General features: G+C 60.5%; 37 protein-coding genes. 12 read left to right on the top strand and 25 right to left on the bottom strand.

All coding sequences use genetic code 11. From position 1 onward, the window contains the following. The 3 genes from CKO36_RS10440 to ligA form a co-directional block, all read left to right on the top strand. On the top strand, positions 1-443 hold a 443-nt coding region (locus CKO36_RS10440), incomplete at its 5' end, for an ISAs1 family transposase (RefSeq protein ID WP_200283996.1). Positions 444-567: 124 nt separating this feature from the next. Beyond that, positions 568-1,386: a cell division protein ZipA gene (locus CKO36_RS10435; RefSeq protein WP_200283995.1), complete on the top strand. Its 819-nt coding sequence runs from the start codon at positions 568-570 to the stop codon at positions 1,384-1,386. After that, positions 1,383-3,476 (top strand): NAD-dependent DNA ligase LigA, encoded by a 2,094-nt coding sequence (gene ligA, locus CKO36_RS10430; protein WP_200283994.1) that lies wholly within the window; start codon positions 1,383-1,385, stop codon positions 3,474-3,476. Before CKO36_RS10435 ends, ligA begins: the two co-directional genes overlap by 4 nt. On the opposite strand, the gene CKO36_RS10425 is transcribed toward ligA, so the two are convergent. Both CKO36_RS10425 and CKO36_RS10420 read right to left on the bottom strand, forming a co-directional pair. Further along, positions 3,473-6,619, bottom strand: coding sequence for an efflux RND transporter permease subunit (locus CKO36_RS10425; RefSeq protein WP_200283993.1), 3,147 nt, complete (start codon positions 6,617-6,619; stop codon positions 3,473-3,475). The two genes, ligA and CKO36_RS10425, sit on opposite strands and share 4 nt — an antisense overlap. A gap of 9 nt (positions 6,620-6,628) precedes the next feature. Beyond that, entirely contained in the window at positions 6,629-7,525 is an 897-nt protein-coding gene (locus CKO36_RS10420) for an efflux RND transporter periplasmic adaptor subunit (protein WP_200283992.1), read from the bottom strand. A gap of 184 nt (positions 7,526-7,709) precedes the next feature. On the opposite strand from CKO36_RS10420, the gene budA reads away from it, so the two are divergent. Further along, positions 7,710-8,519, top strand: coding sequence for an acetolactate decarboxylase (budA, locus tag CKO36_RS10415; RefSeq protein ID WP_200283991.1), 810 nt, complete (start codon positions 7,710-7,712; stop codon positions 8,517-8,519). Positions 8,520-8,706: 187 nt separating this feature from the next. Further along, on the top strand, positions 8,707-8,988 hold the full coding sequence (locus CKO36_RS10410; RefSeq protein ID WP_200283990.1) for a segregation and condensation protein A: 282 nt from the start codon (positions 8,707-8,709) through the stop codon (positions 8,986-8,988). A 119-nt stretch (positions 8,989-9,107) separates the two neighbouring features. On the opposite strand, the gene pufA (CKO36_RS10405) is transcribed toward CKO36_RS10410, so the two are convergent. From pufA (CKO36_RS10405) to CKO36_RS10335, 15 genes are all read right to left on the bottom strand, one after another. Then, entirely contained in the window at positions 9,108-9,251 is a 144-nt protein-coding gene (pufA, locus tag CKO36_RS10405) for a light-harvesting antenna LH1, alpha subunit (RefSeq protein ID WP_200283989.1), read from the bottom strand. A gap of 63 nt (positions 9,252-9,314) precedes the next feature. Continuing rightward, complete coding sequence (pufB, locus tag CKO36_RS10400) at positions 9,315-9,455, bottom strand: light-harvesting antenna LH1, beta subunit (RefSeq protein WP_200283988.1); 141 nt, start codon at positions 9,453-9,455, stop codon at positions 9,315-9,317. A 199-nt stretch (positions 9,456-9,654) separates the two neighbouring features. Continuing rightward, positions 9,655-9,888: a light-harvesting antenna LH1, alpha subunit gene (pufA, locus tag CKO36_RS10395; protein WP_242469524.1), complete on the bottom strand. Its 234-nt coding sequence runs from the start codon at positions 9,886-9,888 to the stop codon at positions 9,655-9,657. 102 nt (positions 9,889-9,990) lie between these two features. Continuing rightward, on the bottom strand, positions 9,991-10,131 hold the full coding sequence (pufB, locus tag CKO36_RS10390) for a light-harvesting antenna LH1, beta subunit (RefSeq protein ID WP_200283987.1): 141 nt from the start codon (positions 10,129-10,131) through the stop codon (positions 9,991-9,993). 90 nt (positions 10,132-10,221) lie between these two features. Continuing rightward, positions 10,222-11,628 (bottom strand): photosynthetic reaction center cytochrome PufC, encoded by a 1,407-nt coding sequence (gene pufC / locus CKO36_RS10385; protein WP_200283986.1) that lies wholly within the window; start codon positions 11,626-11,628, stop codon positions 10,222-10,224. Then, positions 11,625-12,599 (bottom strand): photosynthetic reaction center subunit M, encoded by a 975-nt coding sequence (pufM, locus tag CKO36_RS10380; RefSeq protein ID WP_200283985.1) that lies wholly within the window; start codon positions 12,597-12,599, stop codon positions 11,625-11,627. The genes pufC and pufM overlap by 4 nt, the downstream gene beginning before the upstream one ends. A gap of 15 nt (positions 12,600-12,614) precedes the next feature. Continuing rightward, complete coding sequence (gene pufL / locus CKO36_RS10375) at positions 12,615-13,436, bottom strand: photosynthetic reaction center subunit L (RefSeq protein ID WP_200283984.1); 822 nt, start codon at positions 13,434-13,436, stop codon at positions 12,615-12,617. A 124-nt stretch (positions 13,437-13,560) separates the two neighbouring features. Then, a complete protein-coding gene (pufA, locus tag CKO36_RS10370) occupies positions 13,561-13,764 on the bottom strand; it encodes a light-harvesting antenna LH1, alpha subunit (protein WP_200283983.1) in 204 nt (67 codons plus the stop codon). A 94-nt stretch (positions 13,765-13,858) separates the two neighbouring features. Next, positions 13,859-13,999, bottom strand: a complete 141-nt coding sequence (gene pufB, locus CKO36_RS10365; protein ID WP_200283982.1) for a light-harvesting antenna LH1, beta subunit — start codon at positions 13,997-13,999, stop codon at positions 13,859-13,861. Between the two features lie 257 nt (positions 14,000-14,256). Continuing rightward, a complete protein-coding gene (gene bchZ / locus CKO36_RS10360) occupies positions 14,257-15,741 on the bottom strand; it encodes a chlorophyllide a reductase subunit Z (RefSeq protein WP_200283981.1) in 1,485 nt (494 codons plus the stop codon). Next, positions 15,741-17,255: a chlorophyllide a reductase subunit Y gene (gene bchY, locus CKO36_RS10355; RefSeq protein WP_242469523.1), complete on the bottom strand. Its 1,515-nt coding sequence runs from the start codon at positions 17,253-17,255 to the stop codon at positions 15,741-15,743. The genes bchZ and bchY overlap by 1 nt, the downstream gene beginning before the upstream one ends. A gap of 32 nt (positions 17,256-17,287) precedes the next feature. Continuing rightward, positions 17,288-18,268 carry a chlorophyllide a reductase iron protein subunit X gene (locus CKO36_RS10350; protein WP_207161443.1) on the bottom strand — a complete coding sequence of 327 codons (981 nt, stop codon included), beginning with the start codon at positions 18,266-18,268 and terminating at the stop codon, positions 17,288-17,290. Continuing rightward, entirely contained in the window at positions 18,261-19,211 is a 951-nt protein-coding gene (gene bchC, locus CKO36_RS10345) for a chlorophyll synthesis pathway protein BchC (protein WP_242469522.1), read from the bottom strand. Before bchC ends, CKO36_RS10350 begins: the two co-directional genes overlap by 8 nt. Positions 19,212-19,378: 167 nt before the next feature. Further along, positions 19,379-20,509 carry a methyltransferase gene (locus CKO36_RS10340; protein WP_200283980.1) on the bottom strand — a complete coding sequence of 377 codons (1,131 nt, stop codon included), beginning with the start codon at positions 20,507-20,509 and terminating at the stop codon, positions 19,379-19,381. A 61-nt stretch (positions 20,510-20,570) separates the two neighbouring features. Beyond that, on the bottom strand, positions 20,571-21,440 hold the full coding sequence (locus CKO36_RS10335) for a polyprenyl synthetase family protein (protein ID WP_200283979.1): 870 nt from the start codon (positions 21,438-21,440) through the stop codon (positions 20,571-20,573). Positions 21,441-21,663: 223 nt separating this feature from the next. On the opposite strand from CKO36_RS10335, the gene crtD reads away from it, so the two are divergent. Next, entirely contained in the window at positions 21,664-23,226 is a 1,563-nt protein-coding gene (gene crtD / locus CKO36_RS10330; RefSeq protein WP_242469521.1) for a 1-hydroxycarotenoid 3,4-desaturase CrtD, read from the top strand. 35 nt (positions 23,227-23,261) lie between these two features. Further along, positions 23,262-24,107 carry a carotenoid 1,2-hydratase gene (locus tag CKO36_RS10325; RefSeq protein WP_242469520.1) on the top strand — a complete coding sequence of 282 codons (846 nt, stop codon included), beginning with the start codon at positions 23,262-23,264 and terminating at the stop codon, positions 24,105-24,107. Positions 24,108-24,140: 33 nt separating this feature from the next. Here the strand turns inward: CKO36_RS10325 and CKO36_RS10320 are convergent, their stop codons facing one another. Beyond that, a complete protein-coding gene (locus CKO36_RS10320) occupies positions 24,141-25,007 on the bottom strand; it encodes a universal stress protein (protein WP_200283978.1) in 867 nt (288 codons plus the stop codon). Between the two features lie 19 nt (positions 25,008-25,026). After that, positions 25,027-26,508, bottom strand: coding sequence for a SulP family inorganic anion transporter (locus CKO36_RS10315; protein ID WP_200283977.1), 1,482 nt, complete (start codon positions 26,506-26,508; stop codon positions 25,027-25,029). A gap of 500 nt (positions 26,509-27,008) precedes the next feature. Between CKO36_RS10315 and CKO36_RS10310 the strand changes: the two genes are divergently transcribed. Next, a complete protein-coding gene (locus CKO36_RS10310) occupies positions 27,009-27,191 on the top strand; it encodes a hypothetical protein (protein ID WP_200283976.1) in 183 nt (60 codons plus the stop codon). Positions 27,192-27,556: 365 nt separating this feature from the next. Here the strand turns inward: CKO36_RS10310 and CKO36_RS10305 are convergent, their stop codons facing one another. After that, on the bottom strand, positions 27,557-28,444 hold the full coding sequence (locus CKO36_RS10305; RefSeq protein WP_200283975.1) for a helix-turn-helix domain-containing protein: 888 nt from the start codon (positions 28,442-28,444) through the stop codon (positions 27,557-27,559). Between the two features lie 61 nt (positions 28,445-28,505). Between CKO36_RS10305 and CKO36_RS10300 the strand changes: the two genes are divergently transcribed. Then, positions 28,506-29,456: a DNA-methyltransferase gene (locus CKO36_RS10300; protein ID WP_200283974.1), complete on the top strand. Its 951-nt coding sequence runs from the start codon at positions 28,506-28,508 to the stop codon at positions 29,454-29,456. A 108-nt stretch (positions 29,457-29,564) separates the two neighbouring features. Here the strand turns inward: CKO36_RS10300 and CKO36_RS10295 are convergent, their stop codons facing one another. After that, positions 29,565-30,155 carry a hypothetical protein gene (locus CKO36_RS10295; RefSeq protein ID WP_200283973.1) on the bottom strand — a complete coding sequence of 197 codons (591 nt, stop codon included), beginning with the start codon at positions 30,153-30,155 and terminating at the stop codon, positions 29,565-29,567. A gap of 57 nt (positions 30,156-30,212) precedes the next feature. Here CKO36_RS10295 and CKO36_RS10290 point away from each other — a divergent pair, with 57 nt between their 5' ends. After that, the gene (locus CKO36_RS10290) at positions 30,213-30,926 is read left to right on the top strand and encodes a class I SAM-dependent methyltransferase (protein ID WP_200283972.1); all 714 of its coding nucleotides are present in this window, start codon (positions 30,213-30,215) and stop codon (positions 30,924-30,926) included. Between the two features lie 54 nt (positions 30,927-30,980). Here the strand turns inward: CKO36_RS10290 and CKO36_RS10285 are convergent, their stop codons facing one another. Genes CKO36_RS10285 through putP form a run of 4 tightly spaced genes read right to left on the bottom strand, consistent with a single transcriptional unit; the run spans position 30,981 to position 36,654 of the window. Continuing rightward, complete coding sequence (locus tag CKO36_RS10285) at positions 30,981-31,232, bottom strand: zinc-finger domain-containing protein (RefSeq protein ID WP_200283971.1); 252 nt, start codon at positions 31,230-31,232, stop codon at positions 30,981-30,983. A gap of 48 nt (positions 31,233-31,280) precedes the next feature. Beyond that, on the bottom strand, positions 31,281-32,201 hold the full coding sequence (locus CKO36_RS10280) for a branched-chain amino acid transaminase (RefSeq protein ID WP_200283970.1): 921 nt from the start codon (positions 32,199-32,201) through the stop codon (positions 31,281-31,283). A gap of 53 nt (positions 32,202-32,254) precedes the next feature. Continuing rightward, positions 32,255-35,149 (bottom strand): bifunctional [glutamate--ammonia ligase]-adenylyl-L-tyrosine phosphorylase/[glutamate--ammonia-ligase] adenylyltransferase, encoded by a 2,895-nt coding sequence (glnE, locus tag CKO36_RS10275; protein ID WP_200283969.1) that lies wholly within the window; start codon positions 35,147-35,149, stop codon positions 32,255-32,257. Further along, positions 35,146-36,654, bottom strand: a complete 1,509-nt coding sequence (gene putP, locus CKO36_RS10270) for a sodium/proline symporter PutP (protein WP_200283968.1) — start codon at positions 36,652-36,654, stop codon at positions 35,146-35,148. Before putP ends, glnE begins: the two co-directional genes overlap by 4 nt. 138 nt (positions 36,655-36,792) lie before the next feature. Between putP and CKO36_RS10265 the strand changes: the two genes are divergently transcribed. Together CKO36_RS10265 and CKO36_RS10260 are read left to right on the top strand one after the other, a co-directional pair. Next, entirely contained in the window at positions 36,793-40,557 is a 3,765-nt protein-coding gene (locus CKO36_RS10265; RefSeq protein ID WP_200283967.1) for a sulfite exporter TauE/SafE family protein, read from the top strand. A gap of 283 nt (positions 40,558-40,840) precedes the next feature. Beyond that, a partial coding sequence (locus tag CKO36_RS10260) for a transposase (protein WP_242469519.1) occupies positions 40,841-41,952 on the top strand: 1,112 nt, incomplete at its 3' end.

The raw sequence follows: 41,952 nt of genomic DNA, 5'->3' as shown, positions 1-41,952 counted from the left end.
ATACCGAGGAAACCGACAAAGACCACGGACGCCTGGAAATCCGCCGTTACTGGATCACGGAGGATCTGAGGACGGTGCCCAATGCCGCGCGCTGGGCGGGCTTGCGCAGCCTTGGAATGGTCGAACGCACCTGCTGGCAGAACGGTGTTCAGAGCGTTGAACAACGCTACTACATCGCCTCCATTGGTGCCGATGCCCAGCGCTTCGCCGCTGCCGTGCGGGGGCACTGGGGCGTAGACAATCGTCTCCATTGGCGCTTGGATGTGATCTTCAACGAGGATGCCAGCCGGATTCGCAAAGGTCAGGCTCCGGCCATCATGACCGCGATCCGTCATTGCTGCGTCAACCTACTCGAGAAGGAAGGCTCCTCGCTCAGCATGGCGCACAAACGTCGCAAGGCCGCCTGGGACGACGACTATCGCGCTAAGATCCTGGCTGCTTGACGATTAATACGCGCTCGCCCTGTAAGCACCGCGATTTGACAAGCGCACAGCGCTGACCTGTGATATATAGGTGAATCGCAGAGTCTGCACCACGAACCCTACCAACACGAGACTCCGAATCCCGATGGACGCCGCAACACTGCGCATCATCCTGCTGGTCATCGGCAGCGCCTTTCTGGTCGCGCTGTTTTTCTGGGAGCGTCACCATAAAGCCAAGGCCCAGGCGTCGCGCAAAGCCAAGTCCCGCGCACATGTCAATATCGAATCCAAGCTTGAACCCAACCTCGGGCTTGACGAGCGGATTCCAGCCGAGGATATCAGCCCGGAGTGCATCTGGTACGACCAACCCGCCGCCCCCACCTCCAAGGACAAGACGCCCCAAGCTCCGGCCACCGAGGCCGACCCCTATCAGGAATACCCCAGCAGCGACATTGACGCCGCCGATCTGGTGGGCACCATGACCGATGCCGAGGACGGTCCCGTCGTACAGGTGTTTCTGGTTGCACACCAAGGCCGCCGCTTGTCCGGGCATGACATCCTCACAGCGGCCAGTCGGCATCTGCTCATTGCCGGCAAGAAAGACATCTTTCACCGTCTTGACGGCGATCCGCAGCAGCCACGTATTCTGTTCAGCATGGCTAATCTCGTCCAGCCCGGCAGCTTTCCGTTGCGTCCCGACCCGAACGAGGGCATGGCGGAGTTCGAGACTCGCGGCCTGGCACTCTTCACCCAAGTGCACGGCGAATCTCAGGATATCGAGGCGCTGGACACCATGCTGACTACCGCCAAATCCCTGGCCCGCGAACTCAAGGCCGAGGTCGAGGATGCCCAGCATCGCCCGATCACCGTCAAACGCATCGACAGCCTGCGCACCAGCGTACTGAGTTACGGCGCCAGGGCCCAGCACGCCAGCGAACCCGTCCCCGGCTCCAGCTACGCATGACCGCCCCGGCGCCCGATCCAGTCAGGCTCGATCCAGCCGTTCAGGCCCGCGCCGCCGAGCTGCGCGCCCAGCTTGAGTTCCACAATCATCGCTACTATGTGCTCGACGACCCGGAGGTACCCGACGCTGAGTACGACCGGCAGCTGCGCGAGCTCCAGCAATTGGAAGAACGCTACCCGACGCTGCGCACAGCGGACTCCCCAACGCAGCGGGTCGGAGCTCCGCCGCTGCAACACTTTGCCACAGCGGAACATCTGGTACCCATGCTGTCGCTGGGTAACGCCCGCACCGAGGCAGACCTGCGCGACTTCGATCAGCGCATCCGCCGCGAGCTTGATATCGAGTCCGTGCACTATGTTGCCGAACCCAAGCTCGACGGGCTGGCCATCAGCCTGGTGTATGAAAACGGCTTGCTGATACGTGCCGCCACCCGCGGCGATGGGCGCATCGGCGAAGAGGTCACCGCCCAGGTGCGCACCATTGGCGCCGTACCCTTGCGCCTGCGCGGCTCCGACTGGCCGCAACGCCTGGAGGTGCGCGGCGAAGTCTACTTGCCGCTGGCGGGCTTTGAGGCACTCAAGCAGCGCATGCTTGAGCAGGGGCAGACGCCGTTCAAAAACCCGCGTAATGCTGCCGCTGGCAGTCTGCGTCAGCTAGATCCGCGCATCACCGCCCGCCGTCCGCTGACCATGGTTTGCTATGGCTTTGGCGCCGTCGCTGGCGGCGCACTGGGAGCCACTCAGCATGAAGCCCTAGCCCGCCTGCGCGACTGGGGACTGCGAGTCTCAGCGGATTCAACCCTGGTCACCGGTGCCGAGGGCTGCCTGCAGTATCAAGAACGCATGGCCGCGCGTCGCGATCAGCTCGACTACGAAATCGACGGTGTGGTCTTCAAGGTCGATGATCTGGCCGCCCAGCGTCGCCTTGGCTTTCGCGCCCGCGATCCGATCTGGGCCATCGCTTTCAAGTATCCACCACGCGAAGAACAAACCCGGGTTCGGGCGGTGGAATTTCAGGTGGGACGCACCGGAGCCATCACGCCAGTCGCACGGCTCGAACCGGTCACTGTCGCCGGCGTCACCGTCGCCAACGCCACCCTGCATAACATTGATGAAGTGCAGCGCAAGGATGTTCGCGCTGGTGATACCGTCATTGTGCGTCGCGCCGGCGATGTCATCCCCGAAGTAGTCGGCGTGATTCAAGCCCTGCGCCCGCCCGATACCGAGCCGGTGCGCCTGCCAGCCCAGTGCCCGGTGTGTGCCTCAGATGTGATCCGCACCGAGGGCGAAGCCGTCGCCCGCTGCAGCGGCGGGCTATTTTGCGCCGCACAGCGCAAGGAAGCACTCAAGCATTTCGCCTCGCGCCGCGCACTCGACATCGACGGACTGGGTGACAAGCTGATTGAGCAGTTGATTGAGCAGGAACTGGTCAAAACCCCGGCGGATCTCTATGCACTCAGGGCTGAAACCATTGCCGCGCTGCCGCGCATGGGCGAGAAATCCTCGCACAACCTCCTCGCCGCCGTGGAGCGCAGCCGCACAACCACCCTGGCCCGCTTTATCTATGCCCTCGGCATTCGCGAAGTGGGCGAAACCATGGCGGCTGTGCTAGCTGCCCATTTTGGTGCCCTGGAATCCCTGATGCAGGCCGAGACTGAAATCCTCATCGCCATTGATGGCGTGGGACCGACAGTGGCTGAACATATTCGCGGTTTTTTTGCCCAGGATCACAACCGCGAAGTCATCGCCCAACTGACTGATCCCAATGGTGCCGGATTGCACTGGCCCGACCCGCCGCCGCCATCAGAAGCCGCTCAACAACATCCCCTGAGCGGCACCACCTTCGTGCTGACCGGCACCCTGGCGCGCCCACGCGATGCCATTAAAGCCGAACTGCTGGCGGTCGGCGCCAAGGTGACCAGCGCGGTATCCTCCAATACCGACTATGTGATTGTCGGTGACAACCCCGGCAGCAAAGCCGCCAAGGCCGCTCAACTCGGTATCCCCATACTTGATGAGACGCAACTGCGCGTGCTGCTGGCCGATCCTGGTACTCCACCCGCGATGCAAGCTCAGAGTACCCAGCGCTAAGACAGACGTTCCCGCCGCGCCACCCGCGTCTCCTGCCACTGGGTCAGCAAATCCCAAGCCACCGGCACCACGAAGATGGTCAGCAGGGTCGCGGTTGCCAATCCGGTCACGAAGGTCGAAGCCATGGTGCCCCAGATAACCGAATAGCTCGGGAAACCAACCGCCATCGGCAGCAGGCCCAGGCTGGTGGTCAGGGTGGTGAGCAAGATGGGGCGCAGCCGCAGTGCGACGCTCTCGCGAATCGCGGCCGCGCGGTCATATCCGGCGTTATAACGGCGGTTGATGAATTCGATCAGTACCAAGGCATCGTTGATCACCACCCCAGTGACGCCGACCACCGCAATGAAGCTATTGACGGTGAACAGCGACTGCGTCAGCAGCTTGCCGAACACTACGCCAATAATGGCGAACATCACTGCCGAGAGAATCAACGCCGGCTGCGCATAGGAGCGGAACTGCACAGCGAGGATTAAATAAATCAGCAAAACGGCGACAAAGAAGGCGCGCATCAGGCTCTGGAAAGAACGCTGGGTATCCTCGTAGCCGCCGCCGAAGATCAGGTGGGCACCGGGGTAGCGCTGCGTTAATGCTTGCTCGCGCTCGCGCGCCCAGGCCACCACGGTCGCCGCCGAGATGGGTGCGCCAGTGGCGAGATTGGCGGTAATCACCCGCGAGCGCAGCCCTTGATAGCGGCGCAGCTCACTCGGTTCGCTCAGGTGGCTGAGCCGCACCACATCGCCCAGGCGCACCGGGCCGGTCAGATCTTCCAGCACTGGTGTGGTCAGGGCGTCCTCCGGTCGTTCGAGCCCGCCAGGGTCGAGACCCAGCTTAATGTCAATTTCCTCATCGGGCAGACGAAACTTGCCCAGATAGCGGCCATCGAGTACCGAGGCGGCCAGCGCAATGGCCTGACCCTGGGTCAGCCCCAGCTCGCCGGCGCGTTCGGCATCGACGCTGAAGCGCAGCACCCGCGCGGGCGCGGCACGTCCGGCATCCAGGTCAGTCAGGTAGGGCGCCAGCGCTGGATCGTGGCTGAGTCCGGCGGCCAGCGCATTGGCCAGTCCCACCACGTCGCGGTCGTTATGACCCACCACCTGGATGTTGACATCCTTCCCCGAGGGCGGCCCATCCTTCTCGGCGCGCACCCGGATCTTGAAGTCCCCGCCACCATAGGTCTCAAGCATGCGCGTGCGGATGTCTTCCAAATGCGCAAGCGGATCGCTGAAGGCGCGTGCATCCTTGCGCGGCAGCGAGACCATCACGGTGCCCAGATAGCGACCATAGACCTCTTCGTAGTCTTCATTGATGGTAAAGCCGGCGAAAGCTGCCACCGAGCCGACATAGCCGGGGCCATCGGCGAGCAGATCGGTGCTGATGGCGCGCACTGTCTCGTCCACGCGCGCAAGCGGGGTGTCCGGTGGGCCTTCGACAAAAACATAGTAAAGATTGTAATCATCCGGAAAGAACTTGATGCGAATCAGCGGCATGACACCGGCAACCGAGACGCCGAGAATGGCGATACTCAGCACAAAGGCCAGGCCGACGGTGCCCAGTGTCAGCCAGCGCCAGCGCAGGGTCACCGACAGCAGGCGCTGCGTCGGCTTGACCAGGATGTTCAGTAGCCAGCGGTCGCGTGCGCTCTGGTGGCCGCCAGCGCCGGCTGGACGCGGGCCAAAGTCGCGATAGTGCAGCGGCAGGATGAAGATGCACTCGAACAGCGAGGCGACAATGGCGAAACTGATCGCCTTGGGGATCTGGGCGAAAAACTCCCCGGTCGAGCCGGTCATCATCAGCATCGGCAGAAAGGCCGCGACCGTGGTGGCGGTGGCGGCAATGACCGCCGGCATCACTTCCACGGTACCATCGACAATCGCCTGCTCAAGTGGCTCGCCATCCTGGATGTGGCGGTAGATGTTCTCAACCACCACAATGGCATCGTCGACCAGAATGCCCGACACCAGCACGAAGGAGAACAGGGTAATCTCATTCAGGGTGTTGCCAGTCAGCCAGGTCATGGTGATGGTGAGCAAGAAGGAAAACGGAATCCCCAGGCTCACCAGCCCGGCGTTGCGCGGCCCCATGAACAGCCACAGCAGCAACCCGACCAACAGCATGCCGACGATCATGTTCCAGCCCAGGGTCGAGATCGAGGAGGCGACATAGGTGGTCGAATCCTGGGTCAGCACCACCTCGACCCCAAGCGCGGCCAGGCGCGGCGCGGCCGTGACCAGAATCTCGCGCACGGCGCGGTGAATCTTCAGCGCATCGCCGTCGGTAGTTTTTAGGATGGTCAAGGCCACCGCGTCCTGCCCGCTGACGGAGCGGATCACAAAAGGATCGCGATAGCCAAGCTCGGCGCGGCTGATCAGATCCCCCAGACGCACAAAGGAGCCATCGGCATCGGCGCGCACGACCACAGCGGCGACCTGCTCGCTGTCGCGGAAGCGCTCATCGACCCGGACCACGAACTCCCCAGAGCCGTCACTGAAATCCCCAGCCGGGATCACCTGATTGGCATCCTGTAGCGCGCCCGCGACCTGATCGAAGGTGAGGCCGAAACGCGCGAGCTTGGTGGGATCGAGCCAGATGTGGAACTCGCGCGTCCAGTCGCCCGTCACCCGCGCCTCGCTCACCCCAGGGATCCGCGCCATCTCGGCGCGCAGTTGCTCGGCCATCAGTGCCAGAGCGCGATTGGAGCGCTCGCCGACCAGGTTCACCACCACCACCGGCAACCAGGCACCGGTGGTCCACTGGGTGAAGACCGGCGGCTCGACCATCTCCGGCAGCTCGTCGAGAATGCCGAGCACGCGAAACCGCAGCTGGTTGTAGAGCGCGTCGTAATCGGTATCGTCGCGGAACTTCAGGGTAATGATCGAACGCTCGCGCACCGAGCTCGACTGGATAAACTCCACCTCCTCCAGGCCCTCGAGCGCCTCCTCGATTTTGCGCGTCACCAGCGCCTCGACATCCTCTGGCGAGGCCCCGGGATAGAGGGTGGCAATCTGCACCTTGCCCATGTTCACATCCGGGTAGCGCTCGACGGTGATCTCCCCCATGGACATAACGCCAACCAGAATGGTCAGCGCAAACACCAGGTTGAAGAGCACCTGCTGGCGCAGGGTGAAATGGACCAGGGCTTTCATTGCGTCGAATTACTCACGCCGGCTCAGGGGCATGCCCGGCGCCAGCCCGGGTGCACGCACCCGCAGCCAGTCTTCGCCATCAATGCGCTCGCTGCCGAGGATGGTGACGCCGATGGCTTCTCCTTCGCGCGGTTGCACCCAGTTTTCCTCGAATCCGCGTTGCACGGCGGCGGCAGGCACCAGCCGGCTGTCCGGATCGGGCAAGGCCAAGCGCAGCTGGGCACGCAGACCGCCGCGTTGGGGTTTGATGGCTTCTTGCAGGCGCAAATCAACGGCAATCTTGCGTGTGTCCTCGTCAATGGCAGGATTGACTCGATAGATGGCCACCAGCACCTCGCGACCCAATTCCGGCAGCTTGGCGGTCAGTGGCGCGGGCATGGCTCGCAGGGCGCTGAGCTGCTCGGGCGTCAGTGCCAGAGACAGCAGCAGGGTGGAGAAATCCGCCACCTCACCAAGTCGCTCCCCGTCGGACACCCATTGGCCAGGCTCAATACGGCGTTCAATCACCTGCCAACCGACCGGCGCCGGCACTTGGGTGCGGGCGATTTTTTCCTTGAGCACCCGTTCCTGCACCTCGGCGCGATGCAACGCCTGGGTGTTATTGCGCAAAGTCTGGCGCGCCTGGTCGAGCTGGTTGGCGGCGACGTTCTTGTTGCGGGCCAACGCCTGATTGCGTGTAACCTCGCGCCCATCGAAAGCGATCTGATCACGCAGCCGCGCCTGCTCGACCTGATTGTCCTCCAGCTCCAGTTGCAGAAAGGTTGCATCAAGGCGCGCGAACTGGCCATCCGCTCCAATCGACTCGCCGATGTCATCCTGTACTTCTTCAACCCGACCACCGATCTCGGCCACCACAGGCAGACGAGCGCGTGGGCGGGTAAAGGCGGTGAATTCGATGATGCGCATTGATGGGCGGACGATCCATTCCTCAGAGTCAGCCGCCTGAGCAATCAGCGCCAGAGAACAGAGGAGAAAGATGCCAAAACCAGTGGCAGAAACCAGGCGTAACCAGCGAAACGCACGATGTTCCGGCACAAGTGCCCCGGATGATTTAGTCTTAGGTTCTGACATTCCGCAATCGAGCCTCGCCATGCGACATTCGCTGCTACCCACCGCACTGCTGTGCCTGAGCCTGAACCTTCCAACCGCCCGGGCAGAACAGGCGCCCGAGCGCGACACCCTGTTTCAGCTCTCCACCATCGACGCCCTGCTGGCTGGAGTCTATCAGCCGCTGGCAACCCTTGATGCGGTGCTGACCCAGGGCAATTTTGGCCTGGGCACCTTCGTCGGGCTGGATGGCGAATTGATCCTCCTTGATGGGATCGTCTATCAGGCCGGCGCCGATGGCCGGGTGCGCATCATGCCGGGGGAAACAGCCACCCCCTTTATCAGCCTGACCTGGTTCGAGGCCGACCAAAGCCTACCCGTGCCGCCCAATCAGGACTATGCAGCTTTCAAAGACTGGCTGCAAGCGCAGTTGCCCAGTCGCAATCTGACCTATGCCATCCAACTCAAGGGGCAGTTTGCCCATGTGCGCTATCGCAGTGTCCCGGCACAACAGCCGCCTTATCCACCTTTGAAAGAGGTAGCCAAACAGCAGACTTTTTTTGAACGCGACACCATCTCCGGCACCCTGATCGGTTTCTGGTGCCCAGACTATGTCACAGGGCTGAATGTCCCGGGCTTTCACTTGCATTTTCTTTCCGATGACCGCCAATCCGCCGGCCATCTGCTGAACTTCCAACTGACCGAGGGCGAGGTAGCGCTCGATCTGACCGACCGTTGGACGGTGGAAATGCCCGAGGATCCGGCCTTTCTCGCCGCCGATCTGGATACAGACCGCAGCCGCGCCCTGCATCAGGTTGAGCAGGCGCCCGATAGCCAGAAGGCACAAAAATGACGGCGCTGCGCTTACCTGATCAAGTACGGAGACAAAACCCTTTCGCTGAAATCCTATAGACTGGGGCGCTACCCAGTGCGTGTTATCAGTCTCTGGAGCGCAATCCGGATTGGGTCAACTTCATCTCGTCCCCACATTGATTCAACGCACAGTAATTGCCCTTCAACGCTTCCAGGAGACTGTCGAGATGCAGGACCTCAGTAAAGAACAGCAAATTCTCATCGCCATGCGCAAAACGCTTGCAGCGATCATTAAGGACGTAACCCCTCCGCCAGGCATGAAGCACCCACTCTCTGAGGCCACCATTGAGGATGTGCGCCAGTGCTTTGGGCTTATTTCGGCACGGGAGAAAGAACTCGCCGATCTCGACGGTCGCGGTGGCGAACGGCCCTACTACCCCGATCAACAACCCACAGCCCAAAGCATTTCGATTGCATCAATTGGCAAGAAAACCCCGAGCGTTCATTGAGGCTTGCACAACGCGAACCTTCGTCAGCATGTTTGGGATGCAAAAAAAAAGCAGCGGGATCCGCTGCTTTATCTTACTTATGGAAGCATTATCAGAAGATTAGGCTTCCCAAGCAGGCTTCATAAGGGTGGGATGCCATCGTTCAGCCAGTTGAGATCAGTGCCAAGCAGAATGAAATGAATCAACAGCCCGAGCATGACCTGAAAGGCAAAGAGGGTAAGAATCGCTCGACGCGGGTCAAGAATCTGCCAAATATGATACATATCCAACTCCGATCAGAGATTATCTGCACCGCCTCAGGAACTGACGCCACCCCAACCGTATGATTACAGCCAGGGACGGTACATCCAAGCCAACAGGTGTGCAAATACTACCAGCCCAAACCAAGCGGTCATGCTAGACATGAAAATACCGTGAAATTCTTTGGCCTCGCTGTCGGTCAGGCCTGTCATGCTTTTTTCAGCCATTGCTATCGCCTCCCAGTGTCTCTCTCGATGGCCTAACGGCCGTTATAGCGCGGTGTTGCCAAGTGCTGTCAGGTTCCGAGTATGACCAGGCTGCGTGCCAATCACTTGTGTAACCACGGTGATCAGCGACCTGTAACTGCGGCAGCCAGACCGGAACTCGGTCCGCTGCCGCATCTCACCTGAAGAGCAAAAAGCGCTATCAGTTGGTGGTGCGAGCCTCAGGCATCGGCGACATCTGCCCCGCAGCGGCTGCATCAGCACCCATGTAAGAGGTCGGGATACCGTCGTCGAGCCAGTTCAGATCCGAACCCAGCAGGATGAAGTGGATCAGCAGGGCCAATACCATCTGGAATCCAGCGATTGCCACCAGCGTGCGGCGGGGATCGAAGAAGGTCCAGATTTTGTACATGCCAACCATTTTGTTATCGCTCATGATCTTGTCTCCACATTATAAGTGCGGCTTACCCGGCGTAAAGCGGATTTCACAGCCGCGAAATTGCGCATTAGCGTCGAAGAATATCCGGGCATCCGGGCATTAGAGCCAGGGGCGATACATCCAAGCCAACAGATGCGCGAAAACAACCAGCCCAAACCAAGCGGTCATGCTGGACATGAAGATACCGTGGAATTCTTTGGCTTCGCTGTCGGTCAAGCCAGTCATGCTCTTATCAGCCATGGTGATTACCTCGTTGTTTCAGTATTGGCCCAAGGGCCCTGTCAATCATCAATGAATTTCGGCGCTCCCTCGCCTCAATCAACTTGTCCCTTAGCGTTCCGCAGGTGCCGGGGGAGCCGCCGGCATCGGAGCGGGTTGATAACGCATTGGCGCCGGAACGTACTGCACCGGAGGAGCTACAGGTTCAGCCGGGGCGGCTGCTTCGGCCTCACCTTCAGTGGCTGCTGCATCTGAAGCAACCGCATCGCTTGCGTCGGCCACCTCTGTTGGTGCAGCCTCTTCGCTTACAGCAGCTTCAGCTTCGGCAACCGGAGCTTCATCCGCCGGGGCTTCGGCCACTGGAGCCGCTGCTTCTTCAGCAGCTGGAGCCTCATCCGCCGGAGGAGCTTCAGGAGCCGCAGTCTCTTCTTCTACAGCCGGAGCCTCATCCGCCGGAGCTTCAGGAGCCGCAGCCTCAGGAGCTGGAGCTTCTTCCGCCGGAGCTTCCTCAGCAGCTACCGCCTCATAGAGAGCCGGATAATCCTTGGCCATCTTGGCCCCGAACAGCGGCTTATAAGCACCCTGGTGACAGGTCTTGCAGTTCACCTTGTAGGGATCACCCAAGGGCCCTTTACGCGAGGCCGGCAGCACCTCACCCAAAGGCTCGACATACTGATTATTGATGTCGCGCACATTGCGAATGGCATACCAAGCCGTCGTCCGTTTCGGGGTACTCTGATCCCAAGCATAGAAGGACCGCGAGTTGTGGCAGAAGGTGCAATTCACCCCAAGGCCATCCATGATGTGCCCCATCAGGCTGTAGGTCCATTCCGCCTGCTTAATCGACTTACGGTTACCCTGTGGTAACGCGGTTGTGCCGATGATGCGAATTTCCGTATCGCCAAGCAGGAAGGGCGTAAAGGGATCATAGGGCAATGAGGTATAACCAACCGCATGTCCGATCGCGTTTTGCCCGGTAGGGGACACCTCGGACGGATGATCCGGACCCGGATCCGATGTCCAGACATACTCCGGTACCGGATTGCCGCGATGGCAGGTGTAGCAGGTCACACCGGTATCAGCCACATGGCTTGTCCAGTTGCTGTTGGTATCCCGGGTCATTTGCAGCATGCGCCGCGAAGCGATCTTGGTGTAGACCCCATCGGATTCCCACTGCACACCTTCGTGGCAGTAAGTACAACCTTCCTTCGGTGCCACCCAAGTCGTCAGAGCCACCATGGTACGGTTGAACTCATTGACCGTCAGGTCGCCAAGCACCTGAACGTTTTTATAAACGTCCTTAGCCAGTCCACCACCTGGGGTTGCTGCAGGAATCGCAGTGGGCACCTCATTGGCCTCAACCAGCTCCTTCAGCAAGTCCGGGTTGTAGTTCTGCTGCATGGACAAACCACGGTAACCGTTCTGCACAATTTCCGGCGGTGGAGCCTCGCAGCCAACAATGAACGCGGTCGCTCCTAAACCAAGGAGTGCGAGCGCTTGATGTTTACGCAGTTTCATTGCGCACCCCCCTGTGTCAGATAGGGATTCTCAATGGTCAGCTCAGACGGGTAGCTAGGTGCCACACCGTGCTTCACAGCCCACAGATACCAGTTTTCCACCACAGTGCCAGTCAAAAGGATACCCAGACCAGCGGTTATAACGGTGAAGACAGCGAACCACCAGGCCCAGCGATGGATGGATTCCATGCTGGCATTGAAGCCCATGCACCAGCGCCACAGCAACTGCGCACGTTCGGCTGCGGTGCCGCGATCCGTGATCTGATCAATCTCACGATCGCCACCGTAGCGGGATACCGCCAGAATGGTACCACCGTGCATTGCAAAGAGCACTGCTGAACCGTACAGGAAGGCAATCGACAACGCATGGAACGGATTATAGTAGAAGTTTCCGTAGCGAATCGAAATCGCCGCTGTCCAGTCAAGGTGCGGGAAAATGCCAAACGGCGGCGCCTCACCCCAGCTACCCATGAGCACTGGGCGGATAAAGCCAAGTGTCAGGTAGAAGAAGATCGCGGCGGCAAAGGCCCAAGCGAGATGGGTACCCATGCCAAGATCAACCGCGCGCTTATAGACTCGCACCCACCACAGCAGGATTGACAGCGTCAAAAAGAACCCGGCGATCAACCACCAACCACCATCAGCCAGCGGCGGGAAGCTCAACCCATAGGACGGCGGTGGAGGCTCCAATGCCAGCCAGAAGAAGTTCTTCACGAACGCGATCGGACTCCAATCGACCGAGGCCAACATGTTGAGTCCCATGATCTCAATGGCAATAAAGCCAGCGATCAGCGAAGCGATGCCCCAACCTCCAAGATACAACGGTCCAATCTGCGCATCGCCGATCTTACCAATCCAGTAATTGAAGATTGGTTTGCCAAGGCGAGGCAAACTGCCTCTTGGGAGTTCGACACCAGGGTAGCCCGGTTCGCGAACCTGCACCCTCGTAAAAATATTTTGATATTCAGGCATTTTGGTGTCCTCAGGTTACCAGATTGGAAGGTTGGGCCACCACATCCACCATTCTGGCCATCCGCGTGTCCAGAAGGGACCGGTCAGCACGATGCAGACCGCGCTCCAGAAAGCGGCATTGATCGCCAGGAACAGACCCAGACGATGGATGCCCAGTGCACCGATGGAATAACCCACGATATCCCGGAAGACAGTGTTCTCATGCTCGCCTGTCTTCACCGGCTCGCCATCGCGCGGATTCACGACCGACAGGATCAGAGATCCATGCATCGCCAGCGCCAGACAGTTGGTGAAGAAGAAGCTGATTGCCAGCATGTGAGCCGGGTTGTAATGGAAGTGCAGGGTTTGGTAACCAACGTTCGATACCCAATCCAGGTGACTGAAGATACCGTAAGGGAAGCCGTGTCCCCAGGCACCAAGCAGCACCGGGCGAATCACCGTCAAGGTGATATAGGCCAGGATTGCAAACGAAAAGGCGAAGGGTACATGCAACCCAATGCCCAGCTTCCGGCAAATTTCCACCTGTCGCAATGCCCAGGACACAAAGGCCCCAATGGCACAGATGGTAATGAACTGCCAGAGTCCACCTTCCTTCAGCGGCGCCACCCCAAGCCCAACGTCAAGATCGGGCGGAGCGATACTGATTTGCCAGATGTTCCAAGTCGGCCCAAGCGCCGCACCATAAATGATAAGCAGGGTACCAAGGGTCGCGAAGAAGACTGTTGAAACTCCGAAGAAGCCGACATAAAACGGCCCCACCCAGAAGTCGAACAGGTCTCCCCCGACCAGTGTCCCACCGCGTACGCGGTATTTTTTTTCAAAACTCAGCATGGCCATCGTAAATTCCTCTGCTGGGGAGACACCATGACCTGCTGCCTCCACATAGCAACTCGGATGCTGGCCGACGCGCAAACCCGGGGGGCGAGTACGCGACGGTCAGCACCATCCGAATAAGGCCTTCTTATTGATTTTGCGGCACCACGGAAGCAGCCTGAGCCTGATAGGTAACAGGCATGCCGTCATCGAGCCAGTTCAGGTCGGTGCTGAGCAGAATCATGTGGATACCAAGACCCAGAACAACCTGGAAAACGCCGATTGCAACCAAAGCCTGGGCCGGGTTGATGAGCTGCCAGACTTTGTGCAGGTTTTGCATGCTTTCGTTCATCGTTATATCTCCAAATTTAGTTGAAGGTGCCAAATGGATGGCATCATTCGAAAAGGATTAAAAAGCTTGATCGACTCGAAGCCGGGGCGTCGGATTACAGCCAGGGGCGATACATCCAGGCCAGCAGATGAGCGAAAACTACCAGCCCAAACCAAGCGGTCATGCTGGACATGAAGATGCCATGAAATTCTTTTGCCTCTGCATCCGTAAGACCAGTCATTGATTTGTCAGCCATGTTGAAATCCTCTTGATAGAGAGTGAGTTAAAGCCTTGCGGCTAGTTTTCTCTGGCGCGCCTAGAACGCACCACCTTGTTTGTCGAGGCCAAACACAGCCCCAACAGACCAAGCGCCCGTTCGACCCGGGCGGCCATGCGCTTCCTGGGTGCACGAAGACTCGAACCGCACCTCTGAAGCTTGAAACGCGTCGGCACTCTGGGCTGTCTTGGCCTCAATTACCGACCACGAAACTCTTAAATCGCTGTAGACCTTGTTCATGCCACAGCCTCCTGATTCAGCGTCACATCCGCCTGGGCCACATGCTCAGCGGTGACCCGCTCATCTCCAGCCTTGAGCGCGGCACGCTCGGCAGCATCGCGCAGGCGTTTGGCGGCGGAAATACGCACCAGCATGGGCGCGGATTCGAGCCGCTGATCCAGCGCCGCTTTGGCGGCCATATCCCAGGGCAATTCGCGATGCCGGGCCGCACCCGCGCGGGCCAGGGTCGCTTCCACCCGGTCGAGATCCGTGCCCAGCGGCAGGATGTTAAACAGCGCATCAAAGAGCGCATTGCAAACTTCCTGCACCAGATAGGTCGCGCCCGAGAAGCCCATAAAGGGGGTGCCGGTATGGCGACGCACCAAAGTGCCGGGCAGCGAGGCTGGAATGAAGGCCGCACGTCCGCCGGCCTCGGCCAGATACATACGCTCGTTGTAGCCACCAAAGACCACCAAGGGCGTTTTGCCATGCATGGCCTGCCGCACCTCGGCATTGTCAGTTTTCTGTCCGGGGCACCGGGCAACCGCGAAGTTGCAGGGCATGCCCAGCTCGTCTTCGAGGTAATGGCGCACGCCACGGCTGTAGGTTTCGGTGGCCACGATGCCGAAGCTCGCGGTGCCAAAGAAATCCTGTGTCACTGAGCGCCACAGATCCCAAATCGGCTTAATAGTGGTGTGCTTTTCCTGAGTGATGAAAGGCTCAGGATCCAGTCCCAGCAATTCGCCAAGTTTGTTCAGGAAGCTCTGGGTGCTGTGTAACCCGATCGGAGCCTGTAAATAGGGCTTGCCAAGGGCTTCGCACAGCATGCGACCGTATTCACGGTACATGCAGATGTTTACATCGGCATCCGCCAAGCGCGGGATGTCGTCAACGTGACTCCCAAGCGGAAAGACCAAGTTGATTTCGGCCCCAATGCCCTCGACCAAGCGGCGCACTTCAGCCAGATCGGACGCAGTGTTAAAGCAGCCATAGGCCGGGCCGATGATGTTTACGCTGGGCTTTTTGGCCGATTGCGCCGATTTGGAGACGGACGCTTTGCCTTTGGAAGCGCGCTTGCCTTTGCTGCCAAATTGCGTCCACAGCCAATAAATGGCACGATCCGCGCTTTGCCATTGATCTTCGTCGATGGTGCGCGGCAGAAAGCGTTGAATGCTGGTGCCCGCAGGAGTCACACCGCCGCCAATCATCTCGGCAATGGAACCCGTCACCACCACCGCCGGCTGCTGGGGATCCAGAGTGGCAAAGGCACGCTTCATGGCCAGCTCGGTGCCATCCTGGCCCAGCTCTTCTTCGCCCAACCCGGTCACCACCACCGGCAGTTCATGTGGTGGCAGTGCATCGGTGTAGTGCAGTACGGCCGTCACCGGCAGATTCTCACAGCCAACCGGGCCATCAATGATGACTTGCAACCCTTTAACAGCAGTGAAAACATACACTGCTCCCCAGTAGCCGCCGGCACGATCAAGGTCGAGCACTAACATCAGCGTGCCCCTCCCGTCGCGGCCTGGGATGTAGTCGAGGCCAGCACTGGCGGCAGGCTGGACCAGACGCCAGCCGTTGCACCGGTGCCAACCCCCTGGAAGAAAGCATTCATGCGGTCAAAGCGCGCCTGGCTGGCCAGCGCGGCATTGATAACCTGGGCCAGAGAACCGGCGCCGGCCACTCCGATCAGCGGTCGCGCCGAGATCAGATTGGTAAAATAGAGCGCCGGAATGCACTGCTCTTTTGCATGCTGCACAACCGGAGTGGTGCCAATGGCCAGATCGGGCTTGATAGCATCAACCGCCGATTTGTCCTGCTCCAGCGAGGCGCGGAAGCGCACCGTGACACCCTGGGCTTCAAGCCATTCGCGATCCGCATCCGACCAGCGCGTGCGACCGGTGGCAGTGCCGACATAGGGCACCTGGGCGCCACTTTCGACCAGCAGCCGGGCCACCAGCAGTTCTGAGCCTTCGTAGCCCGACACCGTGATGGTGCCCTTGATCGGTGCTCCACTGAGTGCGCCCCGAATCGCCGGCAGCACGGCATTCTTAGCCGCTGCAATCTGATCGGCCTTAATGTGGCAGGCCTCACCAACCGCTGTCAGCCAGGCTTCAGTGCCATCATGTCCCACTGGCGCGGAGCCAATGATGGGCCGACCCGCCTGTTCGAATTCCTGAATTGACCGGCTGTAGTAGGGGTGAATCGCTGCCACAGCTGCGCAATCGAAGGCGCCATAGAGTTCGCGCCATTCGCGCGTCGGCACCACCGGGCCAGCCGCCAAGCCCAGCGGATCCAGCAACATGCCGATGCCTACGGGATCAGCCGGAAACATCTCACCCAGTAAAGTAATGGTGGGCTTTTCGCTGCGACCGCCGCGCGGCGCCTGCACCGGGCCGGTTTCGGCCTCGCTGCGCGCACGCTTAAGCATGGCACCACAGAGCACATCCTTGGCCTCGGCATGGGTGGGCACACCAAAGCCGGGCACATCAATGCCGATCACCCGCACGCCATTGATGGATGGCGGCAGCAGACGCAACGGCACGCCTGAAGCGGTCGGCACGCACAGGTTGATCACCACGATGGCATCGTACTGCTCAGGATCGGCCAGTTGCTCAACCGCTTCGCGCAGATCCTCAAACAGCTTGCCAGTGACCAGGGTTTCCGAGTCAAAGGGCACATAGCCAACGCTGCGCTTCGCCCCGTAGAAATGCGAGGTAAAGCTCAGACCATAGACACAGCATGCCGAACCACAGAGAACGGAGGCGGTGCGACGCATGCGCAGACCGATCCGCAGCGACCCAAAGGCCGGACACATGGTCTGCGGCCGATCATGAGGTCCAACGGGATAGTCAGCGGCGAAACGCTCCAGCAGCTCGCTCTGACCCGAGGTCTCTGCGGCGCGGCAAAAATGGTCATCGCCCGCATGACAGCCGCCAGCAGCGGCCGCCGCAAGCTGGTCGGGAACCAGCTCGGGGGCGCTTGGCGCGTGCATGTCAAACAGCGGGCGATTCATGGGTATCCGTCAATCCTGTGCGAGAATAAGCGTTAAGCGTCGTCGTAAATGACTTCCAGCGAGGGCTTAGCCACTTTCTGGACGCTGCACATATCTTCCGGTTTGGCCGGCTCCAGCACGACATCCCGGCCAACAGCGTCGCTGGCAAACAGCCCCAGCAGGTCTTCATGGGCCAGCGGCGTCGTACGCAGTGGCGGCGCGGCGGCCACTTGCTCGGCCAAGCCTTTGAACAAGCCCGCCCAGGGGCTGTCGAGCTTGCCGACAATCTGGTAGGCCGCGCTCTTGCGGCGGATATCGTCATCCTGCGGAATCTCAGCTAACACCGGCACGCCGACCTGCTCTGCGAAGCGCTGCGCCTCGCCCGTGCCGTCGTCCTTGTTGATGACCATGCCGGCCACGCCAACATTGCCACCGAGTCCGCGAAAATATTCCACCGCCGAACAGACATTGTTGGCCACATAGAGGGATTGCAGATCGTTGGAGCCGACCAGCATCACCTTTTGGCACATGTCGCGGGCGATGGGCAGACCGAAGCCACCACAGACCACGTCACCCAGGAAATCCAGCAGCACGTAGTCGAAATCCCAGTCATGAAAGCCCAGGTTTTCAAGCAGCTCGAAGCCGTGAATGATGCCGCGTCCGCCGCAACCACGCCCCACCTCGGGGCCACCCAACTCCATCGCGAAGACGCCATCACGCTTAAAGCAGACATCGCCAATCTCAACCGGCTCACCGGCGAGCTTTTTCTTGCTTGAAGTCTCGATAATGGTCGGACAGGAACGGCCGCCGAACAGCAGGGTGGCGGTGTCGCTTTTCGGATCGCAGCCGATCAGTAGCACCTTCTTGCCAAGCTGGGCAAACATATAGGACAGGTTGGCGAGCGTGAAACTCTTGCCGATGCCACCCTTGCCATAAATGGCAATAATCTCCGGGCGCTTGCTGCCGCCCGCGCCGCCCGCTTCGGAACCGGACGGGAATTGACCGTAATCTGACTGACCGGGTGCCTTAAACATCGACCTGCCTCCAGTCCAGAATCATCTTCAGACAGCTCGGATCGGAGAAGGCGGTGACATAAGCCTCCGCTGCCTGCTCAGCCGGCAGTCTGTGTGTAATCAGCCCATCGAAAGACAGGCGCCCGGATTCAAGCAGCGCCTTAACGGCGAGCAAATCGGGCTCTTTGAATTCAGCCGCCACCCGCAGCCGTAGCTGACGCATGAACGCTGGCGGGAAGTCAAACGACAGCGGGGCTTCGTAGAAGCCAGCCAGGACAATCTCGCCACCCGGCGCCAGACGTGCGATCAGGATGTCGAGCAACTTGCTGTCGCCGCTGACATCGCAGATGCAGCCATAGTCACGCCGTTCGTCGGACGCTGGATCAATCACCTGATAGCCGTCAGCTCCGACGAAGCGATCCGCGTTGCGCTCCCAGACCACTGGCGAGCCACCCTGTGCCACGGCGATGCGGGCCAGCAAGCGTCCCAGCACACCGTGACCAATGATCAGGTCCGGCTGCGGGCTGTGATCGCCGCTGACATGATAGGCCGTCGCGGCCAAGGCCATCAGCACGCCCTGCTCACCGTCATCAGCGGCCAGAGTCTCCGGCAGCGTCATCAGGCGCTGACCTGGTACCACCACGCGGGAAGACGCGCCACCGAACAGCCCCGCGACCTCGCCATAACAGCGTGCACCTGGGACAAACACCCGCTCGCCTACCTGACGACCGCTCTCGGCACCCGCCGACAGGATTTCGCCCACCGACTCGTAACCAGGAACCAGTGGATAGGACAGGCCAGGAAAAGGCGGCATCTGCCCGGACCAGAGCAAACGCTCGGTCCCGGTGCTGATGCCACTCCAGTGAATGCGCACGACACAATCAGCCGGGCTCGGCGGTGTCAGGTCTAAACGCCTGACCGCGAGCTGCTCGGGCTGTTCGAGAACGACCGCTAAGGTGTTCATGTCGCTGGACATAGTCACTGGAAAACTGATGAACCTAGTGGAAATCTCAGCTGGCCAGGAATCCAGCGCCGATCTTGCGAGGCGGCGAGGCGCTGGCAAACTGAGGAAACTAGGTGTCAGTCTAGCCTGACTGACAGATATGTCAAGCCTAATTTACACTTTGACTGTCAACCTGGCTTGGCAGTGATCACCCGGGTCTGCATGGGGCGGCGCGTCCGTCGCAGCTGCACCTTGGTAAACCCAGCCGCCTGGAGCATGGCCTTGAGTTCGCGCGGCGGGCGTGGGCGGCCGCTGCCCATAGCCAGCAAATAGAAGCCAAAGTAGGCATCGCCGATAGGTTCGGCGCCCGGCGTTTCGGCCATGGGCTCAGTCAGCAGCACAGTGCCGTGCGGCGGTAAAGCAGCGCGCGCGGCCCTGAGCATAACCATGGCTGCGTCATCGTCATGATCATGAATCACGCGCACAAAGGAAATAATGTCCGCCCCCGACGGCAGCGGATCGCGCAGAAGATCGCCGCCAAAGGTCTGGCTGCGCGCGCTCAAACCAAATTCACCCAAGCGCACCGCAGCCCGCTCAGCAACCGCTGGCAAATCGAACAGTTGCAGCTGCAAATGCGGCCAGCGTTGCCCGGCAGCGATGAGAAAATTCCCCTCGCCACCGCCGACATCCAGCAAGCAACGGTGAGACTTAAGCGCATAGGCGTCCAGGGTATCCTCAGCGACAAAGCCATGAGAGGCGGTCATCAGCTGACTGTAGGAAGCCACATCGCCGGCGTCCGCCGCATCCGGCGCTGCCCGCCCGGCATAGGCCCAGAAGCGCCCGAGTTCAGTCTCGGGGAGTTCGCCGCGCAGCAGCGCCAGCGGATCGGTCAGGTCGCGATAGAGCATGCGGTGATGACGCACCATGGCAGCAATGCCAGGATTGCCGAGCATAGCCGCACCATGTGGGCCAAGCCCAAAACGCCCGCCCGAGCGCCGCCGCAACAGCCGCAGCGACACCGCCGCACGCAGCAGGCGATCAGCCGCAGTGGGCGTTAAATCGACCTGCGCGGCCAACTCCTGCGGGCGCATGGGTCGCTCAGCGAGGCGCTCAAACAGTTCCAGACGCACGCAGGCGTCGAGAATTTGGGAATAGACAAAGCCAGCACAGAGATCAAATAGATCGCTGGCGCGCCGCTCGGCCACCGGTCGGGTGAGCGGAAAATCCGCCGCCCAGCGCTGAAACACCGGACTGGCCAGCAGTCGGTCGCGCGCGCCCTGCCAAGCATCGTTCACCCCATCGAGCCAAGCGCTCAACATGGCCAGGCTCCCTGCCCGACACGCCTGCGGACCAGGAAGGACATCACCTGTCTACGGCCCATCAGTCGAGTCGATCCGCCAGCTCAGCCGGCAGCAGGCGACGCATTTCCGCCCGCACCAAAGCCGCGAGTTGCTCACGTCCCGGACAGGGCGGAATGCCCTCCACCGCCGCGCCAACCAGTACGCGCAGGCGCTCCAGCGCCCCTTCCATGCCCAGCTCGGCCACAGCACTGGGCCGCCCGTGGGCCTGATCCTGCCCCATCGGCTTGCCCATGTCGTCCGCACTCACCGCCACATCGCGCAAATCGTCCGCTACCTGATAGGCCAGCCCCAGCTGCTCGCCAAAGGCATGCCAGGGCGCGGGATCCTGCCCGGCCGCTGCGGCGCCAGCTTCAGTGGCCGCAAAGAAGAGCGCGGCAGTTTTCTGGCGATGGTATTCCGTCAGCTCCACCTGAGGTTCGCACTCCCAGGCCTGTCCGGCGACAATGCCGGAGGCAATACCAATGGCACGGCCGATAATGGTGACCAGGCGGGCAGCCCGTTGCGGATGGCTGCCGGCATGCCAGGCCAGCAGCTCAAAGGCACGCACAATCAGCCCATCACCAACCAGCACCGCCAGGCGCTCCCCATAGGCGGCATGCACCGAGGGACGCCCGCGACGAGTGGCGGCATTATCAAAGCAGGGCAGATCATCATGCACCAGCGAGGCGCAATGCAGCAGCTCCAGCGCCGCCGCAGCGGCATCACTCAGCGTTGGGGCATCGTCACCACAGGCCAGGGCAACGGCCAGACACAGACGCGGGCGCACTCGCCCACCGCCGGGAAAGACCGCATGGCGGGCAGCGGCCTCCAATAAGGGTGGCGCGGCCTCGCCACCGCCTTGGGTTAGCGCCTGTTCGAGCGCCTGTTCAATTCGCGGCATCAAATCCATCCGGTTCCTTCGCTCCCCTCTGGTGGCTGTGGCGGCCACGGGCCTCGCCCGCCTAGTCTGATGTCAGTTTCGGCTAGTGACCGCGTCGCGGTGTCATGTAAGATAGACAGCGCTTGAAGGGGCGTCAATTCCATCGCCGCCGCCCGCCCCCGCCGCGCGTAATGGCTTCCCAGACTGCCGTTGGCCACAGCAATTAAACTATCTCAGTGGTACGTGTCTTTACATGATGAACCCTAACCGACCATCCGAGCGCGTCATTATCGTCGGCGCCGGCGTGGGCGGCTTGGCCGCAGCCATTGTTCTGGCAGCGCGCGGCCTGGACGTCGAGCTCTTCGAGCGCGCCCCAACGCCGGGCGGCAAATTGCGCGAGGCTGCTGTTGGCACTGCGCGTATTGATGCCGGTCCTACGGTATTTACTATGCGCTGGGTGTTCGAGGAGCTATTCGCCGCCGCAGGCACCTCGCTTGATGCGGAACTCGCGCTGACGCCCGCACAGATGCTCGCTCGCCACGCCTGGAGCCAAGATCAGCGCCTGGATCTGTTCGCGGATCTGCAGCGCTCCGCCGACGCCATCGGCCAGTTCGCCGGCGCGCGCGAAGCGCGGGGCTTTCTGCGCTTCAGTGCCGATGCGCGTAACATCTTCACCACCCTGAAAGATTCCTTCATCACCAACAGCCGCACCACGCCCGCCGGCCTCATGCAGCGCGTCGGCCTCGGCGGCCTCGGTGGCCTAATAAACATCAAGCCCTACTCCAAGCTCTGGCCGGTGCTGGGGAGCTATTTCAAAGACCCACGCCTGCGCCAACTCTTTGGCCGCTATGCTACCTACTGTGGCAGCTCGCCTTTCCTGTCGCCAGCCACCCTGATGCTGGTCGCCCATGTCGAGCAGGAGGGCGTCTGGCTGGTTGAGGGTGGCATGCATCAGTTGGCTCAAACCATGGCTCGGGTCGCCAGTCGCCTCGGCGTGCGCCTGCATTACTCAGCACCGGTGGCCGAGATCCTGATCGAGCACGGTCGCGCGGCCGGCATCCGCCTCGACAGCGGCGCCACCCACCAAGCCGACGCGGTGGTTATGAATGCCGACACCGCCGCACTCGGCGCTGGTCTGTTTGGCTCCCAGGCCGCGCGCGCCACCCCGGCTACTCCACCCCAGGCCCGCTCACTGTCTGCATTAACCTGGAGCCTGGTGGCCGAGACCACTGACTTTCCACTGGTACGCCACACGGTGTTTTTCTCACGCGATTACCCGGCGGAGTTTCGCGACCTGTTGCAGCGTCAACGCCTGCCGCACGAACCAACTGTGTATATCTGCGCTCAGGATCGCAGCGACCACGACACCGGCACTCCACCGCCGTCCGGCCCCGAGCGCCTGCTGTGCCTGGTTAATGCCCCGGCCACCGGGGATCATCACGACTTTACACCTGCGGAGATCAACGCATGCGCCGAGCGCACCTTCGCCCTGCTGGCCCGCTGTGGCTTGCAGGTGCGACAGCAGCCGGAATGGACTCAGATCACCTCGCCCACCCAGTTCAATCAGATGTTCCCGGCCAGCGGTGGCGCGCTCTATGGCCGCGCCTCCCACGGCTGGATGGCGTCTTTCAGTCGGCCGGGCGCGCGCAGCAAGCTGCCGGGGCTGTATCTGGCGGGGGGCACCACACATCCGGGGCCGGGTCTGCCGATGGCCACCCTGTCTGGACGCCTGGCAGCGGCGAGTCTGCTCGCGGACCGGCCTTCGACCAGCCGATCCCGTCCAACGGCTACCTCTGGTGGTACATCGACGCGCTGAGCGACGACGGTCTGCATGGCCTAACCATCATCGCCTTGCTCGGCAGCGTTTTCTCGCCCTACTACGCTTGGGCGCGGCAACGCGGTCCGGCCAACCCGGAGCATTTCTGTGCGCTCAATGCGGTGCTCTATGGCGCGCGCGGTAAGCGCTGGGCCATGACCGAGCGCGGCCCCAGGCAAGTGCAGCGCCAAGCCAGCGAGCTGAGCATCGGTCCCAGCCAGGTGCGCTGGGAAGGCGACGATCTGGTCATCGACATCCATGAGACCGCCGTGCCCATCCCCCAGCCCTTGCGCGGTCAGGTGCGCGTCCATCCCCAGACCCCGACTCGCCACATCGAACAGCTCGACCGTCAGGGGCGCCATCACTGGTGGCCAATCGCGCCTGATTCGCGCGTCAGTGTCAACCTGCGTCATCCGCGCCTGCGCTGGAGCGGCGACGGCTATCTCGACAGTAACTGGGGTTCGGAGCCGCTGGAGCAGGGCTTCATTGATTGGGACTGGTCGCGCGCCAAACGCCGTCATGGGGGCGCCACCGTGCTCTACGAGGCCAACCGTCGCGATGGCAGTCCGCTGTCACTGGCCTTGCAGGTCAATCGCGATGGCCAGGTGCAGCCGTTTGATCCGCCTGCACGCGCGCCGCTGTCCACCACCCGCGTGTGGCGCATTCCGCGCGCCACCCGCAGCGAGCATCCTGACACTGGCGAATCGCGCGCGCGCGTGATTGAAACCCTGGAAGATACGCCCTTTTATGCCCGCTCCACCGTGGCCACCCGCCTGCTGGGCGAATCCGTCACCGCCGTGCATGAAAGTCTGTCACTGGATCGATTCGCGCAGCGCTGGGTGCAGCTTCTACTCCCCTTTCGCATGCCGCGCGTGTCCTGACCGCCTGGACTCAAGCAGCGGATTAACAACGCATCAGCGAATCAACAGGGTGGGAATACGCGCCGCGCGCAGCAAGTCCGAGGTCTTGCTGCCAAACAACAGGGTACGCAGTGGCGAGTGGCCATAGGCGCCCATGATCAGCATGTCAATCTCGCGATCACGCACCGATTGGGCAATCACCCGCTCGGCATCGCCAGGGATGAGGTCAGCGGATGCGGTAAAGCCGGCCTGCTCCAAGGTGGCGCGTGCCCAGTCAAGCTGCTTGGCGCCATCACGGTTCGCCTTGCCGGACATCAGCAGATGCACCGGCAGATCGCGAAACAGCGAACTCCCAGCGACCAGTTCCACCCCGCGCCGGGTGATGCTACCCCCATCGAAGGCGATCATCACCTGACGCGGTTCACGAAACTGCTCGGTAACCGCCAGAATCGGTTTCTTCAGCGCCCGCACCACCCGCTCGACATTGCGTCCCAGATCGCGCTGCGTGGTCTCCGCCGACTCCCCCCGGCGCCCCAACACGAAAAGGCGCACCTGTGACTGCTGCTCAACCAGGGTTTCTTCAAGATCGCCGTAGCGCTGCCGCACATCCGGCGCCACCACCCCGGCCTGGAGCGCGCGCTGGCGCAAGGTATTGAGAAACACCCGTCCCTGCTCGCGCGCATCACGCCCGCGCGCGGCATCTTCTTCGGCCAGGGTTTCGAGCAAATGCTGCTGAGCATTGACCCCGATGGCGCCACTGCGATCGCGGCCATTGGCGACCTCAGGGTGCCGCGCCAGCAGATGCAGCAACTCCAAGGGCGCATTGAGCCGGCGCGCCGCCCAGGCCGCCGCGTCGGCCACGGTATCGGCATAGTGCGAGTGATCAACACATGCCAGGATTTTGTCTTCGTCGTTGTGCATGGAGAAAATCCCTTGCAAGTCAGTGATCCATCAGGCGCTCAACGGCATCGGGCTTGTCGTGCACCGCAAACTTATCAATCAGGGTGGCACTGGCCTCATTCAGACCGATCACCTCAACTTCAGTCCCCTCGCGGCGGAACTTAATCACCACCTTATCGAGCGCACTCACAGCGGTAATGTCCCAAAAATGCGCGCGACTGACATCAATACGGACTCGTTCAATCACTTCTTTGAAATCGAAGGACGCCACGAAACGATCCGCTGATGCAAAGAACACTTGTCCAGTGACCAGATAGGCACGGGTGCGACCTTCCTCCAGCGACACCGAGCTGATGTGCAGCACCTGCCCAACCTTGTGGGCAAAGAAGAACCCTGACAGCAGCACGCCCACCAGGACACCTTTTGCCAGGTCATGTGTGGCCACCACCACCACCACAGTCGCGATCATTACCACATTGGCCCCGAGCGGATGCTCACGCAGATTGCGGATTGAAGCCCAGTTGAAGGTGCCGATGGACACCATGATCATCACCGCCACCAGCGCCGCCATGGGAATTTGCGCCACCCAGTCGCCGGCAAACACCACCAACAGCAGCAAAAAGACGCCGGCCACCAGCGTGGACAGGCGCCCACGCCCGCCAGATTTCACATTAATCACCGACTGACCGATCATGGCGCAGCCGGCCATGCCGCCCAGACAGCCAGCCGCGACATTGGCCAGTCCCTGCCCCACGCATTCGCGATTCTTGTTGCTGCTGGAGTCGGTCAGATCATCAACGATGGTCGCCGTCATCAGCGACTCAAGCAGTCCAACCACTGCCAGGGTGACAGAGACCGGCAGGATAATCTGGAGCGTTTCCAGCGTCAGCGGAATGTCTGGCAACAGGAACACCGGCAGACTGTCGGGAAGGTGGCCCATATCACCTACGGTACGCACATCCAACCCCAGATACATGGTGACCCCGGTCAGCAGGAGAATGGTCACCAGGGGCGACGGGATCGCCTTAGTCAGCAGCGGAAACAGATAGATAATCGCCAGCCCGGCCACCACCAGAGCATAGACCTCCCAGGTCACCCCCTCGTGGGTCAGCTCCGGGAGCTGCGCCATAAAGATTAAAATCGCCAGGGCATTGACGAAACCAGTGACCACCGAGCGCGACACAAAGCGCATCAGATTGCCGAGGCGCAGCGCACCGGCCAGCATCTGCAGCACGCCAGTCAGCACAGTGGCTGCCAGTAGATACTGCAACCCGTGCTCCTTGACCAGCCCAATCATCAACAGCGCCATGGCCCCGGTAGCGGCAGAAATCATGCCCGGACGCGCGCCCACAAAGGCCGTTACCGTGGCAATACAGAAGGCCGCATAGAGCCCGACACGCGGATCCACACCCGCGATAATCGAAAAGGCGATCGCCTCGGGGATGAGCGCAAGCGCAACCACCAGGCCGGCAAGCAAATCATTGGGAATATTGGACAGCCAATCCTGGCGCAGGGATTTCATGGAGCGTCTAAAAGCCTTCGCAGAGCGATACCGGGTTGTGTTTTACAGTTCAGGAGACTTGGCACGGGATCAAGCCGGCTATCGCTGCCCATCACCGCCGTCGCCACACCCGTGGTCGCCTTGATGGTCCCCAAGCCATAACCGCGAATAGCTCCAACAACCTTGACGATCATCTCAGCCGTTCTTTGGGGTTAGCTAATCCCTTGGGTTAGATTATCACACGGAGCTTCACGCCCGTAACATTGGAGCGAGCAAGGCGAAGCACGGCCAGCATAAACACACCAACCGTCACTGGCGCATCCCTCATGGCATGGCGTGGCAGATCGCTTGGTTCAATTCCACCAACATGCGCTGTTACTGCTCTACAGCCGTTGGGAGTTGATGCGCCGTGAGTTGCCAAACCTCTCGGCCTACTAAATATTGGCTTTTTGTCACGTCACGTGACAGCTGTTTAGTGGCCTGTTATTCATCCGCACTGGGCGTGGACCCAAAGCGATCCGATGAGCCTGATCGATTTTTCCGGCAGGGTGGTGCAAAGTGGCGACAGGATTACCATTAACTTTTTCACGCCGATTGCACAGCTCAACAAAAAGGCATACTTGAATGAACCCGCCCTGGCGGAATACTGGCTAAAATCCGAGGAGGATGCGGCATGGGCGCATTTGCAACCGGACGGGTCGTGATTTTTCCGTTCCCTTTTTAAACCTCAGTGCTCGCAAATAGTGCCCTACGCTCCTTGCTGGCCGCCACTGGCCAAAGAAGGATTAAGTGGTTTCACAGAAACGTGGGGTCGCTGCCTTTGTTTGCTTTCCGGGTTGTGGCCACATTCCCAAGCGCCCGTTGCACCTCAAAATCGAGCAGAAAGTCAACCGCATCGTTTTAGAAAACCTGCTGATTTCCACCGATTAGGCCAGAAACCAGTAAACCTGGTTGTTGGCTCTACGCGCGTCACGCCAGCCGGCTCGGCCTCGAACCCAAGCCTAGCATCGCAATCAGAATGGTGAACCTTTACCAAAAAGCGAACACATAACCATAAGCCAGCCATCTTTCATTCCGCAAAAATAGACCAGGCAGGTATCTCCCCGTCACGCGCCTGACGCCATCTGGAAGGATTGACGCTCCGAGTATCGAGATAAACCGAGCCGTCACGCAATTTCGTTGTCCCGGTCAGGGTCGTAGTATAGGTTTCGGTGCGTCGACTTCCTGTTGTAGCGTTCACCCGGCTTCCCAGATAACTCCAATCGGGCTGCTCATGTTGATGCCCATTGAGCTGCGCGAACATCAAGTGGATAAACTGTATATCGCCTGTTTCGAGAAAGCGATAACAACCGACAAGATGCCATCCGCCATGTCCGTTGTGACTTTCTCCCCCTTTGCCAACGTTGATCGTTGTTTTGACCTCCAATCCAACGCCGCCGGGAGCACCTTCAGCGTAGATTAAGTCCGGATAGCGCTGATCGTGATTGTGTTTGTAGGGAGAACACTGATCAAAAGCATTCGTCAAGACATTCGAGACAAGGCCAGAAAAATTGTTTCCTTGAATCAGTGCTTGTAAAGGTTGGCCGATCTCTTGGCGCAGATTGCGGTTGATCCGGTAAATAATGGACTGGGCGAGGTTGGCTGCTGCATCGATATGTTGAATCTTTAAACCCAACGGCAAGGGCGTAGAGGGACGAAAAAAGCGCGCTTCGAGACGAGGAACCGACGCTTGCGCAATACCTTCATACGCCGCGATGATAAGCACCTGAACCTGGACATCAAGCGCTCGCGCCAAGGACTCCAGAACTTGCACACTGAAATTTTCCTTGCCGGTCTCGACACCCGAAAGGTACTGATAGCTGATGGCCGCCTTGGCCGCCAGAGCTTCAAGCGACAAACCCCTCTGCTCGCGGAGCGCTCGGATGCAGGCGCCGATGATCCTTTGTGCTTGCTTCATGGCCGGCTAGTTTACCGGCCCACTCTTTGACAGTCTTTCAACTATAGACGAAACTCTCCTCATGCCAAATCAAGAACTCTATCACGCTGACTGCTTTTGCTGGCTGCGCGATCAGCCGGCTAAGAGTATTCATGGCGTTTGCACTGACCCACCTTTCGGCATCGTCGAATTTCTCCCCAACGAGATGGCCAAGCTCCGCAGTGGCAAAGGCGGAGTATGGCGTCTGCCACCCACCATCGGGGGTAGTCAACGGGCGCCCCTGCCACGTTTTACAACCCTGACTACCAAAGATCGCGAACATGTCCAAACCTACTTTCGGGAATTCGGGAAAGCGCTCATCCCGGTGCTGATGCCGGGGGCTCATGTCTATCTGGCTGGAACCCCCATGCTGCAACATTTAGTGCAAGGAGGCATGGCCGAGGCTGGGTTTGAGGTGCGCGGCGCGATCATGCGCCTCTACCGAGGGTTTCGCGGCGGCGATCGCCCCAAACTGGCGGAAGCGGAATTCCCCGAGGTCTGCGTCACGCCACGCGGAGCCTATGAACCGTGGATGCTCTTCCGCAAACCAATTTCGGAAAAAACCGTGGCCGCAAACCTGCGTAAATGGGGGGTTGGCGCTTTGCGTCGCCTGAACGTCGATCAACCTTTCCCGGACATTATCCAGAGCGCAAAAACACCAACTGTAGAGGAGTCGATCTCGGATCATCCCACCATCAAACCGCAGCACTGGCTACGCTTGTTAGTTCGAAGCCTTTTACCCTTGGGCATTGGCCACATTTTAGATCCTTTCTGCGGTTCAGGATCGACCATTGCCGCCTGCCGGGCTGTGGGCTATGACGCGATTGGGATTGAAATCGATGACGAATACTTTTCCGCGCTCGAATATAATATTCGGAGACTCTCGATTCTGTATCCGCAATTCAAGGGAGCTGCCCTTAATTTACCCTCGGAAAATCAACAACGGATGCCTAATCAGGCGAAAACCCAACCTCAGATGAGCCTTTTCAATTAAAGGCTCCAATGGGATTGATTAAATATACCGTCCCGCGTGATTTTTTACTAGAAAGGAACCCTCGGAAGGGTGATGCATAATGAGGAAATGGATTCTACTGTGCGCCGTTCAATCCTGAACCGCAAACCACTGCCAGCTGAGTCCGCCACTGGCCTGCTGCAACAGGAGTAACAACGGCGGCAGCGGCGTCGCCTCGCCGGGGAAGACTTCTTCGATGGTCAGCGTCAGGCGTGCAAAGCCAGCTTGTCTGCGCCAGTCCCACTGCCAAGCCGGGTGACTTTGCCCGCAGGCTGCACATCGCAGCGGCGCTTGCGCTTGCCAACGGCCCTGCTGTAGCGATGCTGACCAGTCGGTGAGTGGCTTGCGGCAGTTTGGGCAGCGTGGTGGGCGGCTATTGCGTCCGTGCAAAAAGTGCGATTCCGGGCAGGGTGGGTTCAGGCGCAGATGGCAGCCCAAGGAGCCGGTTGTTGCATCCGCCGTATTGAGGTTGACGGCGCAGCCAGTAAAGGCCACATAATCAAAAAAGTGTGCGCCCGGAGCATAGCCCAGAGTGCCAGATGCGGCGGCTTGCAGTCGCTCCGGGGGGAGTGTTTCACCCAGCAAGCCGGCTTCGCTCAACGCCGCGCGCAGCGGTTCCCAAGGCGGTGCTTCAGTGGGATTCTCGGGTGCAAACAGCAGTCTTCCAGTATGCAGAGGCATGAAGCAATGACCAGAGGTTGTGACAAGCAAGTCGGGCAAATACAAGGAGCGCTAGCGATGACCCTCGCCGCCCTGGTGACGGTGATGGTGGCGCTGTTGCTGGCTATTCCGGCACGCGCGGCTGAGGAGACCAGCCCTGATGCCGGGCGGGTGCTGAGTCCAGCGATGAACAGCTATTATCTGGAGGCCGATCCAGATTTTTGGCGCGATACCTTCGAGCGCGATGGGCGCGAACTCTATGCTCAACGCCAGGCCATTGTGCAGGCACTTGATCTGCAACCCGGTCAAGTGGTGGCGGATGTTGGAGCGGGCAGCGGATTTTTCAGCCTGTTGTTTGCACAGGCGGTGGGGCCGACGGGCCGGGTCTATGCGGTCGATATTTCACAACCTTTTCTTGAGGCGATTGATGAACGCGCCACACAAGCGGACCTGAGCCAGATTACCACCGTGCACAATGATCAGCAGCATCTCGGCTTGCCGGACAACAGTGTCGACCTGGTCTTTACCGCCGACAGCTATCATCACTTTGAGTTTCCGCATGCGATGCTGGCTGCGATCAAGCAGGCGCTGCGTCCCGGTGGCATTCTGGCCATTATCGACTTCCGCACCGATCCGGCGGTTGCATCGGCCTGGACTCAGGGACATGTGCGCGCCGGGAAGGCGCAGGTCATCAAAGAGGTCGAGTCCGCCGGGTTTCGCCTGATGGATGACGCCGCCTGGTTGCACAAGAACTTTTTCCTGCGCTTCCGTGCCCCGTCACCGGATGCATAATCCGCGCTGCTTCAAATCCAGTCAAACCAATCACATTTAGCGAACAAAGCGCACTTAATGCGCCGACTCCACCTCGCCCTCAAGTTCATACACCGCCCCGCAATAGGGGCAGACCACGCGGCGATCTGGTGCCTGCTCAATCGGCAGATAGACACGCGGATGCAGGTTCCAGAGTTGATCTTCCGGGCGCGGGCAGCTGAGCGGTAAATCACCTGCCTGTACCTTAATCGGCGTTGGTTGCGACGGCTGTGCCCCAGCCAGGTTGTCCGGCGGGTTAGATGCGAAGGGAAGTTCAATGGTTTCCATAGGATTCAATCGGGCGTTGCTTCCTGTTGTATCGATATTCGCTGTGGCCTAAATCCAATGCAGCCAGTGGTCGTAGTTAGAGTCGCGGCCCTGGACGATAGCAAAATAACGGCTTTGTAGCTGTTCGGTGATCGGGCCGCGCCCACCTTGACCAATGACGCGCCCGTCCACCTCGCGAATCGGAGTGACTTCAGCCGCCGTACCGGTAAAGAAAGCCTCATCGGCAATATAGACTTCATCGCGAGTAATGCGCTTTTCCGTCACCCGCAGACCAAGTTCCTCGGCGAGTGTGATGACGGTTTTGCGGGTAATGCCATCGAGCGCTGAGGTGAGATCCGGCGTGAACAGCTCACCATCGCGCACCAGGAAAATGTTCTCCCCGCTGCCCTCCATCACATTGCCCTGAGTATCAAGCAGAATGGCTTCGTCATAGCCATCACGCAGGGCCTCTTGCAGCGCCATCATGGAGTTCATGTAGTTGCCATTGGCCTTGGCCCGGCACATGGTCACATTGACATGATGGCGGGTAAAGGAGGACACCCGCACCCGAATGCCGTGCTTAATGTTGTCCTCACCCAAATAAGAGCCCCAGTCCCAGGCAGCAACAATTACATGCACTTGCAGGTTGTCGGCACGCAGTCCCATGCCCTCGGAGCCGTAGAAGGCCATTGGACGAATGTAGGCCGAGGACAGGTTATTTTCACTCACCGCAAGGCGCTGGGCTTCGTTTAGGGTGTCGCGGTCATAGGGCAGCTGCATGCCCAGGATATGCGCGGAATTAAACAGCCGCTCGGTGTGCTCGGGTAGGCGGAAAATCGCCGGGCCGCGTTCAGTGGCATACGCCCGCACCCCCTCGAAGACGCCCATGCCATAGTGCAATGTGTGGGTCAGAACATGGGTCTGGGCGTCGCGCCAGGGCACCAGTTCGCCGTTATACCAAATCACGCCGTCGCGGTCGGCCATGCTCATGTGTTGATGTCTCCAGTTGTCAATTCGCACCAGCGGCTGCATCCAGCCTGGGATCAGCGATGCTGATCCTCCATCAGGCTGTCCCAGCATTGCACCACCTGCTGGCGCTCGCTGACCAGTTGATCGTTGTTTACGCACCCGGGCGCATCGCGTAACGCATTGCGATGATAGGCCGCGCGCAGGGATTTATAGGCCTGGGTGAGCACGGCAGCCGTATCCTCAGGCAGCAGATCGAGCCGGTTGAGCGTTTCCAGCAGACGGATATTATCCGTCCAGTCGGTCAGCTCCGGGTAGCGCGCCGCCCACCGCAGCACTGCGTATTGAACCATAAACTCGATGTCGGCAATACCGCCACGCCCCTGCTTGAGGTCAAATTGCTGCGCATGGCTCTGATCGAGAGTGGCGCGCATTTTGGCGCGCATCTCACGCACCTTGGTGCGAATCTGCTCCGGGTCGCGCTCCAGGCACAGAATTTCGCGCCGTACGGCGGCAAAGCGTTGTGCCAGGCGCGGGTCACCGGCGACCGGTCGGGCGCGCACCAGCGCCTGATGTTCCCAGGCCCAGGCCTCGTGGCGCTGATAGCTGGCGAAGGAATCAAGCGCGCGCGCGATCATCCCCTTCTGCCCATCCGGGCGCAGGCGCATATCGATGTCATACAGAACCCCGGAGTAGGTCGGCGTAGTCATGATATGAATCAGCCGCTGGCCGAGGCGAATATAGAACTGCGCAGCCGTGACGGGACGCTCGCCATCGGTGGCTTCCAGCGCATCCTCGCCATCATAGAGAAACACCAGATCCAGATCGGAGTGATAGCCCAGTTCCAGGCCACCGAGCTTGCCGTAACCCAACACTAAAAAACCGTTGTGCTGGCGATCGCGACCCGCCGGAACGCCATGGCGTGCCTGCAAGCCATCCCAGGCCAGGCTGAGACTGCGTGCGACCGCAACCTCTGCGATTTCAGTCAAATAGTCGCTGACCACCATCAGCTCAATGGCACCGGTGATGTCGGCGGCGGCCACCCGCAGCTGATTGCCCTGGGCGAATTGGCGCAAACGCTCCATGCGTTGTTCCAGATCATCGGCGCCAAGCGGTGCCAGCAGGGCATCCAGTTCGGCGTCCAAGTCCGCGCGCCGCAGTGGGGCGAACAGGCGCCGGGCGTCGAGCAGTTCGTCCAGCAGCACCGGCGCCCGTGCGGTGCGTTCGCTAAACCAGGGGCTCATGGCGCACAGCTGCGTCAGTTGGCGCAGGGCATCCGGACGCTCAACCAGCAGGGACAGATAGGCGGTGCGCCCCAGCACGGCTTCCAGCACATGGAGCACCCGATCCAGAGTGACATCCAGAGTCAGCGCCTGCTCAGCGCTGTTGGCGGTGCTGACATCGCTGGCCGTGAGCTGATCGAGCAGACGCGGCATCAGGCATTGCAGCCGCTCCAGCGCCAGCTGCCCCAGACCTTTGCGTTGCACGCTCTGGCGGAATTGTTCCAGGCGCTGCCAGGCATGTTCCGGGTCACGAAACCCGGCCCGACTGAGCGTGGCGCTCGCCTCGGCTGGTTCCGGTGGCTCGTTCCATAGCTCGCCTAAGCCCTGGTCAGCGCCTGATTCGGCCTGATCGGGCTCGGCAAAGATAGCATCGAAATGCTGCTGCACCTTCTCGCGATGCGTCCTGAGCTGCGCCAGAAAGCTGGCCCGATCGGGAAACTCCAGTGTGTGAGCGAGGCGCTCCAGTTCGGCATCGCGGGTGGGCAGGCTATGGGTCTGGCGATCCGCCCAGGCTTGCAGGCGATTTTCCGTGCGGCGCAAAAAGCGATACGCGGCAGTCAATTCGGCCACCACCTCGGCGTCCAGCAGCCCCTTGTGCATCAGCTGCTGGAGCACCTGCAAAATTGCCCGACATTGCAGCTCCGGCTCACGCCCACCGCGAATGAGCTGAAACGACTGACCGATGAATTCGATCTCGCGAATACCGCCGGGGCCGAGCTTGATATTATCGGCCATACCCTTGCGCCTGACCTCCTGATCAATCAGGCGCTTGAGATGGCGCAGCGAATCAATGGCCCCAAAGTCGAGATAGCGCCGATAGACGAAGGGGCGCAACATGGCCATGAGTTCCGCGCCGGCCTGGGGCGGCCCGGCGATGACCCGCGCCTTGATCATGGCGTAGCGTTCCCACTCCCGCGCATGGGCGTGGTAATAGGCTTCGAGCGCATCAAAGTGCATGGCCAGCGGGCCGGCGTCGCCGAAGGGTCGCAAGCGGGCATCGACGCGAAACACAAAGCCCTCGGGAGTCTGAGCATCCAGGGCCTTGATCAGGCGCTGACACAGGCGGGTGAAGAACTGCTCATTGCTCAGCGCGCGTGGACCGCCCTGTACCTCGCCCTTGCTGGGGTAGGCAAAGATCAGATCAATATCCGAGGACAGATTCAGCTCACCGGCGCCCAGTTTCCCCATGCCCAGCACCAGCAGGCGCTGCGGCACCCCGTCGGCATCGTGCGGCTCGCCAAGTTCGGCCTGCAGCCAGGGTTCAAGCCGCGCCAGGCTGTGGCAAACGCAGGCCTCCGCCAATGCACTGAGATCGGCCAGGGTTTCATCCAGATCGGCCCAACCGGCCAGATCGCGCCAGATGATGCGCATCATCTGGGTGCGGCGCAGCTGGCGCAGCGCGATGCCCAGGGTCTCTTCGTCGCTGACCTCCGCCAGTGCCTGTTGCAGCCTGGTGTTGATGGTGGCAGCGCCATCGTTGCGCGTCAGGGCATCGCTGGTGAGCAGTTCGGCCAGGGCTTGCGGATGGCGTGCGGCACTCAGGGCGACATATTCGCTGCCTGCCCATACGCGCTCGCGCGCCTGATGGAATTCCGGCGTATCCGGCACCCGGACGCCAGCCTGTGCAGCCCAGGCGAGCCAGTCCTGCCAGTGGTTCTCGTTGGGACTCGAAGCGACTGCGGTACTCATAGATCGGACTCTTGCGGAACTGCGGACCCGGCGGTGCGGAAACGCTCAAAACGCGCCAGAATCTCCGGCGCAGTCGGCGTGCTCAGCCGGCTGGTCACCACAATCGCCATAGTGGCCGCGATCACACCGGGAACAATCTCATAAAGATCAAACAGACCGCCTTCAAGTAGTTTCCATCCCACCACCACCAGACCGCCAGTGATGATGCCGGCCAATGCACCGGCACGCGTCATGCCCTGCCAGTACAACGACAGCACCAGCACTGGACCGAAGGCGGCGCCGAAACCGGCCCAGGCATACGCCACCAGGCCCAGCACCGTGTTGTCGGGTTCCAGCGCCAACAGCAGTGCAATCAGCGCCAGCAGCACCACCGCGAGGCGTCCGACCAGCACCACCTCACCAGGCTCAGCGTTGCGGCGGATGAGCTGACGGTAAAGGTCTTCGGTCAGCGCCGAGGAGGACACCAGCAGCTGTGAATCAGCCGTGCTCATAATGGCCGCCAGAATGGCGGCTAGCAGGATTCCGGCAATGACCGGATGAAAGAGCGTCTCGACCAGCACCATGAAAATGGTCTCGGCATCGGCCAGCTCGCCGCCCAGATGGCCATCCACCCAGGCCAGTCCTGCGAGTCCGACCAAAATGGCGCCCCCCAGGCTGAGCGCGCTCCAGGTCACAGCAATGCGCCGTGCCATTGGCACCGCTTGCTGATCGCGAATGCCAGCAAAACGCGCCAGAATATGCGGCTGACCGAAATAGCCCAGTCCCCAGGCGGCCAGAGAGGCAATCGCAATCCAGCCCAGCGGCTCGCCATCGTTGTCGGTCCAGAGCGAAAACAGGTGCGGATGGTCCGCCACCAGCGTGCTATGCATGGCAGAGAAGCCACCGTCGGCCTGCACCACCATCACCGGCACCAGCAGCAAGGCTGCCAACATCAGCAATCCCTGCACCAGATCAGTCCAGGAAACCGCCAGAAAACCACCGCTCAGGGTGTAGGACATGATGACCAGGGCACCAATGGTGGTGGCGATGCGCGCATCCAGTCCAAACAGGGTTTCAAACAACTTGCCCCCGGCCACCAGGCCCGAGCTGGTATAAAACAGGAAGAACAATAAAATAAACAGCGCTGCAATCACCTGCAAGACGTGCTTGGAATCGCCAAAACGATTAGCCAGAAATTCCGGGATGGTTAAGGCATCATTAGCTTCCTGGGTGAATTGCCGCAGAGGACGGGCGACCATTAGCCAGTTGAGATACGTGCCGAGCAGCAGTCCACCGGCCAGCCAGACCGATTGCATACCGGAGGTGAACGCCAGCCCAGGCAAGCCAAGTAACAGCCAGCCGCTCATGTCCGAGGCACTGGCCGAGAGCGCCGCCGGCCAGGGGCCAAGCTGGCGTCCGCCGAGGAAATAATCCGCCGAGTCATGGGTACGGCGATAGGCCCAGACTCCAATACCGATCATCACCAGCAGGTAGAGAACAAAGGTCGCCGCCACGGAAAATTGCATGGGTTCCTGCATCAGCCCGCCCTGTGCTTGTTAAGCTTAGATCAGCGGTATCCAGCCCCTGAAGCTGACCGCCCACCAGGTCGCAGCATGCCCCGTTCGGCGGCGGCCTTGCAAGTCAGTTGCGTGACAGAGAAGCCGATGACCACCAGCGAAACCCCTGTAATCGCCAACGCGAAGAACTTTCGCCAGCAGATTTTGAACCCGGCCGATGGGGTTTTTCTGTTTCATGCTCGCGCAATTGAGCGCCTGATTCAGGAACAACTGGGCGCGCAGGCTTCGGAAGTGTCGATTCCCGACCTGCCCTACTATTTAATGCGCCGCGAAGACTTTCTGTTTGGTCTGGAAACAGAAAATCCTGAAGCCTTGTCTGTAATTGAGGGCCTGAAACTGCCGCACTATGTGCTGCTGTTGCCCTCGCCGCGCACCCCGGGGATTGATGGCCTGGGCTTTCGGCGGCTGCGCCATGACTACTGGGCACGCACTTTCGAGGCCGAAGTCGCCCGTCACTGGCAGCTGGCGCGCGACCGGGAAACTGAGGCAGCTGACGAGCCAGCCCAGAATCAGAAGCAGGCTCACAAATCTGACTTCAGCGCCCAACGGTTGCGCGCGCTGGTTGGTCCGCACGGCTTTGCCGAATTGCGAAGCGTGCTGGACCGCGATGGTCTCATTCTGCCCATCTGGGATGACAACCTGATCTGCCGTGCCTTCATCGCCCGGGTGGTGCGTCTGCGCTATTTCGCTCCCGGTGCGCGGGCTTTTTATTTTCCTGCCGTGCAGGATTGGGCGCGCATCGACACTTGGCTGACCGCCAGCGGGCTGCATCTTCCACCGCCGCCCAGTCTGGCAGCCGACACCGTGCCTGCCTGGTCATCGCATGACCCCGCCTTACCGCAACTGCTGCACAAAACCCGGCCTAACGCCGGAGATGCTGCGCTCGAACCCCTACCCTTGCTCCCAGGCGGATTAACGCGCGGCGAACGCGACCCAGACTATGCCGCAGCCCAGCAAGCGATTCACGCCGCAGCCGCGCGGCGCCATCAGGTGGCACAGGCACGTCAGGCCGCCGCGCCACCACCGGCAGCGGTGCCCCAGGCGTTTGAGGCACGCTGTCGCGCGGCCTTGCATGAAGCCGTGCGCATCAGGCCGAAACGGGCCTTTGCGGCCCGCTTTTGGGACCATTTCAGTGCCCGCCTAAGTCGCCTGATAGGGCGAATCGTGTTTGCACCCAGCCTAGAGTATTTGCAAAATCGCCCCCGGCAGCAGCCTTCCGGTGTCTGGCTGGAGGCCGGACTCAGCCTGTTGCGCCATGCCATGGCTGCCGCCGTGCGCAACGAAAGGCGCGGTCGCTTTGCCTGTGCGCTGGTGCATCTGGCGGATGCGCGCCGTCTGCTGCTGCGTCTCATGCAATTCTGCGGCGATTCTGCCAGCGATCTGTGCCAGACCCTAGCCGCACACGAAGCCGATTGTGAACAGAGTCTGGCCGCTGAATTGGCCGCCAAGCTGGCTTTGCGACCCGAGGCGGCTAAACAACTCGACGCGCTAGTGCAGCGTCTGGCCGCCGAGGACCGCGGTCTCAGCGCCTCGCCGGTGGCGCGCGCGGTCTTAAGCCAACTGGAGCAGGTGCTGGGCGAAACGCGCGATGATTACTACCGGCTGCGGCTCTGGGGCTGGATGCGCAGTCGCGGGCAGATACGCCTGCGCGAAATGCTGCCATTTCAGGCGCCGCTGCACTGTCTGCGCTCCCTGCAAATTGCGCGCGTGCGCATCGACGATCTTGACTGGCCGCTGCACGAACTGGAAGTTTTTGCCAAGTTGCTGGAGCAGATGCGCACGGCCCTGAGCCAGCGACTCGAAGCGCAACTGATGCCGCGCTTGACGCACGCACTGCGTCAGGCCGACTTTGTGCCGCGTAATCATCGTGAACGCGTAGCCGAGCACAAAATGCGCTGCGAACTTCTCGATGTCATCAAGCAGCGCCGGCAACTGAAGTTTACCGACGTGCGCGACATTGTGGCGCGCAATGTGTTGCGTTTGCCCGATTCAACCCTGGAGGAATTTTATCGCGGCGACCGCCTGCGCCGCTTCGATCACACCGCCGCACAGGCGCTGCCCGGGGTTTACCGCCCCGGTGAAATTTACATCAAAGGCTTGCAGCAGCTCTCGGCCCCCTTGTTTGGCACCCGTGCCGGGCGTGCTGTCCTACGCCATGTTCTGGTGCCCTTTGGCGTCACCTATTTGGTGCTGAAAAGCATTGGCCTGATTCTGCATCTGTTCCCGGAGGTCGAGCCGAGCTTTCATCTGGCCACGCCGCTGACTGTCACCGCCGGTGGTACCCTGGCCAACCTGGTCATACACACCGATATCGGTCGCCATGTGCTGCACGCCATCTGGCATGGCAGCCGGGCGCTGTTCGATTTTCTGGTGATCCAGGCTCCCTGGCACCTGCTGGCCTGGCCGCCGCTGTCCGGGCTGCTCGGTACCGGCCTGATTCGCGGTCTGGCGCGGCATTTCATTCAGCCGTTATTGTTCGGCATTCTGCCGCTCACACCCATCATTGCGCTGGCAGTGCTGGTTGAGGAAGTTCCGATTAAACCCGGTTTCTGGCTGCTGGCACTGGCCTTTGCGCTGGGCACTCTGGCGCGCAATACGCCGGCCGGGCGACGCTTTATCGACAATCTGGTAACACACCTGAGCCAGTTGCAACGTCGCATCAATCAAACTCTGGTGTTGGGACTGATTCAGCATCTGCTGTATCTGTTCAAGGAGGCCACCCGACGTATTGCCCAAGCGCTGCACCGGGTGGAAGAAGCACTCACACATCATTTGCAGGAACCGCTCGGTGGCTTGCTGCTGAAAGCCCTGGCGGCGCCACTCTGGGCCTTTGCCGAGGCCCTGTTACAGTTCTACATCACAGTGCTGGTGGAGCCGCAGATCAATCCGGTTAAGCATTTTCCAATCGTTACCATTGGCCATAAGTTAATGCTGCCGTTTTTACCGGGCATCACGGCGCTGATGCTGGAGATGAGTGACTCCATTCTGCCGGGACTGATTGGAATTCCACTGATTACCCTAACCGTGGTGCTACTACCAGGGCTCTTTGGTTTTGTGGTGTGGGAATTAAAAGAGAACTGGAAGCTGTATCAGGCCAATCACAGTGCCGCCTTGCGCGGTGTCGATGCACAGGGCATTGCAACGCTGGCGCTCGAACCGGCGGTTATCGGCAGCCATGGCGAAACCATGCGCGGCATTCTGTATCGGGGCTTTCACAGTGGCGCTCTGCCGAAAGCCTATGATCGCGTGCGAGCGGTTATCGAGCAACAGCTGCGCGATCAAAGCCTGTACCCACGCAAAGTTCGGGTATGTGAACGGCGCCTGCGCGCAATTGAGCACTCGATTCGGGTGTTCATTGACCGCGAGCTGTCCTTTGCTTTACGCGAGCGCTGTCGCACGCCCGATTGCGCCCTGAGCCGCGTTGCAACCCAGGCTCCAGAATTGGCCACTAACCTGATTGAACTGAAACTGCTGCTGTATGCCCAGTCACCCGCCACTGTCACCGAGCCGCACCAGTGTCCCCAGGTGAACAATCCGGTTGCACTGCACATCGAGATCTTTCGTCAAAAGCGTGACATTCTGCTGCGGGTGTCTTCGCACGGCGACGCCGGGCTCATTGCCCCAAGCTGTTGGGCAATGATTCTGGAGGATTTGCGCGTCTTTGCCGGTCGCGCCGATGCGCGCTTTGAACCCAGTGCGTCACTGGTGCGTCGGGCACGGCTACACTCCCTTCAGTGCTGCTGCAAACCTGCGAAACACGACGTGCAAAAAAAAACCTTTCCCTCCATCCCAAGTACTCATGGTTCGCTCATTTTAGGGGCTGCATCATCGGATTCCACACACAGGTCTTGATAAACGCTCGCTGGGAATCCGCTCAGGTCAAGAATGCGCGACTGCACTCTGTTTAAACCGCGTCTAACCTGGAGTACGTAGTTTTTTCCTCTTGGTCGAGGGCGATCTTTACCCACAGGCGAGCCGCTACTTCAAAGACGTTGCGGTTGATGTTCTTGGCGAATTGATGCACGCGTTGAACCAACGCTTCAGCCGTTGCATGGCAGTGGTGATCCTAGAAAGAGCAGATGCTCGCCTGCCATAATCGGCTAACCGACTGAAATATTAGCTGAAGGAGGCGCTGATGAACGAATTATCCGCTCACCCTACGGGTGAAGGTTCGAAGCAGGCGCTGGTGCCGCACGCCGGCCCCATTCCCGTGACGACCTTTGGTGGTCGTGTGCACGTAGAATGGGACCCTCAGGCCGCCGTCACGCCGTTTGGTCAATTACCGTTCTTTATCGACTTCCTGCATGTGAGCGGGGTCTTTGATGCTTGGGTCGAGAGTTGCCCCCTTCAGCTCAAGAGCCCCAATGCCCCGGAGAACCGCGAGATTCTGGGAACGCTGTTACTCTCGTTGCTGGCGGGACACCAGCGTTATGCGCATATCAATGCCCTACGCAGTGACGGGGTCAATCCGCTGCTGCTGGGCATTAGCCAAGTCATGAGCGAAGATTCGATTCGTCGCAACCTCAAGAAGATCGAGGAAACCCTCGGCGTCAAATGGCTTCAAGACCATTTGGAATACGGCGTCAATCCATTATTGCGCGAACCCTGGATACTCGACATGGATGTCACTATCAAGCCGCTTTATGGTCACCAGGAGGGCGCGGAGAAAGGCTATAACCCGCACAAACCCGGACGTCCGTCTCATACCTATCACACCTATTTCGTTGCCGGCTTGCGTCTCATTCTTGACGTCGAGGTCAAGCCCGGCAATCAGAACGCCTCGAAATACAGTGCCCCGGGATTGTGGGAACTGCTGGATCGGCTGCCGCGTCCGCTGTGGCCATCGCTGATCCGCGGCGATCGTGACTGGGGCACCGAAGCCAACATGGCCCGCGCCGAACAGGAAGGGGTGCCGTTGCTGTTCAAGCTGCGCTTGAGCAAGGGCGTCAAGCAAAGCATTGAGCGGCTAATGCGCGAGGCCGACTGGTGCGAGGCCGGCCAGGGCTGGGAAGGGGCGGAGACCCCGCTGCGCCTCCAGGGCTGGGGGCGGCATCGCCGCGCCATTGTGCTGCGGCGGCGGATCAAAGGCGACTTAGCGGTGGTCGATGAGCGCAACCCCGATCAATTACAACTGAGCTTCGCGGAATTGGTCGAGGAGACGGTGGTCTATGAATACGCCGTGCTGATCACCTCGCTGGCTCATGAGATTCTCACCGTCGCGCAGCTCTATCGCGACCGCGCGGATGC

The organism is Rhabdochromatium marinum (assembly GCF_016583795.1).
GTDB classification, from domain to species: domain Bacteria; phylum Pseudomonadota; class Gammaproteobacteria; order Chromatiales; family Chromatiaceae; genus Rhabdochromatium; species Rhabdochromatium marinum.
This window is presented reverse-complemented; position numbering and strand designations above follow the sequence as displayed.

Excerpts from the sequence above, each read along its gene's own strand:
- CKO36_RS10435 (WP_200283995.1), top strand. The coding sequence starts at position 568 with ATGGACGCCGCAACACTGCGCATCATCCTGCTGGTCATCGGCAGCGCC.
- ligA (WP_200283994.1), top strand. The coding sequence starts at position 1,383 with ATGACCGCCCCGGCGCCCGATCCAGTCAGGCTCGATCCAGCCGTTCAG.
- CKO36_RS10425 (WP_200283993.1), bottom strand. The coding sequence starts at position 6,619 with ATGAAAGCCCTGGTCCATTTCACCCTGCGCCAGCAGGTGCTCTTCAAC.
- CKO36_RS10420 (WP_200283992.1), bottom strand. The coding sequence starts at position 7,525 with ATGCGCATCATCGAATTCACCGCCTTTACCCGCCCACGCGCTCGTCTG.
- budA (WP_200283991.1), top strand. The coding sequence starts at position 7,710 with ATGCGACATTCGCTGCTACCCACCGCACTGCTGTGCCTGAGCCTGAAC.
- CKO36_RS10410 (WP_200283990.1), top strand. The coding sequence starts at position 8,707 with ATGCAGGACCTCAGTAAAGAACAGCAAATTCTCATCGCCATGCGCAAA.
- pufA (WP_200283989.1), bottom strand. The coding sequence starts at position 9,251 with ATGTATCATATTTGGCAGATTCTTGACCCGCGTCGAGCGATTCTTACC.
- pufB (WP_200283988.1), bottom strand. The coding sequence starts at position 9,455 with ATGGCTGAAAAAAGCATGACAGGCCTGACCGACAGCGAGGCCAAAGAA.
- pufA (WP_242469524.1), bottom strand. The coding sequence starts at position 9,888 with ATGAGCGATAACAAAATGGTTGGCATGTACAAAATCTGGACCTTCTTC.
- pufB (WP_200283987.1), bottom strand. The coding sequence starts at position 10,131 with ATGGCTGATAAGAGCATGACTGGCTTGACCGACAGCGAAGCCAAAGAA.
- pufC (WP_200283986.1), bottom strand. The coding sequence starts at position 11,628 with ATGAAACTGCGTAAACATCAAGCGCTCGCACTCCTTGGTTTAGGAGCG.
- pufM (WP_200283985.1), bottom strand. The coding sequence starts at position 12,599 with ATGCCTGAATATCAAAATATTTTTACGAGGGTGCAGGTTCGCGAACCG.
- pufL (WP_200283984.1), bottom strand. The coding sequence starts at position 13,436 with ATGGCCATGCTGAGTTTTGAAAAAAAATACCGCGTACGCGGTGGGACA.
- pufA (WP_200283983.1), bottom strand. The coding sequence starts at position 13,764 with ATGAACGAAAGCATGCAAAACCTGCACAAAGTCTGGCAGCTCATCAAC.
- pufB (WP_200283982.1), bottom strand. The coding sequence starts at position 13,999 with ATGGCTGACAAATCAATGACTGGTCTTACGGATGCAGAGGCAAAAGAA.
- bchZ (WP_200283981.1), bottom strand. The coding sequence starts at position 15,741 with ATGTTAGTGCTCGACCTTGATCGTGCCGGCGGCTACTGGGGAGCAGTG.
- bchY (WP_242469523.1), bottom strand. The coding sequence starts at position 17,255 with ATGAATCGCCCGCTGTTTGACATGCACGCGCCAAGCGCCCCCGAGCTG.
- CKO36_RS10350 (WP_207161443.1), bottom strand. The coding sequence starts at position 18,268 with ATGTTTAAGGCACCCGGTCAGTCAGATTACGGTCAATTCCCGTCCGGT.
- bchC (WP_242469522.1), bottom strand. The coding sequence starts at position 19,211 with ATGAACACCTTAGCGGTCGTTCTCGAACAGCCCGAGCAGCTCGCGGTC.
- CKO36_RS10340 (WP_200283980.1), bottom strand. The coding sequence starts at position 20,509 with ATGTTGAGCGCTTGGCTCGATGGGGTGAACGATGCTTGGCAGGGCGCG.
- CKO36_RS10335 (WP_200283979.1), bottom strand. The coding sequence starts at position 21,440 with ATGGATTTGATGCCGCGAATTGAACAGGCGCTCGAACAGGCGCTAACC.
- crtD (WP_242469521.1), top strand. The coding sequence starts at position 21,664 with ATGATGAACCCTAACCGACCATCCGAGCGCGTCATTATCGTCGGCGCC.
- CKO36_RS10320 (WP_200283978.1), bottom strand. The coding sequence starts at position 25,007 with ATGCACAACGACGAAGACAAAATCCTGGCATGTGTTGATCACTCGCAC.
- CKO36_RS10315 (WP_200283977.1), bottom strand. The coding sequence starts at position 26,508 with ATGAAATCCCTGCGCCAGGATTGGCTGTCCAATATTCCCAATGATTTG.
- CKO36_RS10310 (WP_200283976.1), top strand. The coding sequence starts at position 27,009 with ATGAGCCTGATCGATTTTTCCGGCAGGGTGGTGCAAAGTGGCGACAGG.
- CKO36_RS10305 (WP_200283975.1), bottom strand. The coding sequence starts at position 28,444 with ATGAAGCAAGCACAAAGGATCATCGGCGCCTGCATCCGAGCGCTCCGC.
- CKO36_RS10300 (WP_200283974.1), top strand. The coding sequence starts at position 28,506 with ATGCCAAATCAAGAACTCTATCACGCTGACTGCTTTTGCTGGCTGCGC.
- CKO36_RS10295 (WP_200283973.1), bottom strand. The coding sequence starts at position 30,155 with ATGCCTCTGCATACTGGAAGACTGCTGTTTGCACCCGAGAATCCCACT.
- CKO36_RS10290 (WP_200283972.1), top strand. The coding sequence starts at position 30,213 with ATGACCCTCGCCGCCCTGGTGACGGTGATGGTGGCGCTGTTGCTGGCT.
- CKO36_RS10285 (WP_200283971.1), bottom strand. The coding sequence starts at position 31,232 with ATGGAAACCATTGAACTTCCCTTCGCATCTAACCCGCCGGACAACCTG.
- CKO36_RS10280 (WP_200283970.1), bottom strand. The coding sequence starts at position 32,201 with ATGAGCATGGCCGACCGCGACGGCGTGATTTGGTATAACGGCGAACTG.
- glnE (WP_200283969.1), bottom strand. The coding sequence starts at position 35,149 with ATGAGTACCGCAGTCGCTTCGAGTCCCAACGAGAACCACTGGCAGGAC.
- putP (WP_200283968.1), bottom strand. The coding sequence starts at position 36,654 with ATGCAATTTTCCGTGGCGGCGACCTTTGTTCTCTACCTGCTGGTGATG.
- CKO36_RS10265 (WP_200283967.1), top strand. The coding sequence starts at position 36,793 with ATGACCACCAGCGAAACCCCTGTAATCGCCAACGCGAAGAACTTTCGC.